This window comes from Ruegeria sp. CDSC085, assembly GCF_059610465.1.
The window spans coordinates 1-54,820 of sequence record NZ_JBXWNR010000010.1 but is presented as its reverse complement, the minus strand read 5'-3'; the positions used below and the strand labels follow the sequence as shown (position 1 = coordinate 54,820).

The 54,820-nt window shown below is 55.5% G+C and carries 62 protein-coding genes and 4 pseudogenes (1 of these 66 cut by a window edge); 17 read left to right on the top strand and 49 right to left on the bottom strand.

Annotated features, from left to right (window positions below; all coding sequences use genetic code 11):
• From AC2FJB_RS15000 to pqqE, 6 genes are all read left to right on the top strand, one after another.
• Positions 1-215: the final stretch of a response regulator transcription factor gene (locus AC2FJB_RS15000; protein WP_496670314.1), read on the top strand. It extends 469 nt beyond the left edge of the window; the window shows 215 of its 684 coding nt (coding positions 470-684); its start codon lies beyond the left edge, outside the window; its stop codon occupies positions 213-215.
• Positions 216-317: 102 nt separating this feature from the next.
• Positions 318-419 (top strand): pyrroloquinoline quinone precursor peptide PqqA, encoded by a 102-nt coding sequence (gene pqqA, locus AC2FJB_RS14995; protein ID WP_117873022.1) that lies wholly within the window; start codon positions 318-320, stop codon positions 417-419.
• Positions 420-442: 23 nt separating this feature from the next.
• Positions 443-1,339 (top strand): pyrroloquinoline quinone biosynthesis protein PqqB, encoded by an 897-nt coding sequence (pqqB, locus tag AC2FJB_RS14990; protein ID WP_496719376.1) that lies wholly within the window; start codon positions 443-445, stop codon positions 1,337-1,339.
• Positions 1,336-2,085, top strand: a complete 750-nt coding sequence (gene pqqC / locus AC2FJB_RS14985; protein WP_496670309.1) for a pyrroloquinoline-quinone synthase PqqC — start codon at positions 1,336-1,338, stop codon at positions 2,083-2,085. The genes pqqB and pqqC overlap by 4 nt, the downstream gene beginning before the upstream one ends.
• The gene (pqqD, locus tag AC2FJB_RS14980) at positions 2,085-2,357 is read left to right on the top strand and encodes a pyrroloquinoline quinone biosynthesis peptide chaperone PqqD (protein ID WP_371415326.1); all 273 of its coding nucleotides are present in this window, start codon (positions 2,085-2,087) and stop codon (positions 2,355-2,357) included. The genes pqqC and pqqD overlap by 1 nt, the downstream gene beginning before the upstream one ends.
• Positions 2,357-3,475: a pyrroloquinoline quinone biosynthesis protein PqqE gene (gene pqqE / locus AC2FJB_RS14975; RefSeq protein ID WP_496719374.1), complete on the top strand. Its 1,119-nt coding sequence runs from the start codon at positions 2,357-2,359 to the stop codon at positions 3,473-3,475. The genes pqqD and pqqE overlap by 1 nt, the downstream gene beginning before the upstream one ends.
• Here the strand turns inward: pqqE and AC2FJB_RS14970 are convergent.
• From AC2FJB_RS14970 to AC2FJB_RS14940, 7 genes are read right to left on the bottom strand one after another with little or no spacing between them, the layout of a single operon-like run.
• The gene (locus AC2FJB_RS14970) at positions 3,472-4,068 is read right to left on the bottom strand and encodes an ABC transporter ATP-binding protein (protein WP_496719373.1); all 597 of its coding nucleotides are present in this window, start codon (positions 4,066-4,068) and stop codon (positions 3,472-3,474) included. The two genes, pqqE and AC2FJB_RS14970, sit on opposite strands and share 4 nt — an antisense overlap.
• Entirely contained in the window at positions 4,065-4,814 is a 750-nt protein-coding gene (locus AC2FJB_RS14965) for an ABC transporter permease (RefSeq protein WP_496818584.1), read from the bottom strand. Before AC2FJB_RS14965 ends, AC2FJB_RS14970 begins: the two co-directional genes overlap by 4 nt.
• 6 nt (positions 4,815-4,820) lie before the next feature.
• On the bottom strand, positions 4,821-5,786 hold the full coding sequence (locus AC2FJB_RS14960) for an ABC transporter substrate-binding protein (protein WP_496719371.1): 966 nt from the start codon (positions 5,784-5,786) through the stop codon (positions 4,821-4,823).
• 20 nt (positions 5,787-5,806) lie between these two features.
• A complete protein-coding gene (locus AC2FJB_RS14955) occupies positions 5,807-6,055 on the bottom strand; it encodes a PepSY domain-containing protein (protein WP_117873014.1) in 249 nt (82 codons plus the stop codon).
• A 15-nt stretch (positions 6,056-6,070) separates the two neighbouring features.
• A complete protein-coding gene (locus AC2FJB_RS14950; RefSeq protein WP_117873013.1) occupies positions 6,071-6,508 on the bottom strand; it encodes a cupredoxin domain-containing protein in 438 nt (145 codons plus the stop codon).
• 19 nt (positions 6,509-6,527) lie between these two features.
• On the bottom strand, positions 6,528-7,499 hold the full coding sequence (locus AC2FJB_RS14945; protein WP_496719370.1) for a YVTN family beta-propeller repeat protein: 972 nt from the start codon (positions 7,497-7,499) through the stop codon (positions 6,528-6,530).
• Positions 7,500-7,511: 12 nt separating this feature from the next.
• Positions 7,512-8,645: an ABC transporter substrate-binding protein gene (locus tag AC2FJB_RS14940; protein WP_496719420.1), complete on the bottom strand. Its 1,134-nt coding sequence runs from the start codon at positions 8,643-8,645 to the stop codon at positions 7,512-7,514.
• A gap of 366 nt (positions 8,646-9,011) precedes the next feature.
• On the opposite strand from AC2FJB_RS14940, the gene AC2FJB_RS14935 reads away from it, so the two are divergent.
• Genes AC2FJB_RS14935 through AC2FJB_RS14925 form a run of 3 tightly spaced genes read left to right on the top strand, consistent with a single transcriptional unit; the run spans position 9,012 to position 11,297 of the window.
• Positions 9,012-9,551: an SRPBCC family protein gene (locus AC2FJB_RS14935; RefSeq protein ID WP_496719369.1), complete on the top strand. Its 540-nt coding sequence runs from the start codon at positions 9,012-9,014 to the stop codon at positions 9,549-9,551.
• Positions 9,538-10,482 carry a YncE family protein gene (locus AC2FJB_RS14930; protein WP_496719368.1) on the top strand — a complete coding sequence of 315 codons (945 nt, stop codon included), beginning with the start codon at positions 9,538-9,540 and terminating at the stop codon, positions 10,480-10,482. Before AC2FJB_RS14935 ends, AC2FJB_RS14930 begins: the two co-directional genes overlap by 14 nt.
• On the top strand, positions 10,479-11,297 hold the full coding sequence (locus AC2FJB_RS14925) for a quinoprotein dehydrogenase-associated SoxYZ-like carrier (protein WP_496719367.1): 819 nt from the start codon (positions 10,479-10,481) through the stop codon (positions 11,295-11,297). Before AC2FJB_RS14930 ends, AC2FJB_RS14925 begins: the two co-directional genes overlap by 4 nt.
• 1 nt (position 11,298) lies before the next feature.
• Here AC2FJB_RS14925 and AC2FJB_RS14920 read toward each other — a convergent pair whose 3' ends face one another.
• From AC2FJB_RS14920 to AC2FJB_RS14890, 7 genes are all read right to left on the bottom strand, one after another.
• Positions 11,299-11,850, bottom strand: a complete 552-nt coding sequence (locus AC2FJB_RS14920) for a PQQ-dependent catabolism-associated CXXCW motif protein (RefSeq protein ID WP_496670961.1) — start codon at positions 11,848-11,850, stop codon at positions 11,299-11,301.
• The gene (locus AC2FJB_RS14915) at positions 11,850-12,692 is read right to left on the bottom strand and encodes a substrate-binding domain-containing protein (protein WP_254683868.1); all 843 of its coding nucleotides are present in this window, start codon (positions 12,690-12,692) and stop codon (positions 11,850-11,852) included. Before AC2FJB_RS14915 ends, AC2FJB_RS14920 begins: the two co-directional genes overlap by 1 nt.
• Positions 12,676-13,179, bottom strand: coding sequence for a c-type cytochrome, methanol metabolism-related (locus tag AC2FJB_RS14910; RefSeq protein ID WP_117873006.1), 504 nt, complete (start codon positions 13,177-13,179; stop codon positions 12,676-12,678). Before AC2FJB_RS14910 ends, AC2FJB_RS14915 begins: the two co-directional genes overlap by 17 nt.
• Before the next feature lie 69 nt (positions 13,180-13,248).
• Positions 13,249-15,051 (bottom strand): lanthanide-dependent methanol dehydrogenase XoxF5, encoded by a 1,803-nt coding sequence (gene xoxF5, locus AC2FJB_RS14905; protein WP_117873005.1) that lies wholly within the window; start codon positions 15,049-15,051, stop codon positions 13,249-13,251.
• 134 nt (positions 15,052-15,185) lie between these two features.
• Positions 15,186-15,575, bottom strand: a complete 390-nt coding sequence (locus AC2FJB_RS14900) for a c-type cytochrome (RefSeq protein WP_299638896.1) — start codon at positions 15,573-15,575, stop codon at positions 15,186-15,188.
• Positions 15,576-15,597: 22 nt separating this feature from the next.
• Positions 15,598-16,431, bottom strand: a complete 834-nt coding sequence (fghA, locus tag AC2FJB_RS14895) for an S-formylglutathione hydrolase (protein ID WP_496719366.1) — start codon at positions 16,429-16,431, stop codon at positions 15,598-15,600.
• Position 16,432: 1 nt separating this feature from the next.
• A complete protein-coding gene (locus AC2FJB_RS14890) occupies positions 16,433-17,545 on the bottom strand; it encodes an S-(hydroxymethyl)glutathione dehydrogenase/class III alcohol dehydrogenase (protein ID WP_117873003.1) in 1,113 nt (370 codons plus the stop codon).
• Positions 17,546-17,710: 165 nt separating this feature from the next.
• Between AC2FJB_RS14890 and AC2FJB_RS14885 the strand changes: the two genes are divergently transcribed.
• Both AC2FJB_RS14885 and AC2FJB_RS14880 read left to right on the top strand, forming a co-directional pair.
• Entirely contained in the window at positions 17,711-18,325 is a 615-nt protein-coding gene (locus AC2FJB_RS14885) for a hypothetical protein (RefSeq protein WP_496719365.1), read from the top strand.
• Positions 18,326-18,354: 29 nt separating this feature from the next.
• Positions 18,355-19,134: a pentapeptide repeat-containing protein gene (locus tag AC2FJB_RS14880; RefSeq protein WP_496719364.1), complete on the top strand. Its 780-nt coding sequence runs from the start codon at positions 18,355-18,357 to the stop codon at positions 19,132-19,134.
• A 5-nt stretch (positions 19,135-19,139) separates the two neighbouring features.
• On the opposite strand, the gene AC2FJB_RS14875 is transcribed toward AC2FJB_RS14880, so the two are convergent.
• Positions 19,140-20,171, bottom strand: coding sequence for a quinoprotein relay system zinc metallohydrolase 2 (locus AC2FJB_RS14875; protein WP_496719363.1), 1,032 nt, complete (start codon positions 20,169-20,171; stop codon positions 19,140-19,142).
• A 122-nt stretch (positions 20,172-20,293) separates the two neighbouring features.
• On the opposite strand from AC2FJB_RS14875, the gene AC2FJB_RS14870 reads away from it, so the two are divergent.
• On the top strand, positions 20,294-21,106 hold the full coding sequence (locus AC2FJB_RS14870; RefSeq protein ID WP_496719362.1) for a quinoprotein dehydrogenase-associated SoxYZ-like carrier: 813 nt from the start codon (positions 20,294-20,296) through the stop codon (positions 21,104-21,106).
• A gap of 18 nt (positions 21,107-21,124) precedes the next feature.
• On the opposite strand, the gene AC2FJB_RS14865 is transcribed toward AC2FJB_RS14870, so the two are convergent.
• From AC2FJB_RS14865 to AC2FJB_RS14765, 21 genes and pseudogenes are all read right to left on the bottom strand, one after another.
• Positions 21,125-21,475 (bottom strand): hypothetical protein, encoded by a 351-nt coding sequence (locus tag AC2FJB_RS14865; protein WP_117874007.1) that lies wholly within the window; start codon positions 21,473-21,475, stop codon positions 21,125-21,127.
• A 32-nt stretch (positions 21,476-21,507) separates the two neighbouring features.
• On the bottom strand, positions 21,508-22,182 hold the full coding sequence (locus tag AC2FJB_RS14860; RefSeq protein ID WP_117872999.1) for a hypothetical protein: 675 nt from the start codon (positions 22,180-22,182) through the stop codon (positions 21,508-21,510).
• A 45-nt stretch (positions 22,183-22,227) separates the two neighbouring features.
• Positions 22,228-24,483, bottom strand: a complete 2,256-nt coding sequence (locus AC2FJB_RS14855; protein ID WP_496719361.1) for a hybrid sensor histidine kinase/response regulator — start codon at positions 24,481-24,483, stop codon at positions 22,228-22,230.
• Positions 24,484-24,485: 2 nt separating this feature from the next.
• On the bottom strand, positions 24,486-25,643 hold the full coding sequence (locus AC2FJB_RS14850) for an FIST N-terminal domain-containing protein (protein ID WP_117872998.1): 1,158 nt from the start codon (positions 25,641-25,643) through the stop codon (positions 24,486-24,488).
• Positions 25,644-25,652: 9 nt separating this feature from the next.
• Positions 25,653-26,372, bottom strand: a complete 720-nt coding sequence (locus AC2FJB_RS14845) for a response regulator (RefSeq protein WP_496719360.1) — start codon at positions 26,370-26,372, stop codon at positions 25,653-25,655.
• Positions 26,373-26,482: 110 nt separating this feature from the next.
• Entirely contained in the window at positions 26,483-27,664 is a 1,182-nt protein-coding gene (locus AC2FJB_RS14840; RefSeq protein ID WP_496719359.1) for a hypothetical protein, read from the bottom strand.
• On the bottom strand, positions 27,661-28,335 hold the full coding sequence (locus AC2FJB_RS14835; RefSeq protein ID WP_496719358.1) for a hypothetical protein: 675 nt from the start codon (positions 28,333-28,335) through the stop codon (positions 27,661-27,663). Before AC2FJB_RS14835 ends, AC2FJB_RS14840 begins: the two co-directional genes overlap by 4 nt.
• A complete protein-coding gene (locus AC2FJB_RS14830; protein WP_496719357.1) occupies positions 28,332-29,231 on the bottom strand; it encodes a VWA domain-containing protein in 900 nt (299 codons plus the stop codon). Before AC2FJB_RS14830 ends, AC2FJB_RS14835 begins: the two co-directional genes overlap by 4 nt.
• Positions 29,231-30,190 carry a VWA domain-containing protein gene (locus AC2FJB_RS14825; RefSeq protein WP_496719356.1) on the bottom strand — a complete coding sequence of 320 codons (960 nt, stop codon included), beginning with the start codon at positions 30,188-30,190 and terminating at the stop codon, positions 29,231-29,233. Before AC2FJB_RS14825 ends, AC2FJB_RS14830 begins: the two co-directional genes overlap by 1 nt.
• Entirely contained in the window at positions 30,183-30,554 is a 372-nt protein-coding gene (locus AC2FJB_RS14820; protein ID WP_496719355.1) for a hypothetical protein, read from the bottom strand. The genes AC2FJB_RS14825 and AC2FJB_RS14820 overlap by 8 nt, the downstream gene beginning before the upstream one ends.
• Positions 30,551-31,456: a DUF58 domain-containing protein gene (locus tag AC2FJB_RS14815; protein ID WP_254683867.1), complete on the bottom strand. Its 906-nt coding sequence runs from the start codon at positions 31,454-31,456 to the stop codon at positions 30,551-30,553. Before AC2FJB_RS14815 ends, AC2FJB_RS14820 begins: the two co-directional genes overlap by 4 nt.
• Positions 31,453-32,409, bottom strand: coding sequence for an AAA family ATPase (locus AC2FJB_RS14810; protein WP_496719354.1), 957 nt, complete (start codon positions 32,407-32,409; stop codon positions 31,453-31,455). Before AC2FJB_RS14810 ends, AC2FJB_RS14815 begins: the two co-directional genes overlap by 4 nt.
• 84 nt (positions 32,410-32,493) lie before the next feature.
• Positions 32,494-33,420, bottom strand: a complete 927-nt coding sequence (locus AC2FJB_RS14805; RefSeq protein WP_496719353.1) for a hypothetical protein — start codon at positions 33,418-33,420, stop codon at positions 32,494-32,496.
• 92 nt (positions 33,421-33,512) lie between these two features.
• A pseudogene (locus tag AC2FJB_RS14800) lies at positions 33,513-33,671 on the bottom strand (IS6 family transposase); the annotation flags it as partial.
• Positions 33,672-34,026: 355 nt separating this feature from the next.
• Positions 34,027-34,326: a hypothetical protein gene (locus tag AC2FJB_RS14795; protein WP_496719352.1), complete on the bottom strand. Its 300-nt coding sequence runs from the start codon at positions 34,324-34,326 to the stop codon at positions 34,027-34,029.
• Positions 34,327-34,418: 92 nt separating this feature from the next.
• Positions 34,419-35,174, bottom strand: a complete 756-nt coding sequence (locus AC2FJB_RS14790; protein WP_496719351.1) for an ABC transporter ATP-binding protein — start codon at positions 35,172-35,174, stop codon at positions 34,419-34,421.
• Between the two features lies 1 nt (position 35,175).
• Positions 35,176-36,024 carry an ABC transporter ATP-binding protein gene (locus AC2FJB_RS14785; protein ID WP_496719350.1) on the bottom strand — a complete coding sequence of 283 codons (849 nt, stop codon included), beginning with the start codon at positions 36,022-36,024 and terminating at the stop codon, positions 35,176-35,178.
• Positions 36,021-36,932, bottom strand: a complete 912-nt coding sequence (locus tag AC2FJB_RS14780) for an ABC transporter permease (protein WP_496719349.1) — start codon at positions 36,930-36,932, stop codon at positions 36,021-36,023. The genes AC2FJB_RS14785 and AC2FJB_RS14780 overlap by 4 nt, the downstream gene beginning before the upstream one ends.
• Complete coding sequence (locus tag AC2FJB_RS14775; RefSeq protein ID WP_299897630.1) at positions 36,929-37,987, bottom strand: ABC transporter permease; 1,059 nt, start codon at positions 37,985-37,987, stop codon at positions 36,929-36,931. The genes AC2FJB_RS14780 and AC2FJB_RS14775 overlap by 4 nt, the downstream gene beginning before the upstream one ends.
• Positions 37,988-39,583: an ABC transporter substrate-binding protein gene (locus tag AC2FJB_RS14770; RefSeq protein WP_299897627.1), complete on the bottom strand. Its 1,596-nt coding sequence runs from the start codon at positions 39,581-39,583 to the stop codon at positions 37,988-37,990. It abuts the gene before it with no gap.
• Between the two features lie 35 nt (positions 39,584-39,618).
• Positions 39,619-40,674: a dipeptidase gene (locus AC2FJB_RS14765; protein ID WP_496670271.1), complete on the bottom strand. Its 1,056-nt coding sequence runs from the start codon at positions 40,672-40,674 to the stop codon at positions 39,619-39,621.
• 59 nt (positions 40,675-40,733) lie between these two features.
• Between AC2FJB_RS14765 and AC2FJB_RS14760 the strand changes: the two genes are divergently transcribed.
• Together AC2FJB_RS14760 and AC2FJB_RS14755 are read left to right on the top strand one after the other, a co-directional pair.
• The gene (locus AC2FJB_RS14760; RefSeq protein WP_496818570.1) at positions 40,734-41,708 is read left to right on the top strand and encodes a LysR family transcriptional regulator; all 975 of its coding nucleotides are present in this window, start codon (positions 40,734-40,736) and stop codon (positions 41,706-41,708) included.
• Positions 41,709-41,812: 104 nt separating this feature from the next.
• Positions 41,813-42,136: a DDE-type integrase/transposase/recombinase gene (locus AC2FJB_RS14755; RefSeq protein WP_496719348.1), complete on the top strand. Its 324-nt coding sequence runs from the start codon at positions 41,813-41,815 to the stop codon at positions 42,134-42,136.
• 119 nt (positions 42,137-42,255) lie between these two features.
• Here the strand turns inward: AC2FJB_RS14755 and AC2FJB_RS14750 are convergent, their stop codons facing one another.
• The 3 genes from AC2FJB_RS14750 to AC2FJB_RS14740 are packed head-to-tail and all read right to left on the bottom strand — an operon-like array spanning position 42,256 to position 44,140.
• Positions 42,256-42,645 (bottom strand): YybH family protein, encoded by a 390-nt coding sequence (locus tag AC2FJB_RS14750; RefSeq protein ID WP_496719347.1) that lies wholly within the window; start codon positions 42,643-42,645, stop codon positions 42,256-42,258.
• 1 nt (position 42,646) lies between these two features.
• The gene (locus AC2FJB_RS14745; RefSeq protein ID WP_496719346.1) at positions 42,647-43,147 is read right to left on the bottom strand and encodes a DoxX family protein; all 501 of its coding nucleotides are present in this window, start codon (positions 43,145-43,147) and stop codon (positions 42,647-42,649) included.
• 12 nt (positions 43,148-43,159) lie between these two features.
• Positions 43,160-44,140, bottom strand: a complete 981-nt coding sequence (locus tag AC2FJB_RS14740; RefSeq protein WP_496719345.1) for an NAD(P)-dependent alcohol dehydrogenase — start codon at positions 44,138-44,140, stop codon at positions 43,160-43,162.
• A gap of 98 nt (positions 44,141-44,238) precedes the next feature.
• Between AC2FJB_RS14740 and AC2FJB_RS14735 the strand changes: the two genes are divergently transcribed.
• From AC2FJB_RS14735 to AC2FJB_RS14725, 3 genes and pseudogenes are all read left to right on the top strand, one after another.
• Positions 44,239-45,120, top strand: coding sequence for a LysR family transcriptional regulator (locus AC2FJB_RS14735; protein WP_496719344.1), 882 nt, complete (start codon positions 44,239-44,241; stop codon positions 45,118-45,120).
• A 15-nt stretch (positions 45,121-45,135) separates the two neighbouring features.
• Positions 45,136-45,387 carry a hypothetical protein gene (locus tag AC2FJB_RS14730; RefSeq protein WP_496719343.1) on the top strand — a complete coding sequence of 84 codons (252 nt, stop codon included), beginning with the start codon at positions 45,136-45,138 and terminating at the stop codon, positions 45,385-45,387.
• Positions 45,388-45,451: 64 nt separating this feature from the next.
• Positions 45,452-46,131, top strand: a pseudogene (locus AC2FJB_RS14725) (IS6 family transposase).
• Between the two features lie 279 nt (positions 46,132-46,410).
• Here AC2FJB_RS14725 and AC2FJB_RS14720 read toward each other — a convergent pair.
• The 10 genes and pseudogenes from AC2FJB_RS14720 to AC2FJB_RS14675 form a co-directional block, all read right to left on the bottom strand.
• Complete coding sequence (locus AC2FJB_RS14720; protein ID WP_496719342.1) at positions 46,411-47,349, bottom strand: HAD-IIA family hydrolase; 939 nt, start codon at positions 47,347-47,349, stop codon at positions 46,411-46,413.
• Positions 47,313-48,128 carry a phosphonate ABC transporter, permease protein PhnE gene (gene phnE, locus AC2FJB_RS14715; RefSeq protein WP_117873982.1) on the bottom strand — a complete coding sequence of 272 codons (816 nt, stop codon included), beginning with the start codon at positions 48,126-48,128 and terminating at the stop codon, positions 47,313-47,315. Before phnE (AC2FJB_RS14715) ends, AC2FJB_RS14720 begins: the two co-directional genes overlap by 37 nt.
• Complete coding sequence (gene phnE / locus AC2FJB_RS14710; RefSeq protein ID WP_299897609.1) at positions 48,128-48,943, bottom strand: phosphonate ABC transporter, permease protein PhnE; 816 nt, start codon at positions 48,941-48,943, stop codon at positions 48,128-48,130. The genes phnE (AC2FJB_RS14715) and phnE (AC2FJB_RS14710) overlap by 1 nt, the downstream gene beginning before the upstream one ends.
• Complete coding sequence (gene phnC, locus AC2FJB_RS14705; RefSeq protein WP_496719341.1) at positions 48,940-49,728, bottom strand: phosphonate ABC transporter ATP-binding protein; 789 nt, start codon at positions 49,726-49,728, stop codon at positions 48,940-48,942. Before phnC ends, phnE (AC2FJB_RS14710) begins: the two co-directional genes overlap by 4 nt.
• 60 nt (positions 49,729-49,788) lie before the next feature.
• Complete coding sequence (gene phnD, locus AC2FJB_RS14700; protein ID WP_299897604.1) at positions 49,789-50,763, bottom strand: phosphate/phosphite/phosphonate ABC transporter substrate-binding protein; 975 nt, start codon at positions 50,761-50,763, stop codon at positions 49,789-49,791.
• Between the two features lie 52 nt (positions 50,764-50,815).
• Entirely contained in the window at positions 50,816-51,631 is an 816-nt protein-coding gene (locus AC2FJB_RS14695) for a DeoR/GlpR family DNA-binding transcription regulator (RefSeq protein WP_117873973.1), read from the bottom strand.
• A gap of 580 nt (positions 51,632-52,211) precedes the next feature.
• Positions 52,212-52,445, bottom strand: a pseudogene (locus AC2FJB_RS14690) (hypothetical protein); the annotation flags it as partial.
• Positions 52,421-52,807, bottom strand: a pseudogene (locus tag AC2FJB_RS14685) (DDE-type integrase/transposase/recombinase); the annotation flags it as partial. The pseudogenes AC2FJB_RS14690 and AC2FJB_RS14685, both read right to left, overlap by 25 nt.
• 26 nt (positions 52,808-52,833) lie before the next feature.
• Positions 52,834-53,469 (bottom strand): cysteine hydrolase family protein, encoded by a 636-nt coding sequence (locus AC2FJB_RS14680; RefSeq protein ID WP_496719338.1) that lies wholly within the window; start codon positions 53,467-53,469, stop codon positions 52,834-52,836.
• A 48-nt stretch (positions 53,470-53,517) separates the two neighbouring features.
• Positions 53,518-54,534 (bottom strand): ABC transporter permease subunit, encoded by a 1,017-nt coding sequence (locus AC2FJB_RS14675; protein ID WP_496719337.1) that lies wholly within the window; start codon positions 54,532-54,534, stop codon positions 53,518-53,520.
• Between the last annotated feature and the right edge of the window lie 286 nt (positions 54,535-54,820).

Sequence of the window (54,820 nt, the reverse complement as noted above, 5' to 3'; positions counted from 1 at the left end):
TGCTCAACAGCCAGGCCGGATCGCCAATTTCCCGGGGAGAGCTGTTTGACACGCTTTGGTCGCAGGAAGGATCCAGCAACGAAAATGTGGTGGACGTCTATATTGGGTATCTGAGAAGAAAGCTAGCGTCAGACGATTTTGGGTTTGAAATCAAAACCATACGCAATCAAGGGTTTTGCCTTCAAGGTGTCGCTCCGTTATTGGATGACAGCTGAGTACCGACCAAAGTCTAATTCTTTCTTATGAATTAAGAGTCGCACCATCCGATAAGTCCTGCCACATTGGAAACCAGCACACCTTAGGAGGAGGACCCTGATATGGCTTGGAACAGACCTGTTATTCGCGAAATCGAATGCGGCATGGAAATCAACATGTACGGCCCCGATCATGACGATGAGCGCGGTGGCGGCCTGATCTGATCAGCCGCAAGCGCCAACAATAGATGACGTTGCGCGCAATAATACTTGGGGCCGCTGCTGGAGGCGGCCTTCCGCAATGGAATTGCGGATGTGAGAACTGCAATCTGGCCCGAAGCGGAGTTATTCCCGCGCAGACGCAGTCATCACTCGCCGTGTCCCCCGATGGTCAGAACTGGGCCATCCTGAACGCATCTCCGGATATTCGAGCACAGGTCGGCAATACACCTCTCCTGTATCCGACTGGGTTGCGCGAGATGCCGATTAATTCTGTGCTGGTTACAAACGGTGATATTGACCATGTGGCTGGCTTGCTCACGTTGCGCGAGATGCAGCCATTTACGCTGTTTGCAACTCAAAGCATTCAGGATGTTCTAGCGCAGAATCCGATATTCGACGCCTTGAACGCCTCGGTCGTGAAACGCGCGTCGATCTCGTTGAATGAGACATTCGAGCTGGTTTCAGGCTTGGAGGCAACTTTGTTCCCTGTGCCCGGCAAAGTGCCTCTGTATCTTGAAGGGGAACACGTCGAAACCGAGCTGGTTGGCGAACAAACTGTCGGGGTGGCACTAAGCACACAAGGGAAGACGGCGTATTATATACCGGGCTGCGCCGCATTGACGCCCGAGTTGCGCGCTCGGCTTGACGAGGCCGATCTTTTGTTTTTCGACGGCACGCTTTGGCACGACACAGAAATGGTGCAGGCCGGGCTGGGTCAGAAAACGGGCAAGCGCATGGGCCATATGTCGATGGACGGCCCAGATGGATCGATCGCCGGTTTCGCTGATATGAAAATCGGCCGGAAAGTGTTTATCCACATGAACAACACCAATCCGGTTCTGCGCCCCGACAGCACTGAGAACGCTCAGGCACGGGCCAAAGGCTGGACGATAGGCCAAGATGGCATGGAGATAACACTATGACCCAAAGCCGCAAAGAGTTCGAGGCCCGGCTTCGTCAGATCGGAGCCGAGCGTTACCACGACTTGCATCCTTTTCATCATCGCCTGCACGGTGGTCAATGCACGCCTGACGAAGTGCGGGCCTGGGTGATCAACCGCTACTATTATCAGCATTCCATCCCGATGAAGGACGCCGCCTTCATGTCGCGTGTAGATGATCCCGCGCTGCGCCGAGCCTGGCGGTCGCGGATCGAAGATCATGACGGCACGGAAGACAACGAAGGTGGTATCCGGCGCTGGTTGCGACTGGCCGAAGCAGTCGGTCTGGATCCGGAATATGTCGCCTCATGTGACGGCGTATTGCCTGCCACCAAATTTGCGGTGGACGCTTACGTGCGATACGTCCGTGAAAAGTCGTTGCTGGAAGCGGTTGCGGCCTCACTCACTGAACTGTTTGCTCCCAAGATTCACGCCAACAGGATCGAAGGCCTGCTTCAGCATTACGATTTTGCGGATGACAGCTCACTTGCCTATTTCCGCAACCGCCTGAAAGAAGCCCCCAAGGATGTGGCCTTTGGCTTGGCATGGGTATTGGATCATGCCGACACTGCAGAAAAACAGGAAGCGGCAGCCAAAGCACTGATATTCAAGACCGATGTCCTCTGGTCGCAGCTGGATGCCTTGTGGGGCGCTTATGTCGAACCTGCCCGAATTCCTCCCGGGGCATGGAAGCCGGACACCGGTTTACGGATGCGGCAGGCATCATGATGTTGGCGCAGGAGGTCCCCTTGCTTCCGCGTGGTGTCCGCATCCAGTACGATTCTGTGCGGGAACAATGGGTTCTACTGGCACCTGAACGGGCCGTGACGTTGGATCAGATCGGACATGCGATTCTGAGCGAAGTAGACGGCCAACGCAGCTTTGGTCAGATCACCGCAAGCCTGTCCAAGAAGTACAACGCCCCGGAAGAACAGATTGTCGAAGACAGCTCGGGGTTTCTGGATGCCCTTCGGGTGCGTCGTTTTCTGGATGTCATTTGATGCAGGTAAAAACCCCTCCCCCAATTGCCATGCTGGCCGAGCTGACGCATCGTTGCCCATTGTCCTGCCCCTATTGCTCCAACCCAGTCGAAATGGCCAAACTCGACAGTGAAATGGATACCGAAACCTGGGCACGTATTTTCAGAGAAGCGGCGGCGCTTGGCGTCTTGCAATTGCATCTGTCAGGTGGAGAACCCGCATCCCGCCGAGACTTGGTTGCGCTGGTCAACGCCGCGCGTGAGGCTGGACTATATACCAACCTGATCACATCGGCGATCGGACTGTCCGAGCGACGCCTGCATGAGCTGGACGAAGTCGGCCTGGACCACATCCAGCTTTCTCTTCAGGGCACTGACGCCGCGATGGCGGACAAGGTAGGCGGCTACCGAGGTGGGTTTGACCGCAAAATGAAAACGGTCGAATGGATCAAAAAAATCGGGTTTCCGCTGACCCTGAACTTCGTGCTGCACCGTCACAATGCCCACCAACTGCCGCGGGCGCTGGAACTGGCGCGCGAAATGGGAGCGCGACGGATCGAAGTTGCAACCGTACAATTCCACGGCTGGGCCTTGAAGAACAGGGACGCCTTAATGCCGACGCGGGAACAGGCGCAACAGGTGACGAGACAGGTGGCCGAGGCCAGGAAGGACCTCAAGGGACAACTGGTCATCGATTATGTCCCGGCGGACTATCATGATGACTATCCCAAGCGATGTATGGGCGGTTGGGGCACAACCGGGCTGAACGTGGCGCCAGACGGTCTGGTTCTGCCTTGCCATGCGGCACAGTCCATCCCGCATCTGACATTTGACAGGGTGCAGGACAAACCGCTTGCGGATATCTGGTACAGTGGCAGCGCGTTCAATGCTTATCGCGGAACGGAATGGATGTCGGACCCGTGCAAAACCTGCGAACGCAAAACCATTGATTTTGGCGGCTGCCGCTGTCAGGCCATGGCCGTTGTCGGAGACGCAAGCGCCACCGATCCCGTTTGCATCAAATCACCCCTTCATCAGACCCTGCAAAACCAGGCAAACGAACATGCCGCCAAAGCGGATGCGCCTTTCATCTATCGTACCGCACCCGGTGCCGCGACGAAGTCTGCGAATGACCCCTAACCCAGAACGGCCCCGTCTGGCCCGGATATCAGGTTTAGGATCCGGTCGGAAAGCCGATTTGCTTCTGGTCTGGAATGCGTCACGAACAGGGTCGCCGGTCGGTGCCGAATGATGAGGTCCTCGGTCAGGGTCAGCATCGTCTCGGCTGTTTCAGAATCCAGAGACACAAAGGGCTCGTCCATAATCAGAAACTCAGGCTGCCCGGCAAATGCGCGTGCCAAAGAAAGCCGGCGCTGCTGACCCAGTGACAACTGGCCGGGAAACAAATCCCCCTTTCCTTCCAAACCCACGTCAGTCAGCGCGGCGTCGGCCTCAGCCTGCGACAGGTCGCCATGAATCAGGGTCAGATTATCGATAGCCGAACGCCATGGCAGCAAAGTGGGTTCCTGAAATACAATGGCCAGTCGATCCGGCCGAACGATATGGCCTTCAAAGTTCGGGTCAATGCCTGCCACCAATCTCAGCAGCGTCGTCTTTCCAATGCCCGAGGGCCCAGTCAGAGCGACTGTTTCCCCGGCAGCGATTTCAAAGGCAACGGGGCCCAGAACGGCATCGTTTTCAAAGTGCTTTTTGTGGATGTCAATTTGGATCATGCAGTTCTCCACCGTCGAGCGTTACGCTCCAAAGGCTGTAGAACCAACCACTCAACGACCAGCATGACCGCAATGAACGAGAATGCGTAAACCAGCACCATAGCCACATCAAACAGCTGAAAATACAAGTGGATTTTGAACCCGACACCGGATGATCGCCCAAGAAATTCGACCACAAGCACGATTTTCCAGATCAGAGAAAGCCCAGACCGTGCGGCAGCGGCGATAAACGGGGCAAGCTGCGGCAGGATCACATGACGCAGTCGCGTTTGCCACGGCATCCGGTAGACCTGTGCCATCGCATCCAGATCTGGGCTTAGGGCCCTGCCGCCCTCTCGGAGGATCGTTGCGACATTGGGAATTTTGTTCAGCGTAACTGCGGTGATCGCCGCAGCTTCGGTCAGCCCGATCCAGAGATAACACAGCACGATCAGAACCAACGCGGGCAGGTTCAGGAAGATAACCAGCCATGGATCGAGCCAGCGGTTCAGCGCATCCGACCGCCCCATGGCCAGGCCAATGATCGTTCCCAATGTCATCGCCAACACGAAGGCCCAGATCACGCGTAACAGAGTCGCGCCAAGGCTGCTTAGCAATTCGCCTGACGCAAGTTCTTGCTGAAACCGGGGAATCAGATCCCAAGGTTGCGGCAGAATCTGAGGATCAGCGGTCAGAGACGCTGAAACAATCCACAACGCGACAAGGCTTGCGATAGACATAAGCGGCGTAAGGCGCGCGTTTTGCATCTGATCCTATTCCACGTCAGCAAAAAGACCCTGTGGCACAGTCGTCGCAGCGCCCACCAGTTCAGCCCCGCCTAATTCGGCCATAAGTTCCAGCATCTTGTTGGCCGCAACCTCGTCAACCGGGCGGCGATCGGGAATACCGGCGATCCAATCGAACTTGAGTTGTTCAAACTGTGCATCGGACGTGACGTTCATGCGCGGTCTGATCGCCTCCCACGCCTCAGGCGAATTGGCCAGCAGGTCCTTGGCATCGCGGCTGGCGGCAAACAGGCTTTGCGCAAGGTCGGGGTGTTCGTTCAGAAAACTCTCTTTCAGGTAATAACCCAGCAGGGGTGTATTTGTGTCGAGCCCCAAAGCCTGCCCAGCACCCTCAACCGAGATCAGCTCTTTCATGCCGGACGCTTTCATCTTGGCCAGAAAATGCCAGAAATTGATCGCGCCGGCATAGTCACCGTTCAAAGCAGATTTGAAGATCAGAGGGGGCGCACCGAACACCTGCTCGGTGTCGGCTTTCAGGTCCATCCCATATTCCCGTGCTGCAAAGGCGCGCAAAATCAGCCAGGATTTATCCAGCGGGCCACCCGCTATGCCGATCTTGCCACCGGCTAGATCCCTCAAACTGGTCGCAGGGCTGTCAGCTGGTACAACCACGCCACCAACTGCTTTGGAATAGGGAATGAAAACATAGCCCTTGCCCGCAGCCCTTTGTCGAGCAACCCAGATCCAATCGGCAACGGCTAGATCGGCTTCGCCACCTTCGACCGCAATGCGCGTTGCGCCATTGTCGGCAAAAGGTTGAACATCAAGGATAAAGCCATGTTTCCGATCCAGACCGTTCTGGCGAATGGTCTCCAGTTCCCAATTCACCGTACCTATCTTGAGTACGGCCGCCCGAATGGTCGGCAGGGTCTCAGCGGCCAGAGCCCCCGAAATGAGTGCAAGTGCAAGGCAGGCGGCAAATAGTTTGGTCATGGCTCAATCCTGTTTATTCGCTATTCCGCTTTTCGGCTGACTTCATTCAAATCCTTGTCCAGCTTGATATCGAACTGGTTGCCACCCTTACAAATGACGTCATCCAGATCATACCCATCGTCTTCTACCTCGATGTCATCCGGGTCCATCTGGCATTCGATAGAGGCAAGATAGGCCTCAATCCTTTCCACTGTTTCGGTATCAACTTCGTCGGCGGAAGCCGGTGCCGCCAAAAGTCCGGTGATTATGAAAATTCCAATATTTTTCATGTACCTATCCCTTCTCTATTGAATACTAACAGTGATGCGTTGCGTTTCACCCGTGGACCCGGGGATGCGAATTTCATGACTGCCGGGTTTGATTGCGATAAACGACAATTCAGCCACGCCAGCCTTGTCAAACTCGATGCTATCTACCGCCATCGGACGAATTTCGATCTTGTTAATCACGATTTCGTTCATCCAGATCGCGCGAAAGAACGATGGCCCCTCGATGGCCAGTTCCGCTGAACCATCAGCGGTGATCTCAAGCTTGTAATACGCGCCGGATTGCAGAACCACGTCTTCACCCAGCGGCTGCCCTGAGGCGAGTGTCAGCTTTATGGTTTCTCCCCGGTTGCATTTCGCCAGAAGTCCGGCGAATCCCAGATCGTCACACAGTGGCGCCGCCGATACTGGTCCACCCAACGCTGCAATCATCACTGCGATCACTAATTTCTTCATTCCCGTCCCTCCCAGAACTTCAGTCAATGGTCACCACGCCCCAGGGCTGTTGACCGACCTGTACTGATTTGATGGCTTTCTCTGCAGCCACATCAATGATTGTGATGTCGTTTGAATTACCATTTGTGGTCAGCAGATTTTTTTCGTCCGGCGTGAAATCGAGCTGCCAGACCCGCTGCCCCACCAGGATATAGTCCAGAACTTCAAGGCTTTGCGCGTCAACAACGGCGACCCGGTTTGCGGGCCCCAAAGCAACGAACAGACGTTTGCCGTCCGAAGTCACCTTGGCACCGACGGGTTGCAACCACTCCGGCTGCACGCCCGCCACTTCGAAGCTGATTTTGCCAACAACCGTCGGCGTTCCGTCTTCTGCAATGTCCATTACCGTGACGGTTCCGCCTATTTCCGATGTCACGAACAGGCGTTTTCCATCCGCCGTATACTGGGCATAGCGTGGGCGCTGGTCGACCAAGACATTATGCTTGATGGAATAATCCTCGGTGGAAATGAAATGCGCCATATTGGTGGTCTCGGACGTGTTGACCACAAATTTGGCGTCGGGGCTCATTCCCATGCCTTCGGGCTCGACACCTACTGGAATCTCGGCCAGAACGGTGCGGGTTTCGGTGTCTGTAACCGTCACCAGATTGTCGTCTTCATTGGCGATATAGAGCCGCTTACCCGAGGGTTCGAGAATGAAGAGCTCGGGATCCGGGCCAGAAGGCAAGCTGGGCAATTCCTCATAAGTCGAAGTATCAAACACCCGAATAATATTGTCGTCAGACGCACATACATACAGTTTGCTGCCATCCGGGCTGACAGTGATGCCGCGTGGGCGGTTGCCGCCCGGAAATTCGGTGATCACGTCCCAGGTTTCGGTATCAACTACGGTAATGGTGTTGCCCCGCTCATTCGAGACAAAAGCCTTGCCCGCCAGCGCCGGACCCGAGGCAAACGCAGCAAAGGCAACGGTCAGCAATAGTCGTTTCATCAAAACCTCCGGTTACTCAAAAGCGTGACAGCTGGATTCCGCCCGATCCAATCCCATTGAATCGAGCGGCGAGACCTGGTGCAGAAATCCCTCCTGCGGGCTGACACTGACAGTGATTGACCCGTCATACAGAAGGATCGGCTGGCGTAGCTGCCCGTTCCAGTCGCGGAACGTCACTTTCTGTCCTTTGAAAGCCGCAAGTTCGAACTGGTCCGAAAGGGCATAATCACGTACACCTTCCGGTTCGGCTGTGCTGGCACGGGTCACGGCCTCACCGATAACCCGTAAAGCAAGCCACGTATTGTAATCTTCCGGGCGCACGTATCGACCCGTCATTTCCTCGAAACGGGTGTGGAACTGCGTCGCGCCCCAAGCTTCATGGGCTCCATGAAACGTCGTCGGGCGCAGACCGCCGGAACCCATCACAGGACGCGGAGTCCAAAGGTGATAAGACAGATAGCGCGCAAAATAGTCGGTTTCGTCAGCGGCGATCACAACATCGTGGTCTCGTACATCCTGTGTGTCCAGTGGCAATTGTCGCTGAACTAGGACATGACCGGAATCCGTTCGGCGAGATCCCCCGGTATCCGCAAAGGTCCGATCTTCGGTGATCTTCGCGCCAAACTTGTTCGCCGCGCGGCGATACGCGTCCGCGAGCTTGACATCCTCGGGGTTGGATCCGGCCAACAGGAACCAGTCGCCCCATTTCTTCCAGACGGCAAACTGTGCAACAGCATCGGCTTTCATGCCACGGGACGGTGCGATATGAAGCAGGTTGCCCCGGCAGTTTGCGTCGCGCAAGTCGATATCAGGCGCAGACACGTTGAAAACAAGCGCCCCGGACTCTGCCGCCTTGTCCGTCAGGCGTAGTACGTCAGGGGCTTTGGCCAAAAGGACGACCAGGCGTACGCCGCCGGCAAGGATCCGGTCCATTGCGGCGTCGGCCTCTTCCGGCGAAACGGCAATAGTGACGGTCTCATAGGTATGTCCCAGAAATCCGCCCGTAGTTCCGTTATCCTCATCACCAAGCGCCGCACCAGCAAACCCCAGATCGTCGGGTTTCAGATCATATCGCGAGATAGGCAGAAGTGATGGATAGTCGATCCGCAGCACCGCAGCCTTTACATCGAGCGCCGCCGCGGTCATCGCGGATGCATACCAAAGAAGCGCCGCAAGCAGCGACAGCAGGCGAATACTCAAGATGTCCTCCCGTTGCCTGAATGTCAGAGTTCAGGTTGAACCAACCGGGGCATAGCGCCCCGAAAAACGGAACCGATACTTTTGGCCGTGTTGTAAAACAAAGCCTAACAGCTTCATCATTGAGCTCGATTCTTATTTTATAAGAATGCGCGTATACGGTTGATCTTGCTATGGTTTCCCGCGGCGTCCCTCGGTTTCTCAGGGGGTGTCACGGGTGACCGGTAACGTGCGCTCGCGCGTCAGTTCTGACAGGAGGCACGCCGCGACGGAGCCGCGCGTGTAAACGCTCAGCGCATTCAGGGAGGAAATGGAATGAATCGACGACTTCTTCTTGCTGCAACCGCCGCTCTGCTGGTTCCGGGTCAGGTTTGGGCCCATGGGCCTACCAGGCAGAAAGTCACGCTGTCTGTCGAGGTCGCAGCCTCACCAGAGGAAGTCTGGGCCGTTGTCGGGAACTTTGATGACATGTCGTGGCATCCGGCTGTGTTTGCGACCGAAGGCAACGGCGGCAACGCGATTGATGCGACCCGATTGCTGACACTTGGTCAGGAAGGCGGGCCAACGATCAATGAAATCCTTTACAAGTACAGCGAAGACAAAATGAGCTACTCCTACCGGATCACCGAGGTCGCGGTAGAGGTACTGCCTGTCACCAACTACTCGTCGCATCTGACGGTAAAACCGCGCGACGGAGGTGGTTCGATCATCGAATGGCGCGGGGCTTTCTATCGCGGGTATCCAAACAACGATCCTCCGGCCGAGTTGAATGACGAAGCCGCCGTTGCCGCCGTAACCGGCGTCTATCAGGCAGGTCTCGACGCGCTGATAGAGCGGTTTGGTGCGGCAAGTTAACCACCCGCTGGTGTTGTTCTTGGCGCTCTCTGGCAGCCCGACACAGGCAGAGACAGCGTTTATCACCTGTCAAAACGGTGAGGAACTAAGTCGGATAGATCTTGCACAAATGCAGGAAACAGCCCGTTGGCCATTACCCGGAAAGCCTGCGGGTGTGGCGGTTGGTTTGGATGAAACGCTGTTCACCGTGTCCCCGAACAGCAAAACAGTGAGGCGTTTGTCTGCTGAGACCGGTGAAGCGATAGCGCAAGTCACTCTTGAAGGGGGGCCAATCGGAATCGCTTTGGATCAAGAACGCGGACGGGTTTTTGTCTCGGATTGGTACAACGCCCGTCTTTGGGTTCTGGACAGCAGAACTCTGAAGGTGCAAACCGAGTTACCCACCGGAGCCGCCCCGGCGGGTATCGCGATATCGAAAGACGGGCGTTTTCTGGCGTCGGCCGACAAGGACGCGGATCAAGTGTCGGTATTTGATGCCGACACTCTTCAGCTACTGCACCGCAGCCCGGTTGGAACGCGCCCCTTCGGACTGCGTTTTGCCCCCGATGGGCGTCTGTTCGTCTGCAATGTCGGCAGCAACGATGTCAGCCTGGTCGATGCTGAAACCGGCGCCGTCACCGCAACGATCCCAGTTGGTGAACGCCCATATGGCATCGCCTTCGCCCATGGTCGCGTGTTCGTCACGAACCAATATGCCAATACCCTCAGCGTCATTTCTCTTGAGACGCTCGAACATGAGGCTGTGATTGATGTTGGAGAATATCCCGAAGGCATTGATACGACGTCAGGCGAAGATCTGGTGGTCATAGCAAACTGGTTCGACAACACCGTCAGCATCGTGGACCCGCAGGCACTGTCGGTGGTAGAAACAATAGAAACCTGTGATGGACCACGTGCCTTTGGCAGGTTCCTGCAAGGAGGACAACAATGAAAGCATCTCATCTGATTGCGGCCGTGTTCAGTGTGTTGGCGGCCCCGGTTTGGGCATCCAACGAGGCATGGGAAAATGTCCGAGCTCTGCTTTATGGCGACAGACCGATGCAGAACGGAGATGCGTTGATCGCGATTGATGCACCTTATCGCACACCCGATGACGCGCGGGCTCAACTGGCGGCTCAGGTCGTAGCCCCTCGGGGGGCGAAAGTGGCCAAGGTGACTTTGGTGTTGGATGAAAACCCGATGCCGGTTTCCGCCGTGTTCGAGTTGGAAGAGCCACTGCCGAGCTTCTACTTCGATGTGACCATGCGTGTGAACGGTCCGACCCCGATGCACGTCGTCGCCGAGACCACCGATGGACGCCTGTGGGTGTCAGAAACTTTCGTCAAGACCTCTGGTGTTGGCGCTTGCGCGGCGCCTCCTGGGACTGACCCGGAACTGGCCTTGGCTAACCTTGGAACGATGGAGGCCGAACTGGTCGGCCGTGTGCCTGCGCTGAACACGCTGAAGCGGCTGTCCAAACTGGGTGCGGATCGCGCCAACAAGATGGATCTCAGCATTGATCACCCGTCGCATTCCGGAATGCAGATGGATCAGATTTCTTTGCTTTTCATACCGATGCGATATGTTGAAACCGTGGATATCGATCTTGATGGTGCCGGGTATATCCAGATGACGGGGTCGATTTCACTGTCCGAAAATCCGAGGGTTGGCATATCTGTTCCAAGCAGGGCGCAAGCGGTCGATGTGACCATGACGGATACTGACGGTACGGTCAGTCATTTGCACAAGAAACTGGCGGGCTTCTAGATCAACCGCCTCCGGTAACGGGTTGGCCCGGGGCCGGCTCGACCCGATCCAGCGGATAGCCCCACAATGCCCAGCCGTCGGTACCCTCTGGAAGCCAGTAGACCTTTGCGTATCCCCATTCGATTGCGCGTCGGGCGGCATTCCAGCTCATCCAGCAATCTTCCAGGCAAAAGAACACGACACCTTGGTTGATATCGCCATTGGTGCTGGCCTCTAAACCGGATCGAAAATAGTCTGCAGTGACCTCTGCGATTGCTCCGTAGCCGACATTGGGTAACCAGATTGCTCCTGGAATACTGTCGCGCGGCTTGTCCCGCCAGATCGTGCCTTCAGGCAAATTGGCTGGTTTGGGCGGCTGCGGCAAAACGTCGATGAACGCAACGCTCTGATCCAGCCACAGGCCGTGCGCCTCTTCCGGACCGATGGTTGTTCCACCGGTTATCTGATCCGGCACCGGTGCGCGGTAGTGATCCATGCGGTAGTCACTTGGCTCGGGAACTGTCTGCGCTGTTGCCGCAGTCGAGATTAGCGCAATTGCTACCGTGGCCCGCATCATTGAGACAGGTCCAATACCTCGGTCCCAAGATCATTCACAAGTGGAACGCCTGCCTCGGCCAATACTGAATTGATCTCATCCTGATTTCGGCGGATCAGCGAGTTCAACTGCCGCTGCCAAACCTTCTCACCCTGACGCACGCCCATGGTGATGCGGTAAAACAGACGCGGCGGCAGCTCCTCTTTAACCAGCGGGATCACCTTGAAATCAGGGTAGTCTGCCGTGACCAAAGGCCCGCCCAGTGGACCCCAAAGAATGGCCACATCAATCTCACCCGATTGCAGATCATCCAGCATGTCGATGGCTGGGCTTTCCACACGTCGGTCAACAAAGAGATTATAAGGCTTGGCCTGTCCGATCAGGCCGTTCCGCGCCATATGCGCCGCAGGCGGTGTGCCGGCAATAATGCCGATCCGTCGCCCCTTGAGCATCGGATCGTTCAACGTGTCGACCTGAGCCAGGTCGCCATCCTTTGGTACAATTAAGGTATAAGCAGACGTGTAGTAGTGGTTGGTGTTTTGCACCAACTCATGACCTTGTGCATAGCCGATCACCACATCGCAACGCTTTGCGGCAAGCGTGTTCCGTATGAAGCCCGTCGCCTGAGGAAACCAGACATATTGCACGGGCAGTTCAAGCTTTGCCGCAATCAATTCCGCCAGCTTGTTTTCATATCCCGTTCCATCCTCGGATGACACTGGATAATTGGCAGGATCCGCGCACACGCGAAAAGCTGTTTTTGAAACCAGATCAGAGGTCTGCGCCTGCACCGGCAGCGTCAGACCGAGCCAGACGCTAAGTCCGCAAATAGCAAGGCAGGCCTTAGCCCATACACGCATCTTCATCCTCGCGGATCACGTCAGATTTAGCCTCTTTCTTGGGCGGCCGTCCACGCGGGATCGCACCCGACCCATGAGCCTTCAAGTATACATAGATGTCATCCAGAAAGCACATCACATTCGGGTTGTCGCCAAATCCCGGCATTACCGAGTTTTCAGCGGCGTTCACCACCTGGCGGCCATTTGTGACGATATCAACGAAGTCGTAATAATCCATTTCCAGCGCTGACTCTTTCAAAGCCGGCGCATAGGTCGAACCCTCGCCATCCGGACCATGACAAACATGGCATTCCGCGTGATACCGCCGGAAGCCTGAAAATGTCATCCAGTCCACGGTTCCATCCTCGGCCACGTTGAAAGTCGGGATATCGTCTTCGGTGTAATACCGTCCATCCTCGGTGTATGCGGCAGTCAGGTTGTCCGCTGCCACGGCACAAGGAAGGCATGACATGAGTGAAAGTGCCAAAAGACGTGTAACGTGGTTCATGGATATCTCATTTTCTTAAAGTAGAGTTCCGGCGCGGCCATCACGGGTCGCGCCGGGCATTTCCTTTGCTTAGTTCGGCAGTGCGAACACCGTCAGCTGACCGCCCAGCGCGGTGTAATCACTGAGAGCAGCATAGCCACCCACGGCGCCCAGACCGTCATTGGGATTGGTCAGACCAGCCGCCAGACCAATACCGGCCCAGCCACCAACTCCCGACAGGATGCCGATATACTGCTTACCACCCTGCTCGTAGGTCATCACGTTTCCGATAATGCCTGAGGGCGTCTTGAACTTATACAGTTCTTCACCTGTCTCGGCATGCACAGCCTTCAGATACCCTTCAAGCGTGCCATAGAACACGATGTCACCTGCCGTTGCCAGAGCGCCCGACCAAACCGAGAACTGCTCGGGGATCGACCACTTGATGGAACCGTCGGTGTTGTCCCAGGCGATGAAGTTGCCCATACCGCCATGGCTGTCCGGCGCCGGATACATCGCCAGCGTCGCACCCACGTAGGGCTGACCGGCGGTGTAAGACACGCGGAACGGCTCATAGTCCATGCAGACGTGGTTTGTCGGCACGTACATAAGCTCGGTCTTTGGCGAATAGGCTGCGGGCTGTTGGTCCTTGGTGCCCAGAGCAGCCGGGCAGATACCGGTCGAGTTCACGTCCTCGCCATTCTGCTCGGTTGAGTATTGAGCAACAACAGCAGGACGACCGTAGGTTTCGCTGTTGGGATCCATGTCGACGCCCGTGGTCCAGTTGACCACCGGATCGAACTTCTCGGCCACCAGCAATTCACCCGTCACCCGGTCCATGGTGTAACCAAGACCGTTCCGGTCGAAATGGGTCAGCAGTTTGCGCTGCTCGCCATCAATTTCCTGCTCCGAAAGGATCATTTCATTGATGCCGTCATAGTCCCATTCGTCATGTGGCGTCATCTGATAGAACCAACGCGCCATACCGGTATCGATATCGCGGGCCATGACTGTCATCGACCAGCGATTGTCGCCCGGACGCTGCGCCGGGTTCCATGTCGACGGGTTCCCGGTGCCGTAGTACATCAGGTTTTCGTCCAGATCGGCCGAATACCAACCCCAAGTGGTGCCGCCACCAATTTTCCATTGGTCGCCTTCCCACGTGTTGGTTCCGGAATCCGCGCCAACCGGCTTGCCCAGATGGGTGGTTTTTTCAGGATCAACCAGGATATCGGAGTCCGGTCCCATGGAATAGGCGCGCCAAACCTGCTCGCCCGAGTTCATGTCATAGGCCGTAACCGACCCGCGCACACCAAATTCACCACCCGAGATACCGACAATGACCTTGTCCTTGATCGGCAACACTGTGGCTGTGTTGGTTTCACCAATCGCCGGGTCACCATTCTGGACTTCCCACACGACATCGCCGGACTTGGCATCCAGCGCCACAACCTTGGTGTCGGCCTGATGCAAGAAAATCTTGCCATCAGCGTAAGCCACGCCACGGTTCACCGTGTCACAGCACATAACCGGAATCACGTCCGGGTCCTGCTTAGGCTCATACTTCCAGACGATTTTGCCGTCATTGGCCAGATCCAGAGCATAGACAATGTTCGGGAACGGCGTGTGGACATACATCATGTCGCCAATCACCAGCGGCGAACCCTCGTGACCGCGCAGAACGCCGGTCGAGAAGGTCCATGCGACCTGTAGATCACCAACATTGTCTGCGTTGATCTGATCCAGTGCGGAATAGCGCTGATTTTTGTAGTCACCCGTCTGGATCGCCCACTGTTTCGCGTTCTCCATCTGGGCAACCAGGTCGTCATTTGCATAGGCCGCTGTGGCCAGTGCAATGGCAATCCCGGAGGTCCAAAGCGATAGATTTTTCATTCAATCTCCTCCCTTTCGTGCAGAGATCTCTCTCTGCATTGCAACACCTCACCCAGGTCGGATTACGGTGTCTGTTAATGCTCGCCCGGACCGGTAGTTTTCCGGTCGCATCGGTGGGTGAGCAATGCGCTCTCCTACGACCCGTTGTCCTCAAAGGTCGCAAGATATGCGATGATGTTCGCTCGATCGTCCTCTTTTCGCAGCCCCGCAAAGGTCATCTTGATCCCTTTCGCGTAGTCGCGTGGTTTTGTCAGAAACGCGTTCAGTTCTTCCGGTGTCCAAACCAGCCCCTCTTCGGACAGGGAAATCAACACCGGTGAATAGCCAAACCCTTCAACGCTTGCGGCCTGACGTCCAACAATACCGTTCAGCATCGGCCCTACCTTGTTTTCAGCCCCCTCGCCCACCGCGTGGCACGCCTTGCACTTGCGGAAGACTTTCTCGCCCGCTTCGGGATCGCCTTCGGCACTTGCGAAGGCGGGGGAAAGCATGAGGCAGGTTGCTGCAAATACCGTTCTGATCACTATTAATCTTTCCTTGCTGTTTTCATTGGTTGAGGCGTTCCGCGTGCCATTCGACATGGTCGCGCGCAAAACTGTTTACGAAGAAATACGAGTGGTCATACCCTTCCTGGATTCTGATCTGTCCGGGCTGGCGACGCTTGGCCATCATATTGGCCAGTGCTTCGGGTTTAAGAAGATCAAGGAACTGATCATCGGCGCCCTGATCGATCAGCAAGTCACCTTTCCAGCCGTGCTCTTCCAGCAGCAGAGTGGCGTCATGCTCGACCCAGGTATTTTCGTCGTCACCCAGATAGCTGCTAAGCTGTTTACGGCCCCAATCCGACCGCGTCGGGTGCGCAATCGGCGCAAATGCCGAAAGAGATCCGAATTTGTCGGCGTTGCGTATGGCGATGGTAATCGCGCCGTGGCCACCCATGGAATGACCAGTTATCCCGTGACGATCCTGCACGGGGAAATTCTTCAGTACAATGTCGCGCAGCTCGTCGACGATGTAGTCATACATCCTGAAATGGGCCCGCCAAGGGTCCCGGGTGGCGTTCACGTAAAAACCGGCCCCCTGCCCCAGATCATAAGCGTCGTCATCGGCAACACTGTCCCCACGCGGTGACGTATCGGGAAACACAACCGCGACGCCGTAATCTGCGGCTGCCTCCTGAAATCCGCCCTTGGTCATCGCGTTTTCATGGGTGCAGGTCAGGCCGGACAAGTACCACAACACCGGCACCGGCCCGGATTTGGCCTGAGGCGGCAGGTAGACAGCAAAGGTCATCTCGCAATCACACGTCTCGGACGAGTGGGAGTAGACAGTCTGCTCACCTCCGAAACTGCGATTTTGCGAGATGACTTTCAACTCCATGTCAGTACTCCACTACCGCACGGATTGATTTACCTTGGTGCATCAGGTCAAAGCCGTGGTTGATTTCATCAAGAGTCAGCTTGTGAGTGATCATGGGATCGATCTCGATCTTGCCGGCCATGTACCAATCAACGATCTTCGGAACATCCGTCCGGCCCTTGGCTCCGCCGAACGCGGTTCCACGCCATGACCGGCCGGTGACCAGTTGGAAAGGACGCGTTGAAATCTCGGCGCCAGCAGGTGCCACACCGATGATAATGCTTTCTCCCCAACCTTTGTGTGCGCATTCCAAAGCGGTTCGCATCACGCCAACATTGCCGGTCGCGTCAAAGGTATAATCTGCGCCACCGCCGGTCAGTTCGACCAGATGTGCCACGATATCGCCGCTGACTTTCGAGGGATTCACGAAATCGGTCATACCGAAATGAGTCGCCATTTCGGCCTTGCCGTCATTCAGGTCGACACCAACGATCTGATCACAGCCCGCCATTCGACAGCCCTGAATGACGTTCAAACCAATTCCGCCCAGACCAAAGACCACGCAACGTGAACCAATTTCGACCTTGGCGGTGTTGATGACGGCCCCGATGCCGGTGGTGACGCCACAGCCGATGTAGCAAATCTTGTCAAACGGCGCGTCCTTGCGCACCTTGGCCAACGCAATCTCGGGCACAACGGTGTGATTGGCAAAAGTCGAGCAGCCCATGTAGTGATGGATGGGTGTCCCGTCCAGCATGCTGAACCGGGTCGTACCATCTGGCAGCAAGCCCGCACCCTGCGTGGCACGAACTTTCTGACACAGGTTTGTCTTGGGATTCAGACAATACTCGCATTCACGGCATTCGGGGGTGTAAAGAGGGATCACGTGGTCTCCAACCTCAAGGCTGGTGACACCTTCCCCTACTTCCAAAACTACTCCGGCGCCTTCATGACCCAGAATTGCAGGGAAAATCCCTTCGGGGTCATCACCTGAACGAGTGAACTCATCCGTATGACAAAGACCGGTCGCCTTGACCTCAATCAGGACTTCGCCTGCTTTCGGGCCATCAAGCTCAACCTCCATGATTTCCAAGGGTTGGCCTGCCGCCACAGCAACCGCCGCGCGTGTTCTCATCTCTGTCTTTCCTCCCATGGCACCGGAATCAACCGTAGTCCGGCAGCTTGGGTCGAGTATGAGGGTGAGCGCCATGTGCAAACAATTAAGACAATGGTGTGTATTGGGTTGAATGGACTTCGCGCGCAGATTCCATGCATGATGTCCGCGTGGAGGAGAGCTGCGATGTCTAACGGCAAGCTAATAATTACGGCGCTGGCTTGGCTCGGCGCGGCTGGCCCAGGCCTGGCAGCGGATTTTTCCGACCCAACCTGGCCGTGCATCCAACGCAAAGTCGAGGACCTGTCGCTGGGCCTCATGTGGCCGTACCAGGTCCCTGACAGCGAAACCACCGAAGATAGTGCCGACATCGATGAAATTGCTGGCCTGTTGGCGCTGAGGCGGATCGACCTTGAGGATCTTCGGCCACAAGTTGCAGAGTTTGCCTCGCGGTACAACGGTGATCCGGATATTCTGGGTCAGGTGTTCCAGCGCGTCTTTGACACCTTGTCCAAAAGGCGCAAGCGCATCATTGCGGGGATCGGAGAGTTTTCGTTGAACCAGATCGATATGGCTGAAAAGATTGATCTGGCCCGGGTGGAAATGGAGCAAGCCCTGTCTTCCGACTCGCCGGACTATGACCGCATCGACGCCCTGGAGGAGCAGCTGGATTGGGATCAGCTGATCTATTCTGACCGTCAACGCTCGATCACCTATCTTTGCGAAACACCGCAAATAATCGAGCGACGCCTGTTCGCGATTTCGCAAATGCTGCAACAGTTGACCTCAGATCAAGGTTAATGCAGCGGCCTCTTGGCAAGGAGGGAAATATGAAACACCTACTGATCGTCTTTCTGACGCTGTCGCCCCTCTCGGCCCTAGGCCAGTCCCCACTCAGCGGTGTTGACATGACTCTGCCCAAAATGACCCAAGCGCAAATGTCCCGCGCAGATGTCGTGGCCCGGCTTGCCGTTGCCACGGCCGACGCCCCCGCAGATTTCACCCGGGTCTGGTTGAACAATCTCGACCTGTCCGGGTTGGATTTCAGCAACGCGATCCTGCGAGCGACGTCATTGAACGGCACCAATTTATCGGGATCGACTTTGGACGGCGCGATTCTCAGCCAATCCTGGATGATCGGCGCCGACCTTTCAGGTGCATCTCTTGTCGGGGCCGAGCTGTTCCAGACCCAGCTCAGCCAGGCAGATCTGAGCGATACGGATTTCACAAATGCCAGAACAGCCGCCGATTTCACCAAGTCCAATTTGAACCGGGCAGTATTCAAAGGGGCGGATTTTTCGGCCGACATGCGCAACCAATCCATGGGGCTTATGCGCGGCGTTCTGTCCTCGGCTCGCGGATCGGACGTGGATTTCACTGACGCGCGAATGTCCCGCGCCGATCTGGAATTTGCCAAATTGCCCAACGCAAATTTCACCAATGCGGATTTGTCGATGGCCACATTGGGCGGGGCGGACCTGACAGGGGCCACATTGTCCGGTGCCGATTTTACGAATGCCGATTTGACGGCAACGCGGCTGACTGACGTTGGGGGCGCAGATCAGACCAATCTGGGCGCCGCGAAAAACTTGGATCGGGCTATTCGCTGACAGGGCTATTCCCATTCAAGTTCGGTGAATGCGACCGTCGCATTGCGCGGGTTGTAGGCGTCAAACAATTCCCAGTGCGCCGCTTCTCCCTGAGCGATCGTTTCAACCGCATCGCCCAGTCGCTGACCACTGTCGATTGCTTCGCGCGTGTCGGTTTCCAGCACATTCAAATAGCGCCTCATATCCTCGGCGCCCTCAGGCCACGCCAGGATCGGCCCACCGTGGCCGGGTACGATTTGGGTGACGTCAAGCCCGGTCATCTGCTTCAGGACGCGTTGCCAGCCGATCAGTTGACCATCCAATGCCGGGGTATGCCGGTGAAATACCAGATCGCCCGTGAACATAACACCGGTGTTTGCATCCATGACGGTCAAGTCATTCCCGGTGTGTGCTCGGGGCCAGGCCCGCAGGATCAGTTTACGCCCACCCAGGTCGATCTCGTCCGTGGTTTCGACAGCGATGTCGACCGAAACTGGCCCGACGCCCACATAGGCGCTATCGCCGATCGCGGCGCTCAGGCTTTCAACATAGTTGCCCAACCGGTCCAGCAACGCTCTCTCCAGCCCCACATGGCCGACAACCTGCGCACCTGAAAGGGTCAAAGACTCAGTCCCCAATGTATGATCGGGATGCATGTGGGTTAAAATTACGTGACTGACTGGTTTGTCCGTCTCGGCCCGAATGGCCCGCCAGACAGCCTCTCCTATCCAAGGTGCCGTTCCCGTATCAATCACCGCAACACTGTCCTGGCCGATGACAAATCCGATATTGGACACATCGCCCAGATTGTCCGCGGCGGGTTCCGCTATCAAACCGCGATGCACGAACAGACCTGGCGCAGCTTCTTCAAATTCCAGTGCCTGACCAATGTGTTGGCAAAACGGTTCGCCGCTGCGCCAATCGGAAAGCGGCGGAAGAGTTGTTTTCAGCTTCTGCTCGCATTCAGCCTGTGATCGGGCTTCGTAACCCGGCAAAAGCTGTTCTCTGCAAGGCTCTGTCGCAACCTGAGCGCATAGCAAAATCACGGCTTCAAACATAGCAGCCCTCCGACAAGAACATTGGCACAGATCTCTGACAGAACCACCACGCCTTTCGTCGGCATTTATTTTCCTTGCGTTTTGTGGCACATTTTTCGCTACCGGTTGCCGGAGGAAACAACATGGCCAGAGCACTAGCACCCGCAGCAATCCTTTCACTTGCACTAGCCCTGCCTGCTTGGGCAGAGCAGCCAATCAAAAATCCGCTGGTCAGCAGCGAGACCTGGAAGGACCTGCAATACGATGTCGTGGGCGATGCCCGGATCGGAAATGCGGACACGCTGCTTTCGCTGGACGCCCCTTACCGGGCGCATGATGCCGCAACGGTGCCGATCGTTTTGAAACAGCTTGATCCCGATGCCCGGATTTCCGCTGCCACTGTCGTGATCGACGAAAACCCGGCCCCGATAGCAGGCGTCTTTGCTTTTTCACCAGCCATGGGTCAATTGGATTTCGAGATGCGAGTCCGCGTGAACCAATATTCGAATGTCCGCGTGATTGCTGAAACGCCTGACGGGCTTCATATGACCGGCCGGTTTGTCAAAGCATCGGGCGGCTGTTCAGCACCAGCCAGCAAAGATCCAGAGGTCGCATTGGCGTCCATGGGCAAGATGAAGCTGCGCAGCTTTGGGCAAGAGGCGCAGATTTCCGCGCCGCGTCGAGAAGCTCAGATCATGATCCGTCACCCGAACTATTCCGGCCTGCAGCGCGATCAGGTTACGCAACTATTCATCCCTGCGCATTTCATCGACCATATCGAAGTTTGGCAGGGGGATGAGTTGCTGTTCACTATGGACGGCGGCATTTCGATCTCGGAGAACCCGGCTTTCCGATTTGCCTATAACGACAACGGCTCGACCATGTTGACGGTCAAGGCAACGGATACCGAGGGCAACACGTTCGAGAAAGACTTGCCCAAAGCCGCGGCCAGCTGACGGACCAGACTGCGTTTATCAGAAACAGACAACCTCGGCTTCAGCCTGCGCCCGGCGCAGGTCGGCCACCATGTTTTCGGCCAGCACCGCACTTTTGAAAAATGCCATGCGCTCTCCTCCGACCCGACGCATAGACAGAACAGTTTCCGCCTGTTCATATTGCTCATAGGGAAGGATCGAAGCGATCAAATCGATCGAGCATGAACACCTGTCCAGCATCTCGCGAGTTTGGCCGTTGGTGACCATGCACGCGAACACGTAATCCGCACGCGCTGCGGTCGGGTAGTCATTGAGCCGTTCCGCAACGCTTTGAGCCGACACTGCGACGGGCACGGCCAGAACGGCCGTGATCAAAGCTGCAAGGGTCATGCGGCTGCGTTCCCGAATTTGGCCTGACGTTTTCATTCGCGACCCTCCTGCACTCCTCCAAACCGCATTTCCGATCGATAAACGGCCATGCCGTCACGTTCAGAAACAGCTTCCGCCACAAGGCTTAAATACCACCCCGGTATCTCCTCTGACACTGAGACGCGGAGAACGAGGTCTCCGAAACCTTGCATCCGGTCCCGGTTCGGATCTTCAGCGAAAGGGCGCATAAAGATGATCTGTACGGGGATGGTTTTGCCATCGACCACCGCCTCGCTCTCGACGATCTCGGCAGGTTGAACCAGCGCATCCTTGATGCGGTTTCGGATATAAAACGGGCTACCTCCAGCGGACTCGGCCATATCCCGGATGGCGCTTTCATAGAAAACCATAATCATCGGATTGCCGACGTTGGCCGGAAAAACACCCATAGCGCGGTGTTTGTCATCTTGGCGAAATTCCAGATGTGCCATTTCGTTCCCGTCGTTCGTAAAGCTGAGCGCAATAACACCGGTATCACGTTCAGCCGTATCCGGTCTTATCTGGTTTGTGACGGTACGCTGATAAATGAGTTCCTTGTCACGCGAGATAGTGTCCAGAACGCCATCTTGGAACAGCAAATCATAGGCTTGCTCGGCATCAACCGATGCCGCGGAAACCGAAATCAAACTCAAAACCAAAACGGCAATTCCGCAAAGAAGCCTTCTCATGATTTTGTCCTCCCCGCGATGAGAGTATGGGCTAATCGCCCCATGTCACCGCCGACTTTTGTCGGTATTGAGCGTTTGCGTGTGCAAAGCATTCTGAATTTTCCAGATGATCAAAGACCGGAGCCGCGGCAGTTTGACTGGTTTCGCCATAACCGAAATCTCATGCCGCAATCCGTCTTTGCGTAACGCTTCACTGCGATTAGCGGTGATCAGAATTGCCGGAACTTGGGCCTGCGTCATCTCTCGGATCCGGTGAATTGCATTAACGCCGGTTTCCCCATCATCCAATTGGTAGTCGGCCAGAATGATATCCGGCGGCATTCCAATGTCTTTTATGAATTGCATCGCTTCCTTCGGCGACCGGGCCGGCAGAACACTGGCACCGTTTTGTTCCAGCCACTGCGTTGTCCCAAACAAAACATCACGGTCGTTTTCGATCACCAGAATGATGAAATCCAACGGCACATCGCCCGTATTGGCCAGAAGGTCCAACGGTTCGACGGCGCTTTTCTCTGTTTCTACCCTGTCCATTTCTATGCTGAACACCGAACCAATGCGGGGTTTGGATCGAAGCGAAAGCTTGTGGCCCAAAAGTCGGCAGGCGCGGTCTACTACAGACAAACCCAATCCCATGCCGGAACCCAATGGCACGTTTTCGGCCCGCGTGAATTCCTCGAACACGCGTTCCTGGTCCTTGCGTGCAATCCCGATACCTGTATCCCAGACTTGCAAAATGACCTTGTCGCCACGCCTGCGACACCCCACCAGAACCCGACCTCCGGGTTCGGTGTACTGGATGGCGTTCACGACCAGATTCTGGATCGAGCGCAACAGGTAGACCGGATCGGATTTTACGATTTCCGAACACGGAACCACATCAAGCCTCACGTTCTTGTTCTCGGCGACAAGCGTTTGGTCGCCCTGTATCCCTGCAATTATCGTAGCGAGACTAACTTCTGTGGGTGAGACCGTGTCCGGATCGGTAGTTTCAAGCCGCGATATATCCAGCAATGAGTGCAACAGTTGTTCAGCAGATCCAAAGGCACCCTCTAACCGCTCCATCATCTCATGAAGCTCGGTCTCACGCGTGATCTCCAGCAGGGTCGAGATCATGAGTTTTGCGGCATTGATCGGCTGAAGCAGGTCGTGGCTGGCCGCCGCAAGAAATCGTGTCTTGGAAGAGACCGCAGCTTCGGCTCGTTCCTTTGCGATCCGCAGCGCCTCTTCCACCCGCGCTTTTTCTTCGTATTCCTGAACCAGCTTGGCGTTGGCATGCGTCAACTCTGCCGTGCGTTCCATAACCCGGTTTTCCAGGGTTTCGGTCGCACGTGCTTCAAACGTCACGTCTTTCAATTCGACCAGAAAACCACCATCCGGCAGTTGGTTGACCTGAATGTCCAATACGCGGTCTGATCCATCGCGCACACGTTTGCGCAACCAGCCGCGGCTTTTGAGCTCGTGTTGCCACTTGTCGATCCTGAGTTCATCATCGGCCTTGATCAGCCCGCGCGTCCGCATAAGATCCAGAAGCGTTTGAACAGGTATGTTTCCCTGTAAGACGGATAGCGGCAGGTTCAGTATTTCCCGGAACCGCGCATTGTGCATCATGATCTTGGTATCTGATGAAAATGTACAAACGCCAGAGCTCATGTTTTGGAAAACCGCCTGAAGGTAGTCTTCCTGCCGGTCAATCAGGGTTTCTTTTTCATCGCGGTTCCTGCGAACAACGGATGTGATATCGGTTAGCAGAATGACCACATTCTGCGGCGACGTGTATTGTGCGCTGAGTTGATACCAACGGTCACCACGCAATTCGATCACGTCGCTGGACACCATCCCGGTATGGCAATTGCGCTCAAGCGTATCCAACATTTTCGATATTCCATGGTCGGACGATACGAAATCGGGGCTGTTCTGCACCAACAGAAAAAACCGACCCAGGCTGAGGCCGGGTCCGACAACGTCAGACATGTCCGGGAAGATCGCCTGAAACAGATCGTTACACAGGTTCAATTCACCATCTGTGAACAGCGCGAACCCTTCTTCCATGGAAGACAAGGCCTTGACGAGGCTCTTGCGGGTTTGTTCGCGTTCGTACCTGGCGCTTTCAAGTTCGGTGGTCGCGCGCTCCAGATCGCGGCTCTGCTCCATCACTTGCTGCTGCAACTCTATCGCCGACTGAAACGCCAGAAAGGCGGACGGACCCACATCTTTCTGGCGGTTGGCACGCCGCATCAACGCATCGATGATCTTGGCCTGTTTGGATATCTGAATCTCTGGCGGGTCGTCTGGATTCAGCATGGTCAGCTCAGGTCTCGCTTCTCGGGCTCAAAGAAAGCGACCCCCACAAAGGTCTGGTTCATATGCACGCCGGATTGCTGTTCTCCGTAGGTATTGAAGCCAACCACCCGGTGAGATTGCAAAACATCCGAAACCTGTTTGCTCAACTGTTTCTGTTCGATTTCCAGTTTTCGCAGAATACAGTCGAACCCAAGAATGAAATCCGGGGCGGTTCCGGTGTTGTCGCGCACATTCAGCCCAGCTTTGAGCGTTTCAATGATCTCCTTCCCACGCCCCAGTGTCATGATCAGACCGTCATCAATCGCCGCGAGAAAGGATAGGGACCCCCCCTCCATCGGTTCACGAATGGCACGTACATAGTAGTTGAGGTTTTGCCTGAGAAGCAGAGGGTTTTCTGCAAATACCAGTGGCGAAAGATCCTCGGCAGCGCACCCAACCAATCGGGCATATTCCTGCGCCGCCGGTGCCCCGTTTATCTCATAAACCACGCGTTCTTCCGGGTTGGCGTCGGTGATGATGATCTCTGATCCGATGGGCAGGAAATGATCAAAACCTATGCCCTGAAAACCAAGGTTGGTTTCAATCAACAACAGGACGGCAGCATTGTTGTGCGCCTTGCCACCGTGAAAAACGAACGTCTCTTCATATTGAAGGCCATCCCCGGCAGAACCGCCAAATATCGGCAATCCATCCAGTACGGTTTCCAGCGTTGAGACCAACAAGTCTTCCTGCTTAGACAATCCATCCGTAAAAACCAGCGCCAGCCTGTTCCACCCCGCCGTATGGCGGAATCTTTCGGCCAGTCGCTGCGCTGTGGCAGCGGTTTCCGTTGAATTGAGCGGTCTGAGCGATTCGAACAAAATGGACGAGCATCGAAAGTTGGACTTCGGAAAGGCCAGCAGCAAAAGCGCATGCGATTCATAACCCGACCGCGTGATTTGTCCTGCCGTGGTGCAGCCGAAAACAGGAACACCCGCGAGTTTCCTGTTCAGGCAACGCGACACTTCGACTGGATCAAGAGTGCTGGGAATAAAGGCCAGGACAAAGCAAGACAGCAGGCAATCGATTTCCGCGCAGGCTTCTTCAACAGCGGTCGTCGGGTCCAAGTCAACGGAACGGCCAATCGCAATGAAATTCGGTTCATGCTCCAGATCCCGCATGCGCGCCCCCTAGTGTTGAAGAAAGGATTTAACCTCCGGCTCATGTCGCGACTGTCGGGCGACAACTGAATCAACCAGAACAGCGGCCTGGGTCCGATTGCGCACCCCAAGGCGGCGCAGCAAAGCGGTGATATGCGCCTTGACCGTCGCCTCGGCCAGCGACAGCTCATATGCAATCTGCTTGTTGGATTGGCCCACGCAGATAAGCTTGAGAATTTTGACCTGCTGCGGCGTCAATGATGAAAGCTCGGGGCTGGACTGATAAACGGTGCTTTCGGATTGCTTCAGCTCTTCGACCCGGTTGTATTCGGTGGGCACGTATCTCCGTCCAGAGGTGATCTCCTGAATGGCGTGTTTCAGGGTTTGCGCCGGCGTATCTTTTGGCAGAAATCCCATCGCACCGTGGTCCAGCAACGATCGCACCAGCTCTCCGGATGCCAGGGACGATATTACCAGAACCGGCGCATTCGGACAGCGCTGCCGGAGCTGCTGAAAACCCGAGATACCCGTCACGTCCGGCAATTTCAGATCGAACATGATCAGATCAGGCTTGAAGCCTGCGCCAAGTATCTCAAGTGTCTGCTTCAGCGTATCGGCTTTTTCAATTCGGCAGTTCTCGAAGCTCAGCTTCAATGCCGCGGCCAGCGCGTCACTGAACAGCGGATGATCATCCACTATCAGCACACTGGACACCTGGTCCACCGGTTTAGGGCATCCCGCAATCTGCATTGCTTCTCCTCCAAAGGGAAAAGTACAGCATTTCCGGATCAGTTCAACTGTTTCGTTTTGATACAAGCGAAAGATACCATAGATAACAAAAGCTTGATGACTCAGATGACCTAATTCTTGAGGAAACTTCTGGCAAACTCCTTCAAATCAGGCGCTGCGGCCTTGGGATCAAAATACTGCCTGTCAAAGTCCTGCATTTGTTTAAGGCGTCTGGATGAGAGTCTGTCGCGGTGCAAGATGGCAGAAGCAGCTTGTCGCAATCCGTCTGCACGACCGGTCTTGGCACAGCTCTGCAAATCACGAACCAGTGGATCGAAAATACCAAAGCGTTGCAGTGCCCTTGAAGCGGCCACCTTGTGACCGGACATGCCCAATACCAAACCGGCCAGAAAAACAACACTGGCGATTGCGGCGCCAGGCCCACCCAACAGCTTTGCTTGTGCGACATCTTTCTCCGATCTGTCGGGGCCTTCCTCTTGGGTAACCGTGCCGTAGGCAATGCGTTGCGGCGAGATGGTGACCTCTCGGGTTTCGCGGGCCACAGTGTCAAAGTAACTGAATTGAAGGGGCTCAACGATGCCAGACGTGTCGTTTGAAGGGCGTATGGTCCAGCGCCAAAACGCATAGGTGACCGGCCCTTCCGGGGTCAGTTCGACAAGCCGTTTCTCAGGATGCGCGAAGATCAGGGCTGACGGCGATGTCAACTCAGGCATTGGCGGAAGCATCTCGGGTGTCGCACCCAAGGCTTCAAGTCGAATGACGCGCAAGACACCCTCACCCGGTGCAAGTTGATCCGGCGCATTCGACCACTGATCCGAAATCTGCAACTTGCGAACCGGAAACCACCAATCCTGCGTGGCCGGGGCTTTCGCCACCTGAATGGTCAGCGGATCTGATTGAATCTCATGTTCGAACCAGTCGTCATTTTCGTCTGTCAGGGTCAACCTGTGCACAAACGGACCAATTGAAAGCTTGCCTGCCTCGACAGGATAGATCGCCATACGTCGGGTAAACACTTTGTATTTCCGACCATTGATCCTTTCTTCCGACCAACTGTCCGGCCCCAGCTGTGCCCAGCTGAACCCATCAAAGCGGGGCTGGATCAGTTCTTCGCGCGTGATGTGCCGACGGTAGACACCCCGGATCGTCAACAGCACCATCTCGCGGGTGAACGGAACGGGGGCGTCGTCTGCAATGGTAACCTCTATCGACGCCTCGGACGGCAGCACTGTTTTGGACTGTGCCAAAACCTGAACAGGAAGTGCGACGAGAATTAAAACCAACCACTTCATTCCGGGCTCTCCGCTTCAGGAGGGGACAGGCCCAGCTTTAACCTGCGCTTGTGTTCCTGCGCGATCCGCGCCGCCATGAACTCACCCGGAACATCGGAAAGCTGATTGAGCCAGCGCTGGTCGGCCACCATGAACTTGTCGTCAAAAATGCGCCGTACGCCCAGTCGTCCACGACTGTCCAATTCTGCCAATCCCAGCATCGTGTTCGAGTTCGTGACCTCACTGCCGGTTCCCGCCGCCCGCGCATTCCCGCGCGCGACAAAACTGTCGGCCTTGGAGCCGGATTTGCGTTCGGGGAAAAGGCCCAAAGCCTCGGGGTCGATCTGCTGCCCCGCGTAAAAGGCGGCCAGCAGATCGAAATTCGCCCGAGCATCCGGATTTCCCTTGGCTATGGCCTGATCATAGGCTTCCAGCGCAGCGGCCAGCTGGCCGTTCCTGGCGTAAGCATTGCCAAGATTATACTGGTTTCCAGCGCTTTCAAAAGCACTGGCAGCTTTGTCGAAAGTTCCGGCTCGGTAGAAGGCAATCCCCTGCCAGTCAGGGTCGGAAAACAGATTTGCAGCCATTGGGTACAGACCAATCGCCAATGCAATGCGGCCAAAGGGGGCAGCGCCGCCCAGCGCAAAGGCAACGACAATACATGCGGCACCCGCAATCGCGAACCATCTCATGCCCCTGCCCTCCAAAACAAAAACAGCAGGGGGAGCAGTGCGAAAAACAACAGGTACCGTCCCAGATCGTGCCAGAATAGCACCGGATAGTCCGCCCGTTTCAAGCGGGTTGCGGCATCATCTGCCAACCAGATGGCCAGATCATCTGACTGGTTCAATGTGAAGACAGCTCCGCCGCCGACAGTGGCGTGGGTTTGAATTTGTGCAGTCGGTGAGTGAACTGAAACCAAAGACACACGTGCCCCTCGTGAGGCAAGAGATGCGACCTGCTGCAAAGAAGATGATCCAAGCCCGTCCCCGTCAGTGAATATGACCACGTCCCCGGCCAGGATGTCCGCCTCCTCCATCCGCTGATCCGCCAATGCCAGTGCGCGTTCCGGTCGCGATCCCTTGTCCGGAACGGTCTGCCCATCGATGAGCGAGAGTGTTTGACCCAATTGGCGGTGATCGGTCGTCATATCCGTGGCGACATAGGCATCGCCCGCGTATACGATGATGCCGCCGGGCCGGGACCCAAGCGCACTGACACCCAAGCGTCCCAAGCTTAGCATTTGTGGCCAGCGGTCGTCATCAGCCACGCTTTCTGATGCATCCACAAGGAACAATACGCCATCCAGATTGCGATAGGTTTGCGCGTCGCGCCGTTCGATTGCCGGGCCGGTCAGAGCAATTGCAATGATCCCGGTGGTCAGCAATAAGACGGCCGTTGTGAGCGGAAAGGAGCCGCCTTCGATCCGGCCAATCGCAGCCATCGCTTGGACAAGCTGCGGGTCGGTGACCTTGTCCCACGCTCCGAACCCCCCGGCGCGGGAAAGCAACCACCACCCGGCCCCGCACACGACCACCAACAAAAGCCCCCAGACCGGCCTAAGCAGAGTGACATCCAGCTCAATCATCACGCTTGCCTCCACGCCGCCAACAGGGCAAGTGCTGCCGCCATTGCTGCGGGCCAGGTCCAAAAAGATCTGTGGACCTCGGCCGTAAGGCCCGTGCTATCCGTCGCCTCCAACCGATCCAGTGCCTGTGTCACTTCAATAAGATCATCGGCGGTCTTGACGCGAAACGCCTCGCCGCTCGAAACTTCGGCAATAGCACGCAGCGTGACTGCATCGACTACACCGCGTTCACCGAGTTCGGCGCTTTGCAGGTCTTTCGGGCCGAGCGCAATTGTATGGACCCGCACCCCCATCTCAGCCGCCAGTTCGGCCACGCCACTGGGGTTCGTTGCACCCGCGTTGTTCACCCCATCCGACAACAGAATAACGACCCGCGAAGCCGCCTGGCTGTTGGCCAGACGCTTCAAGGCGAGGCCCAGACCATCGGAGATGTTTGTCGCACGGCCCGAGATACCAATCGTGGCCTCTTCGATCCGTCGTGCAACAGCCTCGGTATCAAATGTGAAAGGCGTGGCGAAATAGGCTTCGGACCCGAAAACAATCAAAGCCACACGGTCGCCGGCGCGACGTCTGGCGAACTCGGATCCAACGCGTGTCACCGCCTCCAAACGGGTGATCTGGCGCCCGTCGAGATGAAAATCATCCCGCACCATTGATCCCGAAAGATCCAAAACAATCGCAAGGTCCCGTCCGGACACTTTCAAAGCGCTAACAGGTTGAAGTTCGCGCGGACCGGACAAGGCAAAAATCGTGAGCGCCCAAATGATCCACAATATGAGGTGGTCCGCCAAAAACCGGGTCTCGGCCTTATTCTGTGGACTGGCCGCCATAAGCATACCGCCTATGCGGTCAGGGACTGGGAACCCCCGCTCGAAAACCGGCCGAGGTTTGACCAAACGCACGATGACAAAAGGTAATGGCAGCGCGAGCAGGACCCAGGGATCAGCAAGTTCAAACACGACCCGCGACCTCCTCTTGCAGGGTCTCCAGATCCGGACCGCCGCCAGGTTGATAAAGACCGCCAGTCAACTCTTCATATCGCTTCGGATTCTCAACTCGCAGTCTGTGCAAAAGAGCCACTCTACGGCGATCCACAGACCAACCCGGTCGTTCAGCAGTCTGATCAGATGGACCCATCTGCATGTTTGCTGCGGTCTTGATGCTCAGAAACCGCAAGATGGCGACACAGCCAACTGAGGCCAGCGCCGCGATACCAACGACAGCCGCGTATTCGGCAAACACCCCGCCTGCAGCCTCCGCGGGCAAATGGATGTCCCGCAGGCTGGCCAGCATTGTGGCTTCAGAAAGGGCTTTCTCACTCATGCCACATACCTTGTCGCGAAGACCGACGAAATGCGACGAGAGGTTTGTTCGACCGGGTCACTGGCATTCAAGACAAGCGCAGAATGTGTTGCGACCTTCTGAAACACAAATTCACCGGAAGGCTCTGCCTGGGCCAGATAAACCCGCTTTTGCTGCCCATCTGAAAGGCGGATCGGATACCAGCCTTTTGGCATCTCGTGCGCTTTGCTTTCGGTCACAAGCAGCAGTCTTGGGTTGCGGCGATGACTGAGCCGGTCCAGCACGTCTGAAAAGCCGTCTCCCTGCTGATCGAAGCCAGACGCGATGATAATCTCGGCCCCCGTCGGGGTCAGGCGATCAGCGCCGGCAAGCGCCTGTTCCAGCGTCCAGCCTTCATCTTCACCCTTTTGCAGCGCGGTCAGACTGCGCGCGTGGGCCTGAACCAGACCTCCGATCACGTCCAGCATCCCGCGCGTTTTTCCGCGCAAGGGAACAATAACGGGTGTGCCGGTGGTGAGCGCCAACAGACCAACACGCCCGCCGCTTTCAACCATGAACCACCCGATCAAGGTCAGAGCTTCGGCGGCTGCCACCGAAAGAAAAGCCCGTTGGAGGCCCCAGAACATCGGCGATCGAAAATCAGCAACCAACAGGGCGACGCGATCCTGTTCCTCCTGAAACTGCCGGATATGCATACGCCCTGTGCGGGCGGTTGTTCCGCGATCCAAATGACGAATGTCATCCCCGTCTACATATTCACGTACATCTGCAACCTCGACGCCCTGCCCGCGCTTTCGGGTCAGAAATCCTCCGGGCAGGGCCGTCATTGTTGGGTTGCTGTGGTCGGTCAATGCGATGTGCCGCAATGCAATCAAAGCCTCAGTTGTCAGGCGAACCCCCGCATGTGCCAGTACCCCCGTCACAGCGGCTCGACAGCATTTAGAATGTCGGCCACCAATTCGCGTGGCTTTTTGCCATCCGCAACGGCTCTCCAGGTCAGCACCATGCGATGGGCCAGCGCATCGGGCGCGACGGCGGCTACATCTTCAGGCAGGGCGAAATCCCGGCCTCGCAGATAGGCGCGTGCGCGCGATGCCGAGGCCAGGGCCAACGACCCGCGGGGCGAGACTGCATGTTCAATAAATTCGGCAAACGGACCTTCACGCGTCGCGAGCACAAGTCGTACGATATAATCCCGCAACTCTGGCGCAACGTGAACCGATTGCGCTTGGGTACGGGCAATCTTCAGCTCATCAAGCGTCATCTGCTGCGCGACTGGAGGCCCATTCCGTGTTTCAGCGATGACCAGATCGAGGATCTCACGTTCCGTTTCCAAATCCGGCAAAGTCAAAACGACATGCAGCAGAAACCTGTCCAACTGCGCCTCAGGCAAGGGAAAGGTTCCGTCGTGGTCAATGGGGTTCTGGGTCGCCACGACCAGAAAGGGATCCGGCAGGGCATATGTTTCATTTCCAACCGTAACCTGGTGTTCTGCCATGGATTCGAGCAAAGCGGACTGCACCTTGGGCGGCGCGCGGTTGATCTCGTCAACCAGCACCAATGTGTGAAACACAGGCCCCGGAACAAATTCAAAGCGGCCTTCCTGGGGCTGGTACACTGGTGTTCCGGTCAGATCAGACGGCATCAGGTCCGGCGTACATTGAATGCGGGCAAAGCCGCCCTCGACGGCGTTCGACAACCATTTGACCGCGCGTGTTTTCGCCAGCCCGGGCGGCCCTTCTACCAGAAGATGACCACCTTCTAGCAGGGCGATTAGAAGGGATTCAACCAGATGCTCGTGACCAACAAGCCCCTGCGACAGATACCCCGACAATCCCGCTATGGCGCGTGGCGGGTTTTCAGGCCTCGTATCCATATGTCCTCCCATAGACTCTCAGGGCGCATTGCCTGCATTCAGGCTACTCGGAGTCACCTGTTCAGCGAAACACACCAGATGGTATTACCTGGGCACACGAACAGACTTGGTGCAGCCTTCGTCTAAAAGAGCTGCAAATCTGGGATTGGCCAGGGTTTCATCCGTCTGCGCCCATAGGCGATCATATTGGGTATCAATGTATTCGATAAAGCCGGGGTCTATGGTTTGATCCACCGGGGATTGCGCGACTGCGTGCATCATGAAGATGTCAAAGGCACAAAGACCGCTTGGGTTCGAAGCCAACAATGCGCGCATAAAGTCGTGCGAACTCCAAGGCAGACGCTGCAAGTTTACCGGCGTTTCCTGCAGTTTGGACAAAAACCCTGACGACTTGTCATATAGCAGGATGTCCATGCCAAAGGTGAAGGACTGAAACAGCTCTTCCAGCAGAATCGATTTGTGAAAGTCCCTTTCAAGCTTGCCGGGGCGATCATGGGCCGGTTGTTTGACCACGATATGGGTCCCCTGCCCCCGATGGCCAAAAAAGGTCTGCGCCATCGCCGGTGATGTCACCACATAGTTTCGACCCGCAGGCAGTCCAAGCTGGTGGAGTTCACTGAGCCAGTCGATATCTGCTGAAAGGTCCCGGTTGGGAGGGAACCCGGAATACAATCGCAAAACCACGGTTCGACCGGTTCCACAATCCCGCGCAGACGGGCCAGCGTACCGCATGGGTGTCGGGTGGCCGAAGCTGTGTTTCAGCAACTCTCGAAAAGTATCAAGAACGACCAGCGTTTGCGGATGCGGTTGTTCGCCGACCAGGCACAAGGCTGCACCAACCAGATCGCGGCCATTGATGTGAACTGGAATCGCCATATCGCGCCCCAGCATCGTGGACCGAAGCTCATACCCCCATCCTTTCTGTGCAAGTTCGATATAATCGCTCTTTTCCGCGCGCAGCGCGTCTGCAAAAGCAACAATCGCCAATACTTGCAATAATAAATAGCGCATACAATCCCTCGCCAGGTGACACGTATTGTATCCGGAACAGGGTTCTCTCGCAAAACTCTTTAAGGGCCACCTCGATGGAAATGGCGATCCGTTCTATCCCGGCGGACGCAACCTAGAAAATGTCGTCCAAGGCGATTGACCCACAGTCGGATCGCTTCCCGGCTGACAATGACGCCCGACACCGCCAGCTGGTGTTCGGCATCAGCCGTGCTCGACGCTAATCGGTGGTACGCCCGTACCGCGCGCGCAATGGTGTCACGAAGGTAGCGGACTCCTTACAGTCGAGGCATATGAGGTGGAATACCAATGACGCTGACACACCCAGATCAATCCCGGTCAACAATTTGGCAATATCCCGGAGAATCTTCTCGGCGATGCAGGACTGCAGAAAGAGACCAATACACTACGGCTCTGCTCCTACGCGGGGCTTACATTCAGATGACCAGGGGGATGGCAAATGCGACGGCAGCTCGCCCCACCACGCTTGCGAACCACAAGACCGCGGAACACCCAATAGGCATAACCCGTGTAGGTCAGAATGAACGCAACCAGGATCAGGGTTCCGACCAGTGCGAAAGCAAGGCTTTCGTCCTGGGCAGCGGCCTGCTAGATGCTGAGCGACGGCGGAACTATCATCGGATAGAAACTGATGCGGATGCCGACGAAGCTGACGACAAAGAACCCAAGCGCCGAAAGGAAGAGCTGCAGATCCTTCTGATCATTCAGGATCGTAAAGAACACCCAGGTCAACGCCAGCATGACCAGCGAAACGGCCATCGAGACCAGGCTCCCAGGCAAGTTAAACCAACGTTCGAAGCAGGTCGGATCCTGGAACGGTGTCAGCAGGCTGAACAGCCCGATCAAGCCCAGCGTCGCGGCACCCAGCCACCAGACATAACCGCGCATCTGCACCTGCAAATCGTGTCAATCCCGGAGCAAAAGGGGTCCACGCGTCGGTGTAAAATCCGGAGATGGCGTACCTGTAGTCGCGAACGGTTTTACTGGTGCGGGGCAACCGACGCAGTAAGCAATTGCTTAGAGTACTCGTGGTTGGGACGACCCGTGCGCAGAGTTTCCGAGGACATTACCTCAACAATCTCACCATTACGCATAACTGCCAGTTTTTTGCACATATGCGCGATAACTGGAAGATCATGGGAAACCATTAGATAAGTCAGCCCGCGCTGTTTGCGCAGATCAGTCAGCAGATTGAGCACCTCAGCCTGAACGCTGACATCCAAAGCAGAAGTGGGTTCGTCCAATAGCAAGATGTCCGGCTCACCGGCCAAGGCCCGTGCAATCGCGACACGTTGTCGTTGGCCACCAGAGAGTTGATGCGGAAAGCGGTACCGAAAACGCTGCCCAAGCCCAACATCGTCCAAAACCCCGGCTACACGTTTGTCGATATTATCCAATCCATGCAGGTGAATTGTTTCGCTGAGAACCTGATCAACCGTGTGCCTCGGATGTAGTGAAGCGTATGGATCCTGAAACACCATCTGAACGGTTCGAAAAAACGATCGGTCCCGTCTTGATCCGGAAAGTGGCTGACCTTCAACGTTGATAGTACCCGACCAATGCGGTGCAAGCCCCGTTATTGCACGTAGAATAGTCGACTTTCCGGAACCACTCTCACCCACAAGACCAAAACTCTCGCCCTGTATTACCTCAAGACTCGCGCCTCTTACTGCATCTACGCGTTCGTGCGCGTGACCGAACCAGACATTCAAGTCCCTGATTTCCAGTGCAATCATTTCAACCCCTCACGCTTGGCGCTTCGGACCAGGCCGGATCGCGGGCCAGCACACTCAGGTGTGAGCGTTTGTCATCAAGCCGCGGGAGTGAATTCAGCAGCCCTCTGGTATAGGGATGCCGGGCCTTGTGCAGCTTGTCAGCTTCGCAAACTTCGACAATCCGCCCGGAATACATGATCAGGACGCGGTCGCAGAATTCGGACACCAGATTCAAGTCATGGCTGATGAAAATCAAACCCATTCCCCGTTCCTTGACCAGGCCGTCCATAATGTTCAGTACTTGCCGCTGAACGCTGACATCCAGTGCCGAAGTGGGTTCATCAGCGATCAGTATCTTGGGATTGGGAATTAGCATCATGGCAATCATGATACGCTGCCCCATCCCACCTGAAACCTCATGCGGATAAGCCCGCATCACACGCTCGGGATCACGGATCGAAACACTCTCCAGCATCTCGATCGCCATCTTTTTGGCGCGTGCCTTTGAACCGGAATTATGCTGAAGGTAGGCCTCCATGAGCTGCTCTCCAACAGTAACTACTGGGTTCAGTGAGAACTTCGGATCCTGCATGACCATGGAAATCTTTTTGCCACGCACCTCGCGCATTTTGCGTTCGCTGAGTTTCAGCAGGTCTTGGCTTTCCAGATTGATGTGATCAGCCTCGACGATACCCGGTTTGCGGATCAGGCGCAGAATGGCCCGGCCCGTCATCGACTTACCGGAACCACTTTCGCCGACGATACCCAAACGTTCTCGCCCCAGCGAAAAAGAGACACCGCGCACAGCATCAAACACACCCTGCCGGGTCGGGAACCGAACCCAAAGGTCTTCGATATCCAAAAGACTCATTGTCCACCATCCTTCGGGTCGAGCGCGTCCCTCAGCCCATCGCCCAACAGGTTGAAGGCGAGTGAGACCGTGAAGATCGCAAGCCCCGGTACAGTCGCGACCCACCAGTGATCAAGGATGAACCTGCGGCCTTCTGAAATCATCGCGCCCCATTCCGGACTTGGCGGTTGTGCCCCCAAGCCAAGAAAGCCAAGACCGGCTGCGGCCAGAATGATCCCCGCCATGTCGAGCGTAACACGTACTATCAGTGACGAGATACAAAGCGGCCAGATATGTCGAGTAATGATCCGCAGCGGCCCGGCACCCTGAAGGCGTACCGCGTTGATATAGTCGGTCGATCGGATCGTAAGCGTTTCTGCCCGCGCCATGCGTGCATAAGGCGGCCATGCCGTGAGCGAAATTGCCAGCACCGCGTTTTCGATCCCTGCCCCGAGCGCAGCTACAAAAGCCAATGCCAAAACAAGTCGCGGGAAGGCGAGGAAGATGTCGGTTATCCGCATGAGGATCACATCTGCCCATCCACCCGCATATCCGGCGACAGTCCCGACCAAAAGACCCGCGACCGGGGCAATGAGCGCCACCAGCGCCACGATGTATAGCGTAATTCGCGCCCCATAGATCAGACGGGACAGAATATCCCGCCCCAAGCTGTCGGTTCCAAGCAAGTGTCCTTCGGCGCCGATGGGAAGCAATCGGCTGGACAGATTCTGAACAAACGGATCATATGGCGCGAGGATAGGCGCAAAGACGGCAGCGAAAACGAGCACCACAAGGATTGCCAAACCAACCATAGCCATCGAGTTCGACCGCAAGGTCAGCCAGCCTTTGTACAAGCTGGCCAATCTGGCATGCCGGCGGGATGTGGGTTCGTCGGTCAGCAGCCACTGACGCAAAGTCATGTCGCTCATTTCGACCTCGGATCAAAGAAACGGTAAAGAAGGTCCGAGAATATGTTCAGGCAGATAAAGATCAGACCAACCACCACTGTTCCTCCGAGAACGGCATTCATGTCAGCGCTTAGCAGAGCGGTCGTGATATAGCTGCCGATCCCCGGCCAGCTAAAGATGATCTCGGTCAGAACAGAACCTTCAAGCAGATTAGCATAACTCAACGCGATGACTGTAATAAGCTGTACTCGGATATTCTTGAAGGCGTGGCGCCAGATAACCTGCCGCTCTGACAGGCCTTTGACGCGAGCGGTAATAACATATTCCGCCGACAACTGTTCCAGCATGAAGGATCGCGTCATCCGGCTGATGTAGGCCAGCGAGTAATACCCCAGCAGCGCGGCTGGCAGGATGATATGGGACAAAGCATTTCGGAAGACATCCCAATCTTGAGCTATGGCGCTGTCTACAAGGATCAGTCCTGTTCGCGCAGGAACTATATCTTCATAGAAAATGTCCAGCCGACCTGGACCGCCAACCCAGCCAAGTATCCCGTAGAAGACCAGCAGACCCATAAGCCCCAACCAGAATATTGGCATCGAATAACCAACAAGCGCGACCACACGTGCAATCTGGTCGATCCACGATCCGCGCTTGACAGCGGCGATCACACCCAGCGGAACACCCATAAAGATGCCGATCAAAACACCCAGGGTTGCCAATTCCAGCGTAGCCGGAAATACGCGGGCAATATCCTCGGACACCGGGCGGGCATTCAGCAGAGAGTTGCCAAAATCGCCATGCAGGACATCCCAAAGATAGTATCCGAACTGCACCAACAACGGCTTGTCGAGACCAAGCTGTTGATAGACCGCGTCATACGTCGATTGCGAGGCCCGCTCGCCAACGATCGCCAGCACCGGGTCGATCGGCATGACGCGACCGATGATGAAGGTCACGAACAGCAGGCCCAGCATTGTAATAGCAATGGTGCCAACAGTTTTAAGGATGCTCTTGATCCAATGGATAAGAGGCGCCGCGCGGCGCCCCTCAGTTGGTCTTTCGGCCAGTGCCATTTACTTGGTCACCTGCCAGTATGATGCCGACGTGATCGCCTGGCCGGTCGAGAAGTTAGTTACATTTTCACGCAGCGCCGATTGTTCAATCTGCTGGAACATAATGACAAAGGGTGAGGTTTCACGGAACTCAGCCTGGATTTCTTTGTACATGTCAGCCCGTTTCACGGTGTCGTTCTCAACAACGGCTGCGGCCGTTTTCTCTGTCAGGCCGCCGGTGTCCCAGGAATTTCGCCATGCCAACAGCCCAGTTGCGTTGGCCGCATCTGAATTGTCTGGATTATAGGCAAACGTCCCCGCGTTGGTTTGCGGATCAGGATAATCGGGTCCCCATGCACCAAGATAGACGTCCAGTTCCCGCGCACGGTACCGCGCCAGGATTTGCTTCGCGGTACCAACGGTGATGTTCATGGTGATACCTACCTGAGCGAGTGCATTCTGCATGGACTGGGCGATTTCAATCCGTTCCTGCGCCTCTCGCACACCTACTTCGATCTCAAGTCCGCTAACACCGGCTTCATCCAGCAGTGCCTTTGCTTTTTCGACATCAAAGCTGAACGGGTTCTCATCAGATGCGCCGAGATAAGTTTGTGGCAGGAAATTCTGATGAATTGTGTACTGACCTTTCAGGAAGCTGTCGCGCATCCCTTCATAGTCGATCAGGTATTTGAACGCCTGACGTACCTGAGGTTTGCTGAGCTCGGGATGCTTCTGGTTCAGCGAAACATACATCAGACGGCCCTTCAGCTCATCCGAAATCTTGACACCTGCAACCGATGACACCCCTGCAACGTCTTCGGGGTTCAGGTTGCGGGCAACGTCGATGTCACCGCGCTCCAACAGCAAGCGCTGGCTGGCGCTTTCCTGAACGTGACGAACAACTACACGCTCCATTGCCGGGGCACCCAAATAGAAATCAGGGTTAGACTTCAGGGTTACACTTTCATTGGGCTTCCAGCTCACCAGGCTGTAAGCACCTGAGCCCGCCGTATTGGTTTTGAGCCATTCATTGCCCAGATCGCCATCCTTGTCGTGTTCCATTACCGTCTTTTTGTCGACGATGCCACCGATGGTCGCGGTCAGACAGTTCAGAACGAAGGATGTTGCGTAGGGCTTGTCTGTCGTGATCGTCAGAGTGTTACCATCTGCGACTATTGTTTGTTCGACGTTTTCCGGTGTGAAGCCAAACTGGGTCAGGATAAAGGCCGGCGTTTTATTCAAAATGATCGCGCGGCGCAGAGAAAACTGAACATCTTCCGCAGTTACCGGATTACCGGAGTGAAAGGTCAGCCCTTCCCTGATCTTGAAGGTAATCGACTTGCCGTCTTCTGAAACATCCCAGCTTTCCGCGACGTCTGGCTGATATCCAGCATCAAGATCCAGCGGGTCAAAATTCACAAGCTTTTGGTAAACATTCCGGCTGACATCCGAACCGGCAAATTCAAAGCTCTCCGCAGGATCCAGCGTCGTGATGTCGTCGATACGGTTTGCAATCACCAGCATGTTCGGCGGTGTCTCCGCCATTGCCGAAGTCGAGGTCACGGCGAGCGCCAGTCCCAGCGCCGCACCGGTAAGCAATCTATTAAATGCGTTCATTTTGTCCTCTCTGTCATCAGATCTCTCAACAACGGTTACGATCCCCAGGTTTTTTCAAGTACACGCAACCAGTTTTCGTGGCAGAGCTTCTTGACGAGCTCTTTGCCGTATCCATGGTTTTCCATGGCATCTCTCAATCTGGGCAGCATTGAGATATCTGTTATCTCATCCGGCACCACTGCCCCATCATAGTCCGACCCAAGCCCGACGCGATCTTCGCCCAATACGCCGATCAGATGATCAAGGTGCACGAGCACCTGCGTCAAAGGCACATCAGACAACATCCGTCCGTCTTCACGCAGAAACGCTGCGGCGAAATTAAGACCCACCATCCCGTCGCTTTCCGCAATGGCGCGTAGCTGGTCATCGGTTAGATTTCGCGCATGTGGGCAGATGGAATGGGCATTTGAATGCGTTGCAACCAACGGCGCTTCCGAATATCGCGCCACGTCCCAAAACCCTTTTTCATTGAGATGGGATAAGTCCAACATGATGCCAAGCGCGTTGCAGCGCTGCACGAGCCGCAATCCGTGATCTGTCAGCCCTGGACCAGTATCCGGCCCCGATGGATATCTGAACGGCACCCCGTGACCAAAAATGTTCGGCCTGCTCCAGACCGGCCCGAGAGAACGTAACCCAGCTGCATGGAAAACGTCGAGTGAGTGCAGATCGGCGTCAATCGCTTCGGCACCTTCGATATGGAATATGGCCGCCATCTGACCCTGTGCCTTACAAGCCCGAATATCTGAAACCGAGCGGACCACTTTCAACGCACCCAATCGTTCCAGCTCAAGCAAAATGGCAATCTGGCTCATAGCCGCTGGCAAAGCGTCTTCCGCATCGATCTGATCAGGAAGCGGCAGATCATAGCTGGGCTGAACCATCTCTTCCATCTTGGCATCGACGTCCATGGGGGATGGAACCCAGATGGCAAAGAAACCTCCCCCAAATCCACCTACCTTGGACTTAGTAAGATCAATCGCACCTTCGAGACCGGTTACGAAGCGGTCAGCTTCAGCCAAACCACCCGACGAAAAAAGCTTCGATAATACGTCGTTGTGCCCATCGAAGATAAGAGGATATGTGCTCAACTTTGCATCATCCGATCTAGTATCATTTCGATACACGCTAACAGACGCTATCATCATAATTGCAAAAATTATTGATGAGTTTTACTCATAGAGCTAGTCGGAATCATGTGGGTGTCGTGCAATTGAAGAAACCACGCAACTGGCACTCGCTGCCAGAGTATCAAGCACTACGCGCACTCATGCAGTCTGGAACAACCGCGTCGGCAGCACGACAACTTGGCTTGTCTCAATCAGCAGTAAGCCGGTCCGTCAGCAGCTTGGAAGCTCGACTTGGCAGAACGCTGTTTGAGCGCGATGCGGGCCGATTGCGACCCACACAAGAGGCCGTGAGGCTCAATATGCGGCTGGATCCCTTATTCGAGGCATTGGACCGTATCGATGGTCCGGGTGAAACTGTGCAGGAGACACTGCGCCTCGTCGCACCGCCCAGCTATGCGCATAGATATATCGTTTCCCTCATCGCAAGCTTCATTCGAGGAAACCCGGAGTTTTTCGTTAACCTGGAGGTAACAACTTCGGATATGGTTACGCTTGGTATACTTGAGAACCGTTTCGATCTTGCGGTAACCGGGATCGAACAAAGCCGGGCTGGTATCAAACTCATCCCATTTCGCGAGTCTCCCGCAGTTTGCGTTATGCGACCCGAGCATCCGCTTTCCGGGCGAAAAATACTTAAACCGGTTGACCTGCATGAACAGGAGTTGATCGCCCTAACGTATAGACATGGACGGCGCGGACAACTTGACCGATTGCTTCATCAGGTTCGCGCCGAGCCGAAAATAGTTGCAGAAGTCTCCACCTCTTTTGCCGCTGCGGACATGGCACGTGAAGGGTTGGGACTGGCCGTTATCAACCCCTTTCCAGTGTACCAATATCGATCTCCCGACTTGGCATTTGTCCGATTTGAGTCTCCGATGCGGTATCGCGGTCACTTTGTCGTATCAGATCAAAAACCGGTTCCAAGAATCGCGCGGGCCTTCATGCGACATCTTCGATTGAATACACCTCCCGATCCGTTTTCAGACCCAGGCTAGCTCGTCTATTTTAGTGGGTTGTGTCGCACATTTTGGACTTGGTTTGAAAAGAGCACTGGGTCCCGCGTTTGTTGCCTTTGGATAGATCACAAACAGGTACTACCATGTTCTTTTCGAAAGGCAGTCACTTCCCCAAGGATGCGGTTTTTTTACGCGATGTGCGGGTTGACCACACTGCCTTGAACAGTTGGGTGGCGAAACATTCACCGTTGGTCGCAGCACGCGACCGTTCGAAAAAGCGCCTAACACTGAAATCTTGGCGTATGGACGAAACCTATTTGCGTGTTCGTGGGAAGTGGAAGTACCTCTATCGAGCAGTAGACAAAGCAGGAAATACTCTTGATTTATGCGGTCTGAGCGACGGAATCGTCCGGCAGCCATCAGATTACTTGCCAAAGCGTTATCCACCAACGGAATTCCAAAATTGATCGTGATTCACAAGAGCGGTGCCAATGCAGCCGGTATGCCTTGGGAGCAAAAAAGGGCGGCGCCAGATCAACCGGCACCGCCGGAAACGTCTCCGTGATGATGCCACGCCACAACGAAGTTAGTCTTCGTCGAGCAGATCGGTACCGTAGGAGTTGTCGACCGTACAGAGCCATCCACGTGTTTCGTCTTGTACGAAAACGTAGGTGGCACGGCGGTCAATTGGTTCCTTGGCCTCTCCGGTGTGGAGCACCGTTTCCATGATCACCAGCGCCGTACCACAACCCTCGATCACCTGTGCTTTACCTTGCGTGACGGTCAGCGTGTTCCCGAAATGCTTGGCGATTGCCTTGAAGGCCTTCCGAATCTGGAACTTGCCGCGCGCGATCTGGCCAGGCTGAACCACAAGAACGGCGTCGTCAGCATAAAGCTCCACGAGGGTATCGAAGTCTTCGGCATTTATTGCCGTGTCCGCCAGTTTGATCAGGTTGAGAACGTCATGTTCCTGCATCTTAATGTCCTTTCCGGAAATTTTGCATCATGCCGAAGATGTTTGACTGTACCGCGTCTCCGGGGTGAACCACGAAGAACCGCGCCCACCAGATCAGCAACGACTGAAGCGGTGCGCGGATCAGGAGGTAGATCGGTCCCTGAACATGCCCGCCCATGCCGGTGTGATTGAACGCGGCATAAACATTGACTGGAAAGAACGCGACCAAGACGCCGATGCCGAAAAGTCCGGCCAGGCGACGGTTGGCAGGATTTATGAGTCCGGCGGCAACGCCAAGTTCGAGCAGTCCGGTTGCCAGGACGAGCGGCGTGGCAAAGGGAATGAACGGTGGCATCATCCGGGTCATTGCCTTGGTCTCGACAAAGTGGCCGACGCCAAAGAAAGCGAAGGCAAGGGCGATGCCGATGGTACTACCTAAACGCGTTTTACCTGTGCCGCAGATTGCCCGCGCGACAAGAAGGGGTATGAAACGCAGGCAGAGTATGATGAGGGGCGTTGTCATCTTTCCAACTCGCTAAACAACGACGACATTGCCGCGCTTGCGGCCCGTTTCGACGTAAGCGTGCGCTTCGACCAGGTCGGAAAGTGAATAGACGCGATCCATCACCGGCGAAAACTTGTTCTCGGCCATGAGCGTCAGAACTTCCGACAACTCTTCTCGATGGACTTCGGGTTTCGTCATACCGGCAGCAGCAAACATCGCCTTTTTGTGCCAGAATAGCCCGGTCAGGATCGTGTCGCGCAAAAGCGCCAACCCAAGCACCGGACACAGATAGCGCCCGTTCTCAGCAAGCGCGGGTTTGGCCGCGCCAAAGGACGAAACCCCGAGCGTGTCGAAGACAACGTCATAATCGGCCCCTTGCTTGAGAGGGTCTTCGACGTTGTAGTCCGCAGCATGGTCAGCGCCGAGAGAGCGGAGTAACTCCGTGTTACGTGCGCTTGCGCTGGCAGTGACCTTTGCGCCGAGTGCTTTGGCGAATTGGACCGCCGCGGTCCCGAGGCTCCCGGACCCACCAAGGATTAGCACGCGTTCACCTGGTTGCACCTTTGCCACGCGGGTCAGGAAGTGCCAAGATGTCATCGCACCATCAAAGAGCGTGGCAGCCTCTCCATAGTTTACCGTGTCCGGCTTGTTTAGAAGACTGCCTTCCTCGTCGACGCTGATGTGCGTCGCGTTGGCACCAAACCGAAGGCCGGCTTCACCAAAGACGGCGTCGCCGACGTGAAACTTCGTTACAGTGTCTCCGACGGCGACAATATCGCCCGAAAAGCAGGTGCCAGCCAAACCCGCGCGAGGGCGCTTCAATCCGAGAAAGAGACGGGCAAACTTCGGTTGCCCAGCCAGCATCATCCCATCGGCACGAGAAACTGCAGAGGCGTGAATGCGGATCAGAACCTCTGCTGTGGCGGGCGCTGGAACCGGGCGCGAGACCGCGGTGAGAACGTCGGGTCCACCGTAGCGGCTGACGCTCCAGGCGTTGAGTGTCGTTTCCATGGTGATCTCCTTCATTGTACGATGATGGAGATATCGGTTTTCTTTCGATCCAATAATTGTCTATATTGAACCGGAATGGTTCAAAAACGTTACGCTAAATGGATTGGAAGTCACTTCCCGCCTTCCTCGCAGTTGCCCGCTCAGGAACTCTTCGCGCTGGCGCCGAGCAGATGGATGGCACGCATGCCACTGTGCGCCGACAGATCGAAGGGTTGGAGGCGCAGCTTGGAACGACGCTGTTTCGCCGGAACGCGGGGGGGCTGACACTCACGGCGGCCGGACGACGTTTGCTACCACTGGCAATCGAGGCGGAAACGGCGCTGCTCAAAGGGTTCAGTGCGGTCAAAGGTCTCGACCGGGAAGCGTCGGGGCGCATCCGGTTGTCGGCCGATCCGTTGACGGCGCATTATCTGCTCGCACCGGTTCTGGCGGATTTTGCCGCGCTTTACCCGGAGATCGAGATTGAGCTGAAACTGTCCTATCTTCTCGATTCGATCGAGAAGGACGAGACGGATGTATCGATCCGCCATGTTCTTGAGGTTGAGGAGGATGCCTTCGGACGCAAACTCTTTCCCTTGTCGTTGGGGGTCTTTGCGTCGCGTCGCTATATTGATGCGCACCTACCGAACGCTGGATCGAAAGGTAAAGGTCTGACCTGGATCGGCTACGGGGACGTGCCCGAGTTGCAAAAGATGATCGCGGCCACGCCTTTTGCCGAGGCCCGCGTTCGGCACATCGTCACGGACCCACAAATGCACCTGCATCTGGCCCGCGCCGGGGCTGGCATGACATTCCTGTCCAATTGGGTTCCCAGCGTCTTTCCGGAATTGCAGCGCGTGCCTGGAACCCAATTGGATCAACGTCGCTCAACCTGGATTCTTCTGCACGGCGGGCTGCGGCGGGTTCAACGCGCCCGGCTTCTCGTGGATTATTTGGGCGCAGCCCTTTTGGAGCGACGTGCGGACTTCATTGGTCAGTAAGACGTCTGTTGATTAATGCCAGACGACGGCAATCTCGAAAGAAACATCACCGTCATGATTGGTCCTCGGGACTTGCGTTCCGTCGCGGATGGCGTGATCCAGTTCAAGGTGGGTGAAACGAAGAAGACGCCGACTGTCGCCCACCCGGTCCAGCGGGACTGGCCTGGCCAAATTCCATCAGCCGACAAAACAGAAAAGGTAATTGCCGCCAGTATGGCGATGGCAACCGCGGCAATGATCCGCTCGGGATCTGTTGTAATCTTTTGACCACTGACCTTCGTGGCGGGATCGCCTGTGTAGCGAACGGCGTTATCCAGTTGAAGGTTGGTCTATGATTTCTTTCAAAGAAACGCAGTATCCGAAGGATGTGATCCTGTTCGCGGTGTTCTTTTATGTCCGCTACGGTGTTTCCCATCGAGACCTTGAAGAATTCATGGCCGAGCACGGCATTTCTGTTGATCCCACTGTTCTGAGCTGTTGGGTCACATGGTATTCCGGCGCGATCGCTGAAACAGCGCGTCGTCGAAAAGCGCCATGTGATCGTTCGTAGAGAATGGACGAAACTATCATCAAAGTTAAAGGCGCGTGAGTTTACCTCTATTGAGCTGTCGACAAGCACGGCAAGAGCCTTGATTTCATGCTTTTGCGACGTCTTAACAAACCTACCGCCACCAAGTTCTTCGCTAAGATGCAGGACGCGAATGGATTGCCGAGGAAGATTGTGATCGACAAAAGCGGAGCCAACACCGCAGGCATCCAAGCCATCAACAAATGCTAAAAGACTTTGGCTGCCCGATCCCAATCGAGATGGCGAAGCGGAATTACTTGAACAATATCGCGGGGCAGGACCACCGGTTTATCAAGAGGCGTACTCGACCGATTCTGTGCTTCAAGGCCTTTGCTTTTGAATCGGCAACTTTGGATGGGATCGAAGTTGCGAACATGGTTCGCAAAGGTCAGTTCACGCCCGGCCTCTGCCCGCTTCGTCAATTTGCGGAACTGGCTGCTTAACTCGCAGATCCAACGTAACCTCTTCGGTCAGCAAGAAGCTTCGCAACAAAAACCATTGGGGACACCTTGTGTCTGACGTCAGCGCCAATGGGACAGTTTAGGTTGATTTGATTTGAGAGGGTTTCTGGCTCATCCTAACCACCAAGGAGTGAAGATGAGATATCACCGGGCGGCGTACAAGATGATGTCACGTGGAAAACGATGATGCTTGAAAGGCGACATGCACGGAATGAGCGAATTCAAAAATCGTTACGTCACTCCGTCAATGCAACAGTCTCATCAAGGCCGGTTTACGACAAAGTCCGGTACAATCTTTGCCTTCTTGATAGCGGCTTCAACATCATGCCCGGCGAAGAATCCAAATCCTGAGATGAGTGCCGATACTATCCCGGCATTGCGTGCGCCCACGATGTCTGTGTGCAGGCTGTCGCCAACCATCAGCACGCGGGATTTGTCGATGTGCCCGAGGCGTCGGAAAGCAAGATCATAAATGTTGCCGAAAGGCTTTCCAAAAAACTGAGGCGCAATACCTGTTCGGTCTGCCAGCCTGTGCGCGAAAAGACCGGGCTCTTTGGAAAAGCCATACTCGCGAGGCGCGACTATGTCAGGGTTGCCTACCATTACCGGGCGGGGACGCTTTAACAAGGCAGTTTCCAACATGGCTTGCCTCGTTTCGGTCCATACCGCTGACCCGATCATCAAAAATCCGTCGACGGTTTCGTAGGGTTTCGGGTCATCTTCCAGATAGGATACTTGCAACCCCTCCAGATCGCGAAGACCGTCACTTGGTGTCGCCATCAATCCCCAATGCAGCTTCCTTTGGCCGTTTAGTTCACCCAACAAAGTTGCCCGGCTGGTGATTACGTCCTGCGGTGCGAAATCATAACCAAGCCTGGTATATTTTTCCAAAAGAGCTTCGTGCGGGACTGATGCGGCATTCGACACGACCAGAACACGCTTGCCAGCGGCGTTCAGTGACCTGACCCGTTCCGGTGTGCCTGGAATCGCTGTATCGCCGATATTGAGAACACCGAAAGCATCAAGAAGGAAAACGTCGAACTCATCAGCTATTTCCTCCAACGTCGCTGCCTTGCGCAAGCTCACTTCAGACGGTGTGGTTTCAGGAAGGCGGTGGCGTACAGCCTCGTAGGCATCAAAAGCCTCTCGCGCTGAGAATTCGGTCAAATGATCGCTCCTCGAACTTTCGCCGAGACCCATTCACTAATCATTACCGCGACAAGGATGACAATCAGGATCAGGCTGACTTGTGGCCAGGCCAGAACGTTGAGCGAGGCCGACAATTGCAAACCGATTCCTCCAGCTCCAACCAACCCAAGCACTGTGGATTCGCGGATGTTGATATCCCAACGGAAGACAGCAATGCCTGCAAAAGCGGGCAGGATTTGCGGAACGATCCCGTAAGCCATGACTTGCCAGCGCGAAGCACCGGTTGCCGTGATTGCTTCGACCTGCGTGTGATCAATTTCCTCGATCGCCTCATACAGCAGCTTGGCGCAAAACCCAATTGAACGGATGGCGATCGCTACTACACCAGCAAAGACGCCCGGACCAATAATCGCGATCAGTAGCAACGCCCAGATCAGTGAGTTTATTGAGCGGGTCGAGACAATGACTAACAAGGCAATCGGTCGGATGAACAAAGCCGATGGTGTGGTGTTTCGGGCCGCCAGAAAGGCAACCGGCACCGCCATGAACAACGCGATGATTGTCCCCAGGGTCGCGATGTTCAGAGTGTCCCAAATCGGTCGGCCCAACTGGGTGATGTAGCTCCATTTGGGAGGTGTTGCCCGGGTCCAGATATCGTTCGCGATGCGCGGCGCGTCCCAGACAAAAAACCAGGTCGTCGATTCCGAGATGAGTTGCCAGCAGTAAACAAAAACCGCTACGCCTATTAACCAGCCGAACCATCGAACCAGACTCTGACCCGTTGTCCGACGTCGCCAGACCTGTACTTCATTGCGTTCAAGTACCGGCATTATTGAACCCTCGCGCGGATAATTCCCGAAAGATATTCAAGAGCCATGACGATCCCAATGATGAGGATGAGAATGGCTGCTGCCGTGTCGTATTCATAGCGGTCGAATGCGGTGTTCAACGTCGCGCCGATTCCACCAGCTCCAACCAGTCCGAGGATTGCGCTTTCTCGGAAATTGATGTCGATACGATACATTGAAAGCCCTACAAGCCGCGGCATCACCTGCGGTTGTACTCCATAGTTGATCCATTGAGTCCAACGCGCTCCAGAGGCTTTGATCGCCTCGGCCTGAACCTTGTCCATGGCTTCGATGTCTTCGGCCAGAAGTTTGGAGAGAAAACCAATGGTGGCGAAGGACAGCGTCAGAAATCCGGCCAGGGGACCAAAGCCGAAGATGGCTACTAGCAAAATGGCGACGATGATCTCTTGCAAAGCCCGACTTATCGCGACAATGCCACGGCAAATTATGTAGATTGGCAAGGGGGCGATATTGCGTGCAGCCCCCAAACCGATTGGGATCGAAATCAGGATGCCTACGACCGACGCAGCTACGGTCATGATGATGCTCTCCAGCAGACCGCTCCAAATGTCTGACCACCGCGAAACGAAGTCCGGGCTGGTAAATGCCAGCACAAACGCCCATCCCCGGTCCAGCCCTTCATAAACCCGGCCCCAATCAACATCGATGGTCATGAAAGCCGCGATCAGGTAAGCAAAAAAGCCCAGGATCAAAGCCCATCGGAGCAATGGTTTTTTTACAAAGGCAGGTTTACGCCAGCCTTTTCCCAACATGTCGTCTAACTCTCGATGGCTCATTCCGCGGCCTCGACATCTTCATCCACTTTTTCGATTGTCGCTTCCCAGTCTTCTTCACCGTAGATCTCGGTCAGCTTGTCGGGGGTCAGGCCTGTTGGAAGGCCGTCATATACTATCTCGCCGAAGCGAAGACCCACGACTCGGGGAACAAACATCTGGGCAAGCGCCACGTCATGGATATTGATAATGGCCGCTAACCCGCGCTCCTGACATAGCTCAGTGATTAGGCGCATGATCTGACGACTGGTCTTTGGATCCAGCGACGCAGTTGGCTCATCGACCAGCAAAAGTTTCGGGTTCTGAATCAAAGCGCGGCAGATACCGACCCTTTGGCGTTGACCCCCCGACAGTTCATCCGCCCGTTTGTCAGCCATGTGTAACAGCCCGACTCTATCAAGCAGGCGGAAGGCCTCGTCGACATCCGACTGCGGGTACCGCCGCAGGAAGCTGCGCCAGAACCCCACATATCCCAGCCGTCCCGACAAAACGTTTTCCATAACCGTGAGGCGTTCAACCAAGGCATATTCCTGAAAGATCATGCCCATTGCGCGGCGTGCCTTCCTTAACGCGCCCGAGCCGAGTTTGGTCAGGTCAACCTCATCCAGAAGGACACCCCCAATTGTGGGTTCAACCAAACGGTTAATGCAACGGATCATGGTCGATTTGCCCGCGCCCGAAGGCCCAATCAATGCAAGAACCTGTCCTTTTGGAACCTCAAGATCAATGGCCTTCAAGGCCTGATCACCGGTCTTGTATGTTTTCGTCAGCTTTTGAAGACGCAGCATAAGATGCCCCAAGTTAGGGTGAATAGCGGGCCCTGTCAGGCCCGCCGGATTTTCCAATGTTCATTGGCAGGCGTAGGAAACACCGTTGGCAGCGTCAATTTTCCGAATGACATCCCAAAATTCCTGATAGGTCATCTCAAGGAACTGGCCTTCGTTCGATTTCGAGAACTCAGCTTCAAGTGTCGTGCCCTCCCATTCGAAACTGAAAAAGGCATTTCGGATCTTCTCCTGCAACTCGGGCGTCAGGTTGTAAACGGTGCCAAACCCAGTGGTTGGAAAGGTCTGCGACTTATAGATCGTTACAACATCATCTTCCTTGATCACATCACGCGAGATCATCCGCGATTTTACCGAGTTCGCAATTGAAGCCGCCAGGTAATCCTTGTTGGCAACTCCCAGGATCGAGTTGTCATGCTTGCCAGAATAAACGGGCTCGAAATCGCGTTCCGGCAAAAGATCAAAGTCGCTTTTCAGGATTGCCGAGGGCGCTTTGAACCCAGAGTTCGATGTAGGCGACGTAAAGGCTAATTGCTTTCCTTTGATGTCCTCGACTTTTTCGATGCCTGAACCCGGATAGGTGATGATTTCCATCTCATAACCGAAATTCCCATCTTTCGAGGCCATAATTGTGAAGGGTCGGAAACCGGCGCAGTTCACTGCCAATGGGTTCGAGCCCGTATTGAATCCGGCGATATGCAAACGTCCCGAACGCATCGCTTCGATTTGAGCGGCATTGTTTTGAACCGGGAAAAAAACAACGTCCTTGCCAGTTTCTGCTTTCAAGTGGTCAAGGAAATCCGACCAAGCCGTTTTGTATACGGCTGGGTCTTCAACCGGGGTGTAGGCAAAAATCAATGTGTCAGGATCTATTTGCTCGGAAGGGTCTGTGGGAATGTCCGCGATCAGATCACCGTCCGCGTCGCAGAACCTCTCATCCAGATCACCGCGTGGACAATCCTGCGCCGAAGCAGTGCCGCCAAGCGACAAGAGCGCAATTGCTGATGCTCCAATCAGTAGTTTGATATCGATTTTCATGTCTTCCTCCCAATCATGCGTAGCCTCTGCGGCCACCAATTATCATTCTTCCTTATAGTTGATCAGCGACAAGGATCTTAACCTTGGCACTGGATATTGCGCTCTGCAGTTCTCCTTTTGGTTTTGTATCGGTAACAACGGAATCCAATCCTTCAAGATTGCCTACATGGGCCAGACCCTTGCGGCCGAATTTGTCTGAGTCGATCAGCAGATGTCTTGTAGCGGCCCGTGCCAGCATCATGCGTTTGATGGCCGCAAAACCACGTATCGACTCAGATGGCCCTTCCTCTGAAAAGCCAGACGAGCCAATCAAACAGCGATCGACATTGAAACCGGACAGAAACGCCAGCGTTTCCGAACCGATTGTTGCCGCCTCGGCTGCAAGATATTCGCCAGGACAAAGCAGCACTTCAGCAGCACCGTGGCCGAGGGTCATAGCTACTGGAATCGAATTTGTTATGACCGTGCAATGGATTCCTCGATACGCCAGGGCACGCGCCAACTCGATGGTGGTGGAACCAGAATCGATCATTACTGACTCGCCGTCCTGTATCAGAGCGGCAGCAGTTATGCCGATCCTCTCGCGCTCTTCCATTCTGGCGCCTGTGCGTTCATCAAGGCTTGGGTAATGACCTTGCACCGGGGCTGATGCCCCCCCATGCGCCCGCGCAATCAAACCATCAACAGACAGAGCGTCAACATCTCTGCGGACGGTTTCTGTTGATACGTTGAACCGCCGTGCCAGTTCACTGATACGCACATGAGGTCGCAGTTTCAGTTCCAACAATATCTCGCGCAGGCGGTCGGATTTCTTAACCCGCTTCTGACCCTTATCCGTTTTTTTGCTGCGCATTTTTGATTTGGACATACAACGACTGACTCGGCTACAGCTACAGCTACAGCTACAGCTACAGCTACAGCTACAGCTACAGCTTTGTGGTCTTTCGGACGTTTTGCAACAAATTTTGTTGCTTAACCCACGTTTCAATGTGCGAGTTCTGCACATACCGAAAATCGTATTGGGTACTGGGCTCATCGATTTGGTTGCCCGTGGCGCGTTGGAACTGGACGGGATGGATGACTTCGCAACCGAAATCGGAATGCTTGGGTTGGAGTTTCGCCGGAAAGCCGGTCGGGCACTGGTAGAATTGGATGACGGTATTCGCCGTAGATCCAGAAGCGATTTGGCAATCAATGATTTGCTTTGTAACCATGAAGCTGAGCCCAAGGAACATTCGAGAAATGGGTTTAACAGCGCACCCGTGCAGTTCCGGATGTTGTAACCGAAGAATAAATCGAAGGCCCTGAAAGCGAAGAAACCAAACGCAGCCGGGAGAAATCCTTGGTGACCAGTGAGCGAACCATTGATGCCCTGCGAGTCAGTTTCAGTGCGGCACGACGCGATGCTGGTCAGCGCGCCAAAGCCAATACTTGCGACCTGAGATTCACACGGCAACTTTATCCAGATGCCAGACATCATCAGGACATTTCCGTCTCTGCCGCAGGTTTCGAGCAACCCCCGGCCCGAATTTTATCACCCAACGCCGGACAGCTTCTTAACACACGTCGATCCCGTGCTGAAGCGGTATCTCTTCGACTTCCCGCAAGCCCAGATTGAAACGAATGTACAGCCACACCGCGTGCGCGGTGTTCTGAGAGCATCGGTTCTGGCGTAACGGTATGAGACGATGGAGCGTTGATAGCGGCGAGGGCGAAAGACGGTGTTAATCTGGTTGTGAGCGGCAAGGAACCTTTGCGCTTGCTTAGGAGAATTGAAGCGCCCCATGAGCTTTTCACGCCTTCGAGTGGGTCTGTGTGATCCTTCGACCCGACTATTCGACCCTTTGTGTGCTCGGTGATCCGCACCCGGCGCAAGATCGCGGACCGACTTGAAATAGCTTCGCAACTTATCCGTGATCGCAATACTGGGTTCGCCGAATTGCGAAATCAGCCGCTTCAGAAAGCGCCGGGCTGCCTTGGCACTCCGCCGTGGTTGGACGAGGACATCAAGAGTTTCACCGTTCGCATCCACGGCCCGCCGAAGGCAGCCCGGCCGCCATCAGGGCCTGGCTAAGCTGCATTTGTTTCCGCTTGTCCCTGCATCGCCGACAGGACCTCTTCCAGGCTGCGGACCGCCCCGTGCTGGAGGTATTCCACCGCTTTGAGGGACGCCTGATGTGCCTCGAGACTGGATCCCGCAACGCAATCCTCGATCACGCGACAGAAGTAGTCTCCCTGGTGTGCGTCGACAAAGGTGTAGTGCACACAGACATCCGTCAGCCCGCCAACAAGGATCAGCGTCTCGACCTTGAGACCCTTCAACAGGATTTCGAGATCTGTGCCGTAGAAGGCAGAATAGCGGCGCTTGGAGATGCGGTAGTCATCGGGGCGCATGCCCAATTCTTCCTCCGCGAAGGCGGTCAGTGGATTGCTATCGAGGCAGTGCACATCTTCGTCCCCGTCTGTTTCGCGGCCCATGTCAATCAGATTGGCACGGTGAATCTCCTGGATGAAGATGACGGGAATACCCACCTCGCGCGCCTTGTCGATGGCCACCTTCGAACGGGCCATGCGGTCGGCATAGTCCGGCATGTGGGCGATGGCGCGCTTGTCATCGGGGATTGGTGCAAAGGTCGATTTCTGGATGTCGATGACGATAAGTGCGGCGCGGCCTTCGATCAGGTCTCTTTTCCTGGACTGGGTCATGGGATTACCTTTCAATAGCGGTTGCGGAAGGATGTGTTGAGATCGTGGCTAGGCGGCGACCCTTGCGGTGCCAGACTCAGATGTTTCACGGGGTCGCAGGTGTCCGAGAAAGCGCTTTTCGGCCAATCTGAAGGCGAAAGTGATCAGGAACACGATTGCCATGTAAAAGACCATTGCCGTCAGCAAGCCCTTGTAGGCAAGATAGTAGTGGCTGTTCAGCCATCGGTCGACGCCCGGCACGTCTTGCAAGATAACCGTGCTGGCAATCACGGAGCCGTGCAGCGTGAAAATGACCTCGTTCGTATAGGCCGGTAAAGCGCGGCGGAAAGCGTTGGGCAGGACCACGAGACGCATCCGGGTGAAGGGTGACATGCCGCAGGCTTTTGCTGCCTTGATTTCGTGGCGCGGCGTAGTTTCGATCGCCCCGCGCAAAAAGCCGGTCGTGTAGGCTGCCGTGTTCTGCGCAAACGCGGTGAACACGCGCCACCACGGGCTGCTCAGGATCGGATCCCACAGGAAACTTTCATGCACGGCCTTAGACTGTCCAAGACCGAAATAGAACAGATAGACCTGCACCAGCAGCAGCGCGCCGCAGAAGACGTAGGTATAGACCCTGATGGCGGGACTTAGGAACGGTTTGCAATAGGCGCGTGCAATGGGCTCTGCTCGTGGCTGCTTTAGCACGTGTATTGGCCCGGCAATCTCGTTCTCCAGCACTGTCATGCGCAACCATAAATTGAAGGATTGAAACACCATAGCCAGACGCGCACGGATGCGTTCGACCTGTCTGGCATCCGCCGGATGGGACATGCCATGGCGATCCTTGGCCATGATGATGTCTTCATCGTGAACGGCAATCAGACCGGAGGTAGGGGTTTCGAGCAGGTTGATGCAACGCAGAAACGTACTTTTTCCAGAACCTGAAGACCCCAGGAGCGAAATCACATCCTCTTCGCAGGCCCTAAGCGATACGCCCTCGAGGACTTCAACCGAGCCGAAAGACATGTGCAGGTCACGCACCACAAGCGAGGCATTCGGGTCGGCAAAGGGCGTTGGAGTGGTCATTCAGGTTCCAATGGGTCGCGGGAAGCGGGAAATTCGATTTAATCCTAACTTTCCCACGGCCTTCTGAAAAACGGGTTTAACTTGCCCTCAGCGAAGCTTTTACCTACGCTGAACTCATGGAAAACACCCTCCGGCACCTGAATGCGCTGCGCGTTTTCGAGGTTGCTGCCCGGCACTCCAGTTTTGCCAAGGCCGCGGTCGAATTGAATGGATGTGTCGCAAACTCTGGGGTCTAGTTGACGAGTATGCCTGATCTAAGGTTTGTACGCGTCGAATTGTTTTCGAA

Coding starts and splice junctions, on each gene's coding strand:
- pqqB (WP_496719376.1), top strand. CDS start 443: ATGACGTTGCGCGCAATAATACTTGGGGCCGCTGCTGGAGGCGGCCTT.
- AC2FJB_RS14865 (WP_117874007.1), bottom strand. CDS start 21,475: ATGACCCTTGCAGCTTTGATCACGGCCGTTCTGGCCGTGCCCGTCGCA.
- AC2FJB_RS14835 (WP_496719358.1), bottom strand. CDS start 28,335: ATGAGATGGTTCGCGATTGCGGGTGCCGCATGTATTGTCGTTGCCTTT.
- AC2FJB_RS14780 (WP_496719349.1), bottom strand. CDS start 36,932: ATGAGCGACATGACTTTGCGTCAGTGGCTGCTGACCGACGAACCCACA.
- AC2FJB_RS14935 (WP_496719369.1), top strand. CDS start 9,012: ATGAATCGACGACTTCTTCTTGCTGCAACCGCCGCTCTGCTGGTTCCG.
- AC2FJB_RS14830 (WP_496719357.1), bottom strand. CDS start 29,231: ATGATTGAGCTGGATGTCACTCTGCTTAGGCCGGTCTGGGGGCTTTTG.
- AC2FJB_RS14890 (WP_117873003.1), bottom strand. CDS start 17,545: ATGAGAACACGCGCGGCGGTTGCTGTGGCGGCAGGCCAACCCTTGGAA.
- AC2FJB_RS14850 (WP_117872998.1), bottom strand. CDS start 25,643: ATGCGGGATCTGGAGCATGAACCGAATTTCATTGCGATTGGCCGTTCC.
- AC2FJB_RS14795 (WP_496719352.1), bottom strand. CDS start 34,326: ATGCGCGGTTATGTCTGGTGGCTGGGTGCCGCGACGCTGGGCTTGATC.
- AC2FJB_RS14750 (WP_496719347.1), bottom strand. CDS start 42,645: ATGCAGGAACATGACGTTCTCAACCTGATCAAACTGGCGGACACGGCA.
- fghA (WP_496719366.1), bottom strand. CDS start 16,431: ATGGAGTTGAAAGTCATCTCGCAAAATCGCAGTTTCGGAGGTGAGCAG.
- AC2FJB_RS14675 (WP_496719337.1), bottom strand. CDS start 54,534: ATGACCACTCCAACGCCCTTTGCCGACCCGAATGCCTCGCTTGTGGTG.
- AC2FJB_RS14940 (WP_496719420.1), bottom strand. CDS start 8,645: ATGACCGCGGCGGCGCTCGATGTAAAGGCTGCGGTGCTGCGGATCGAC.
- AC2FJB_RS14740 (WP_496719345.1), bottom strand. CDS start 44,140: ATGGAAACGACACTCAACGCCTGGAGCGTCAGCCGCTACGGTGGACCC.
- AC2FJB_RS14695 (WP_117873973.1), bottom strand. CDS start 51,631: ATGTCCAAATCAAAAATGCGCAGCAAAAAAACGGATAAGGGTCAGAAG.
- pqqA (WP_117873022.1), top strand. CDS start 318: ATGGCTTGGAACAGACCTGTTATTCGCGAAATCGAATGCGGCATGGAA.
- AC2FJB_RS14885 (WP_496719365.1), top strand. CDS start 17,711: ATGTCTAACGGCAAGCTAATAATTACGGCGCTGGCTTGGCTCGGCGCG.
- AC2FJB_RS14880 (WP_496719364.1), top strand. CDS start 18,355: ATGAAACACCTACTGATCGTCTTTCTGACGCTGTCGCCCCTCTCGGCC.
- AC2FJB_RS14810 (WP_496719354.1), bottom strand. CDS start 32,409: ATGGATACGAGGCCTGAAAACCCGCCACGCGCCATAGCGGGATTGTCG.
- AC2FJB_RS14925 (WP_496719367.1), top strand. CDS start 10,479: ATGAAAGCATCTCATCTGATTGCGGCCGTGTTCAGTGTGTTGGCGGCC.
- xoxF5 (WP_117873005.1), bottom strand. CDS start 15,051: ATGAAAAATCTATCGCTTTGGACCTCCGGGATTGCCATTGCACTGGCC.
- AC2FJB_RS14720 (WP_496719342.1), bottom strand. CDS start 47,349: ATGGGTCTCGGCGAAAGTTCGAGGAGCGATCATTTGACCGAATTCTCA.
- AC2FJB_RS14960 (WP_496719371.1), bottom strand. CDS start 5,786: ATGACCAAACTATTTGCCGCCTGCCTTGCACTTGCACTCATTTCGGGG.
- pqqC (WP_496670309.1), top strand. CDS start 1,336: ATGACCCAAAGCCGCAAAGAGTTCGAGGCCCGGCTTCGTCAGATCGGA.
- phnE (WP_299897609.1), bottom strand. CDS start 48,943: ATGAGCCATCGAGAGTTAGACGACATGTTGGGAAAAGGCTGGCGTAAA.
- AC2FJB_RS14855 (WP_496719361.1), bottom strand. CDS start 24,483: ATGCTGAATCCAGACGACCCGCCAGAGATTCAGATATCCAAACAGGCC.
- AC2FJB_RS14845 (WP_496719360.1), bottom strand. CDS start 26,372: ATGCAGATTGCGGGATGCCCTAAACCGGTGGACCAGGTGTCCAGTGTG.
- AC2FJB_RS14785 (WP_496719350.1), bottom strand. CDS start 36,024: ATGAGTCTTTTGGATATCGAAGACCTTTGGGTTCGGTTCCCGACCCGG.
- AC2FJB_RS14970 (WP_496719373.1), bottom strand. CDS start 4,068: ATGATCCAAATTGACATCCACAAAAAGCACTTTGAAAACGATGCCGTT.
- AC2FJB_RS14955 (WP_117873014.1), bottom strand. CDS start 6,055: ATGAAAAATATTGGAATTTTCATAATCACCGGACTTTTGGCGGCACCG.
- AC2FJB_RS14730 (WP_496719343.1), top strand. CDS start 45,136: ATGCCAGACGACGGCAATCTCGAAAGAAACATCACCGTCATGATTGGT.
- AC2FJB_RS14745 (WP_496719346.1), bottom strand. CDS start 43,147: ATGACAACGCCCCTCATCATACTCTGCCTGCGTTTCATACCCCTTCTT.
- AC2FJB_RS14805 (WP_496719353.1), bottom strand. CDS start 33,420: ATGCGCTATTTATTATTGCAAGTATTGGCGATTGTTGCTTTTGCAGAC.
- AC2FJB_RS14790 (WP_496719351.1), bottom strand. CDS start 35,174: ATGATTGCACTGGAAATCAGGGACTTGAATGTCTGGTTCGGTCACGCG.
- phnC (WP_496719341.1), bottom strand. CDS start 49,728: ATGCTGCGTCTTCAAAAGCTGACGAAAACATACAAGACCGGTGATCAG.
- AC2FJB_RS14755 (WP_496719348.1), top strand. CDS start 41,813: ATGTTCTTTTCGAAAGGCAGTCACTTCCCCAAGGATGCGGTTTTTTTA.
- AC2FJB_RS14945 (WP_496719370.1), bottom strand. CDS start 7,499: ATGAAACGACTATTGCTGACCGTTGCCTTTGCTGCGTTTGCCTCGGGT.
- AC2FJB_RS14965 (WP_496818584.1), bottom strand. CDS start 4,814: ATGCAAAACGCGCGCCTTACGCCGCTTATGTCTATCGCAAGCCTTGTC.
- AC2FJB_RS14870 (WP_496719362.1), top strand. CDS start 20,294: ATGGCCAGAGCACTAGCACCCGCAGCAATCCTTTCACTTGCACTAGCC.
- AC2FJB_RS14680 (WP_496719338.1), bottom strand. CDS start 53,469: ATGACCCAGTCCAGGAAAAGAGACCTGATCGAAGGCCGCGCCGCACTT.
- AC2FJB_RS14860 (WP_117872999.1), bottom strand. CDS start 22,182: ATGAGAAGGCTTCTTTGCGGAATTGCCGTTTTGGTTTTGAGTTTGATT.
- AC2FJB_RS14840 (WP_496719359.1), bottom strand. CDS start 27,664: ATGAAGTGGTTGGTTTTAATTCTCGTCGCACTTCCTGTTCAGGTTTTG.
- AC2FJB_RS14920 (WP_496670961.1), bottom strand. CDS start 11,850: ATGCGGGCCACGGTAGCAATTGCGCTAATCTCGACTGCGGCAACAGCG.
- AC2FJB_RS14770 (WP_299897627.1), bottom strand. CDS start 39,583: ATGAACGCATTTAATAGATTGCTTACCGGTGCGGCGCTGGGACTGGCG.
- AC2FJB_RS14950 (WP_117873013.1), bottom strand. CDS start 6,508: ATGAAGAAATTAGTGATCGCAGTGATGATTGCAGCGTTGGGTGGACCA.
- AC2FJB_RS14910 (WP_117873006.1), bottom strand. CDS start 13,179: ATGAACCACGTTACACGTCTTTTGGCACTTTCACTCATGTCATGCCTT.
- phnD (WP_299897604.1), bottom strand. CDS start 50,763: ATGAAAATCGATATCAAACTACTGATTGGAGCATCAGCAATTGCGCTC.
- phnE (WP_117873982.1), bottom strand. CDS start 48,128: ATGCCGGTACTTGAACGCAATGAAGTACAGGTCTGGCGACGTCGGACA.
- pqqE (WP_496719374.1), top strand. CDS start 2,357: ATGCAGGTAAAAACCCCTCCCCCAATTGCCATGCTGGCCGAGCTGACG.
- AC2FJB_RS14820 (WP_496719355.1), bottom strand. CDS start 30,554: ATGAGTGAGAAAGCCCTTTCTGAAGCCACAATGCTGGCCAGCCTGCGG.
- pqqD (WP_371415326.1), top strand. CDS start 2,085: ATGTTGGCGCAGGAGGTCCCCTTGCTTCCGCGTGGTGTCCGCATCCAG.
- AC2FJB_RS14875 (WP_496719363.1), bottom strand. CDS start 20,171: ATGTTTGAAGCCGTGATTTTGCTATGCGCTCAGGTTGCGACAGAGCCT.
- AC2FJB_RS14915 (WP_254683868.1), bottom strand. CDS start 12,692: ATGCGTGTATGGGCTAAGGCCTGCCTTGCTATTTGCGGACTTAGCGTC.
- AC2FJB_RS14735 (WP_496719344.1), top strand. CDS start 44,239: ATGGATTGGAAGTCACTTCCCGCCTTCCTCGCAGTTGCCCGCTCAGGA.
- AC2FJB_RS14775 (WP_299897630.1), bottom strand. CDS start 37,987: ATGGCACTGGCCGAAAGACCAACTGAGGGGCGCCGCGCGGCGCCTCTT.